Origin of the sequence: Kitasatospora sp. NPDC059160 (genome assembly GCF_042755465.1) — a bacterium.
Taxonomy (GTDB): Bacteria; Actinomycetota; Actinomycetes; order Streptomycetales; family Streptomycetaceae; genus Kitasatospora.
The window spans coordinates 28,271-77,976 of sequence record NZ_JBHZCN010000041.1 but is presented as its reverse complement, the minus strand read 5'-3'; the positions used below and the strand labels follow the sequence as shown (position 1 = coordinate 77,976).

Annotated in this window: 42 protein-coding genes; 28 read left to right on the top strand and 14 right to left on the bottom strand. The window is 71.4% G+C overall.

Features of this window, described 5'->3' with window-relative positions; genetic code table 11:
- Positions 1–340: 340 nt before the first annotated feature.
- From ACFXOZ_RS19580 to ACFXOZ_RS19565, 4 genes are all read right to left on the bottom strand, one after another.
- Positions 341–1,162 (bottom strand): alpha/beta hydrolase, encoded by an 822-nt coding sequence (locus tag ACFXOZ_RS19580; protein ID WP_380522495.1) that lies wholly within the window; start codon positions 1,160–1,162, stop codon positions 341–343.
- A gap of 196 nt (positions 1,163–1,358) precedes the next feature.
- Positions 1,359–1,805: a hypothetical protein gene (locus ACFXOZ_RS19575; protein WP_380522494.1), complete on the bottom strand. Its 447-nt coding sequence runs from the start codon at positions 1,803–1,805 to the stop codon at positions 1,359–1,361.
- 183 nt (positions 1,806–1,988) lie between these two features.
- A complete protein-coding gene (locus ACFXOZ_RS19570) occupies positions 1,989–3,704 on the bottom strand; it encodes a hypothetical protein (protein WP_380522493.1) in 1,716 nt (571 codons plus the stop codon).
- Positions 3,701–4,387 (bottom strand): hypothetical protein, encoded by a 687-nt coding sequence (locus tag ACFXOZ_RS19565; protein WP_380522492.1) that lies wholly within the window; start codon positions 4,385–4,387, stop codon positions 3,701–3,703. The genes ACFXOZ_RS19570 and ACFXOZ_RS19565 overlap by 4 nt, the downstream gene beginning before the upstream one ends.
- A gap of 889 nt (positions 4,388–5,276) precedes the next feature.
- Between ACFXOZ_RS19565 and ACFXOZ_RS19560 the strand changes: the two genes are divergently transcribed.
- From ACFXOZ_RS19560 to ACFXOZ_RS19465, 20 genes are all read left to right on the top strand, one after another.
- A complete protein-coding gene (locus ACFXOZ_RS19560) occupies positions 5,277–6,380 on the top strand; it encodes a hypothetical protein (RefSeq protein ID WP_380522491.1) in 1,104 nt (367 codons plus the stop codon).
- On the top strand, positions 6,377–6,709 hold the full coding sequence (locus ACFXOZ_RS19555; protein WP_380522490.1) for a hypothetical protein: 333 nt from the start codon (positions 6,377–6,379) through the stop codon (positions 6,707–6,709). The genes ACFXOZ_RS19560 and ACFXOZ_RS19555 overlap by 4 nt, the downstream gene beginning before the upstream one ends.
- On the top strand, positions 6,706–7,308 hold the full coding sequence (locus tag ACFXOZ_RS19550) for a hypothetical protein (protein ID WP_380522489.1): 603 nt from the start codon (positions 6,706–6,708) through the stop codon (positions 7,306–7,308). Before ACFXOZ_RS19555 ends, ACFXOZ_RS19550 begins: the two co-directional genes overlap by 4 nt.
- On the top strand, positions 7,305–9,896 hold the full coding sequence (locus ACFXOZ_RS19545) for an ATP-binding protein (protein ID WP_380591662.1): 2,592 nt from the start codon (positions 7,305–7,307) through the stop codon (positions 9,894–9,896). Before ACFXOZ_RS19550 ends, ACFXOZ_RS19545 begins: the two co-directional genes overlap by 4 nt.
- On the top strand, positions 9,893–12,784 hold the full coding sequence (locus tag ACFXOZ_RS19540) for a hypothetical protein (protein ID WP_380591660.1): 2,892 nt from the start codon (positions 9,893–9,895) through the stop codon (positions 12,782–12,784). The genes ACFXOZ_RS19545 and ACFXOZ_RS19540 overlap by 4 nt, the downstream gene beginning before the upstream one ends.
- 132 nt (positions 12,785–12,916) lie before the next feature.
- A complete protein-coding gene (locus ACFXOZ_RS19535) occupies positions 12,917–14,047 on the top strand; it encodes an NlpC/P60 family protein (RefSeq protein WP_380522485.1) in 1,131 nt (376 codons plus the stop codon).
- 9 nt (positions 14,048–14,056) lie between these two features.
- Entirely contained in the window at positions 14,057–14,728 is a 672-nt protein-coding gene (locus ACFXOZ_RS19530) for a hypothetical protein (protein WP_380522483.1), read from the top strand.
- Positions 14,725–17,622, top strand: a complete 2,898-nt coding sequence (locus ACFXOZ_RS19525) for an ATP/GTP-binding protein (protein ID WP_380522482.1) — start codon at positions 14,725–14,727, stop codon at positions 17,620–17,622. The genes ACFXOZ_RS19530 and ACFXOZ_RS19525 overlap by 4 nt, the downstream gene beginning before the upstream one ends.
- 499 nt (positions 17,623–18,121) lie before the next feature.
- Positions 18,122–18,697, top strand: a complete 576-nt coding sequence (locus tag ACFXOZ_RS19520; RefSeq protein WP_380522481.1) for a hypothetical protein — start codon at positions 18,122–18,124, stop codon at positions 18,695–18,697.
- Positions 18,691–19,635 (top strand): hypothetical protein, encoded by a 945-nt coding sequence (locus ACFXOZ_RS19515; protein ID WP_380522480.1) that lies wholly within the window; start codon positions 18,691–18,693, stop codon positions 19,633–19,635. Before ACFXOZ_RS19520 ends, ACFXOZ_RS19515 begins: the two co-directional genes overlap by 7 nt.
- A 46-nt stretch (positions 19,636–19,681) precedes the next feature.
- Complete coding sequence (locus ACFXOZ_RS19510; RefSeq protein ID WP_380522479.1) at positions 19,682–20,374, top strand: SAF domain-containing protein; 693 nt, start codon at positions 19,682–19,684, stop codon at positions 20,372–20,374.
- Positions 20,374–21,192, top strand: a complete 819-nt coding sequence (locus ACFXOZ_RS19505; protein WP_380522478.1) for a hypothetical protein — start codon at positions 20,374–20,376, stop codon at positions 21,190–21,192. The genes ACFXOZ_RS19510 and ACFXOZ_RS19505 overlap by 1 nt, the downstream gene beginning before the upstream one ends.
- Positions 21,185–22,741, top strand: a complete 1,557-nt coding sequence (locus tag ACFXOZ_RS19500; protein WP_380522477.1) for a CpaF family protein — start codon at positions 21,185–21,187, stop codon at positions 22,739–22,741. The genes ACFXOZ_RS19505 and ACFXOZ_RS19500 overlap by 8 nt, the downstream gene beginning before the upstream one ends.
- Positions 22,738–23,637 carry a type II secretion system F family protein gene (locus ACFXOZ_RS19495; protein WP_380522476.1) on the top strand — a complete coding sequence of 300 codons (900 nt, stop codon included), beginning with the start codon at positions 22,738–22,740 and terminating at the stop codon, positions 23,635–23,637. The genes ACFXOZ_RS19500 and ACFXOZ_RS19495 overlap by 4 nt, the downstream gene beginning before the upstream one ends.
- Entirely contained in the window at positions 23,634–24,533 is a 900-nt protein-coding gene (locus ACFXOZ_RS19490) for a type II secretion system F family protein (protein WP_380522474.1), read from the top strand. The genes ACFXOZ_RS19495 and ACFXOZ_RS19490 overlap by 4 nt, the downstream gene beginning before the upstream one ends.
- A 45-nt stretch (positions 24,534–24,578) precedes the next feature.
- On the top strand, positions 24,579–24,803 hold the full coding sequence (locus ACFXOZ_RS19485) for a hypothetical protein (protein WP_380522473.1): 225 nt from the start codon (positions 24,579–24,581) through the stop codon (positions 24,801–24,803).
- Between the two features lie 54 nt (positions 24,804–24,857).
- Positions 24,858–25,277: a TadE family protein gene (locus ACFXOZ_RS19480; RefSeq protein ID WP_380522471.1), complete on the top strand. Its 420-nt coding sequence runs from the start codon at positions 24,858–24,860 to the stop codon at positions 25,275–25,277.
- Positions 25,274–25,747, top strand: a complete 474-nt coding sequence (locus tag ACFXOZ_RS19475) for a TadE family protein (protein ID WP_380522469.1) — start codon at positions 25,274–25,276, stop codon at positions 25,745–25,747. The genes ACFXOZ_RS19480 and ACFXOZ_RS19475 overlap by 4 nt, the downstream gene beginning before the upstream one ends.
- Positions 25,744–26,190, top strand: a complete 447-nt coding sequence (locus ACFXOZ_RS19470; protein WP_380522468.1) for a pilus assembly protein TadG-related protein — start codon at positions 25,744–25,746, stop codon at positions 26,188–26,190. The genes ACFXOZ_RS19475 and ACFXOZ_RS19470 overlap by 4 nt, the downstream gene beginning before the upstream one ends.
- 7 nt (positions 26,191–26,197) lie before the next feature.
- Entirely contained in the window at positions 26,198–29,530 is a 3,333-nt protein-coding gene (locus ACFXOZ_RS19465; protein ID WP_380591658.1) for a LysM peptidoglycan-binding domain-containing protein, read from the top strand.
- A 276-nt stretch (positions 29,531–29,806) separates the two neighbouring features.
- Here ACFXOZ_RS19465 and ACFXOZ_RS19460 read toward each other — a convergent pair whose 3' ends face one another.
- From ACFXOZ_RS19460 to ACFXOZ_RS19445, 4 genes are all read right to left on the bottom strand, one after another.
- A complete protein-coding gene (locus tag ACFXOZ_RS19460) occupies positions 29,807–30,877 on the bottom strand; it encodes a hypothetical protein (RefSeq protein WP_380522466.1) in 1,071 nt (356 codons plus the stop codon).
- A gap of 275 nt (positions 30,878–31,152) precedes the next feature.
- Positions 31,153–31,704 (bottom strand): hypothetical protein, encoded by a 552-nt coding sequence (locus ACFXOZ_RS19455; protein ID WP_380591656.1) that lies wholly within the window; start codon positions 31,702–31,704, stop codon positions 31,153–31,155.
- Positions 31,705–31,947: 243 nt separating this feature from the next.
- Positions 31,948–32,754 (bottom strand): hypothetical protein, encoded by an 807-nt coding sequence (locus ACFXOZ_RS19450; RefSeq protein WP_380522464.1) that lies wholly within the window; start codon positions 32,752–32,754, stop codon positions 31,948–31,950.
- Entirely contained in the window at positions 32,754–33,512 is a 759-nt protein-coding gene (locus ACFXOZ_RS19445; protein WP_380522463.1) for a hypothetical protein, read from the bottom strand. The genes ACFXOZ_RS19450 and ACFXOZ_RS19445 overlap by 1 nt, the downstream gene beginning before the upstream one ends.
- Positions 33,513–33,621: 109 nt before the next feature.
- Here ACFXOZ_RS19445 and ACFXOZ_RS19440 point away from each other — a divergent pair, with 109 nt between their 5' ends.
- Both ACFXOZ_RS19440 and ACFXOZ_RS19435 read left to right on the top strand, forming a co-directional pair.
- A complete protein-coding gene (locus ACFXOZ_RS19440; RefSeq protein WP_380591655.1) occupies positions 33,622–35,442 on the top strand; it encodes a hypothetical protein in 1,821 nt (606 codons plus the stop codon).
- A 48-nt stretch (positions 35,443–35,490) separates the two neighbouring features.
- Entirely contained in the window at positions 35,491–36,186 is a 696-nt protein-coding gene (locus ACFXOZ_RS19435; protein ID WP_380591653.1) for a hypothetical protein, read from the top strand.
- Between the two features lie 73 nt (positions 36,187–36,259).
- Here ACFXOZ_RS19435 and ACFXOZ_RS19430 read toward each other — a convergent pair whose 3' ends face one another.
- From ACFXOZ_RS19430 to ACFXOZ_RS19410, 5 genes are all read right to left on the bottom strand, one after another.
- On the bottom strand, positions 36,260–37,816 hold the full coding sequence (locus tag ACFXOZ_RS19430; protein WP_380591651.1) for a DUF2637 domain-containing protein: 1,557 nt from the start codon (positions 37,814–37,816) through the stop codon (positions 36,260–36,262).
- A 208-nt stretch (positions 37,817–38,024) separates the two neighbouring features.
- Positions 38,025–38,294, bottom strand: coding sequence for a hypothetical protein (locus ACFXOZ_RS19425; protein WP_380522459.1), 270 nt, complete (start codon positions 38,292–38,294; stop codon positions 38,025–38,027).
- Positions 38,291–38,578: a hypothetical protein gene (locus ACFXOZ_RS19420; protein ID WP_380591649.1), complete on the bottom strand. Its 288-nt coding sequence runs from the start codon at positions 38,576–38,578 to the stop codon at positions 38,291–38,293. Before ACFXOZ_RS19420 ends, ACFXOZ_RS19425 begins: the two co-directional genes overlap by 4 nt.
- Positions 38,579–38,856: 278 nt before the next feature.
- Positions 38,857–39,789: a ParA family protein gene (locus ACFXOZ_RS19415; protein ID WP_380522457.1), complete on the bottom strand. Its 933-nt coding sequence runs from the start codon at positions 39,787–39,789 to the stop codon at positions 38,857–38,859.
- Between the two features lie 19 nt (positions 39,790–39,808).
- Complete coding sequence (locus ACFXOZ_RS19410; RefSeq protein WP_380591647.1) at positions 39,809–41,266, bottom strand: ParB/RepB/Spo0J family partition protein; 1,458 nt, start codon at positions 41,264–41,266, stop codon at positions 39,809–39,811.
- A gap of 1,017 nt (positions 41,267–42,283) precedes the next feature.
- On the opposite strand from ACFXOZ_RS19410, the gene ACFXOZ_RS19405 reads away from it, so the two are divergent.
- Together ACFXOZ_RS19405 and ACFXOZ_RS19400 are read left to right on the top strand one after the other, a co-directional pair.
- Positions 42,284–42,589 carry an endonuclease domain-containing protein gene (locus ACFXOZ_RS19405; RefSeq protein WP_380522455.1) on the top strand — a complete coding sequence of 102 codons (306 nt, stop codon included), beginning with the start codon at positions 42,284–42,286 and terminating at the stop codon, positions 42,587–42,589.
- A gap of 193 nt (positions 42,590–42,782) precedes the next feature.
- Positions 42,783–43,268 (top strand): hypothetical protein, encoded by a 486-nt coding sequence (locus ACFXOZ_RS19400; RefSeq protein WP_380591645.1) that lies wholly within the window; start codon positions 42,783–42,785, stop codon positions 43,266–43,268.
- Positions 43,269–43,442: 174 nt separating this feature from the next.
- Here ACFXOZ_RS19400 and ACFXOZ_RS19395 read toward each other — a convergent pair whose 3' ends face one another.
- Entirely contained in the window at positions 43,443–44,054 is a 612-nt protein-coding gene (locus ACFXOZ_RS19395) for a hypothetical protein (RefSeq protein ID WP_380591644.1), read from the bottom strand.
- Between the two features lie 373 nt (positions 44,055–44,427).
- On the opposite strand from ACFXOZ_RS19395, the gene ACFXOZ_RS19390 reads away from it, so the two are divergent.
- From ACFXOZ_RS19390 to ACFXOZ_RS19375, 4 genes are all read left to right on the top strand, one after another.
- Positions 44,428–44,712, top strand: a complete 285-nt coding sequence (locus ACFXOZ_RS19390; RefSeq protein WP_380591642.1) for a hypothetical protein — start codon at positions 44,428–44,430, stop codon at positions 44,710–44,712.
- 1,356 nt (positions 44,713–46,068) lie between these two features.
- Positions 46,069–47,100, top strand: coding sequence for a bifunctional DNA primase/polymerase (locus ACFXOZ_RS19385; RefSeq protein ID WP_380591664.1), 1,032 nt, complete (start codon positions 46,069–46,071; stop codon positions 47,098–47,100).
- Complete coding sequence (locus tag ACFXOZ_RS19380; protein WP_380591640.1) at positions 47,097–48,644, top strand: phage/plasmid primase, P4 family; 1,548 nt, start codon at positions 47,097–47,099, stop codon at positions 48,642–48,644. Before ACFXOZ_RS19385 ends, ACFXOZ_RS19380 begins: the two co-directional genes overlap by 4 nt.
- 150 nt (positions 48,645–48,794) lie before the next feature.
- The gene (locus ACFXOZ_RS19375; protein WP_380522449.1) at positions 48,795–49,163 is read left to right on the top strand and encodes a DUF6009 family protein; all 369 of its coding nucleotides are present in this window, start codon (positions 48,795–48,797) and stop codon (positions 49,161–49,163) included.
- Positions 49,164–49,706 lie beyond the last annotated feature (543 nt).

Sequence of the window (49,706 nt, the reverse complement as noted above, 5' to 3'; positions counted from 1 at the left end):
CCCGGCACTCTCGTTGAGTGCCGGGCGCCTTCGCGTACAGGGAGGTCAGGCGGGTGGCTCAGGCGGAACCGACGAGGCCGTCCGCGTCGGACTGAGCGCGCTCCGGATCGCCGCCGGGACGGGCCGCGGCAGGCGCTCGCCGGGACGCCCCGCGCTCAGCCCTGCTGGCCGGCCCTGCCCACCGTACGGCGGCGCAACAGCTGCTCCAGGCAGTGCGTGGCACCCGGCTTCCGGCTCCGCAACCCTCGCGATCGCCGACCGGGGCGGCGTAGCGCAGGAGCAACGACGGCCGGCACCGTCCGCGGTACGCGGGCAGTGCCGGCCGAAGCGGGGTGTCGGCTCAGCAGGCGGTGAGGAACCCGGTGATCCTCGCGATGACCTCGGCCTGCCAGGCCTGGGTCTGTGGGGCGAGGTACTGCGGATCGTCGTGCACCGCGAAGCCGTGCTGCGCGCCTTCCAGCTCGACGAGTTCGGCTTCCCCGCCAAACTCGAAGGTGAGCCGGCGGGAGTCGTCGATGGGGACGAAGGTGTCCTTGGTGCCGTGCACCACGAGGGTGTCAGCCATGATCCGGGGCAGCAGGACGGAGGGGTCAAGGTAGTGCACCTCGTTCAGCAGGGCCCGGCCGAGCGCGAACGGGCTGTGCTCGGTGAAGCCTTGGCGGTCCAGGTCGCGGGCGGCATCCTCGCTCAGGTAGTCGTCCCGGTTGTACGGCCGGGACGTGATGTAGCGGGCCCGGTAGTCGAGCCGCGGATTCAGCAGGACCAGCTTGTCCAGGAGAACCGGGTAGGAGGCTGCGACCAGGGCGGCGGCGCCGCCGGAGAACGAGGCCGCGATCAGGTGCGCGGGGACGTCCGCTGAGGAAGCCTCGGCACGGGCGCGCAGGTGGTGCGCGGCGGCCCTGATGTCGTTGGCGACGCCGGCGATGGTGATGTCCTGCTCGCTGCCGCCGCTGTCACCGTGGCCGCGCAGGTCGAAGCGCAGGTTCTCGATACGGGATGCGGCGAGCGCTGCGGCGAGCCGGGTGAAGAAGCCGCCTTCCTCGCGGGTGACGCCAGCACCGTGTACGAGCACGGCCAGGCCCTGCGGGTATTCGGTGGACGCGATGGTGCCGGACAGGAGAGTGCCGTCGAGAGAGGTGAACTCCGTTGCGCGATCAGCCATGCACCAATCGTAGCGATCCGGCAGGCAGTCGATCGGGCTGTCCAGCCTCCGCAGTGGGAATGCCGAGGGTCCCCCAGCGGGTCGCCACCACCTCATGATTCAGCTGCGCACCGACAGGCGGGCGAGCCCCCGGGCCGTGGCGAGCCGTCGTCCGGCGAGGCCTATGCCAGACACCTTCGCCGCCGCAGCGCTGGCGTCATTCCGGAAGATCGTCGCCGTCCACCAGTCCGAGGTGTCCACGAACGTAGGTCGACATCATGATCTGGTGGGCTTCGAGGAGGGTCTGGAAAGCGCCCAGGGTACGTGGGGCCTGCTCAACGACGGCCCGTCGGAACTCCTCCTCGGCAACGATCGCCGGATGGACGTAGGTGTCGCGGTCGCCTTCGTCCAGATCGAGCAGGCCGGCGGCGTCGGTCCACAGTGCGACGAAGCATGCGGCTCGGGCCGGCAGGCGCCACACCTCTGCATCGCGGGGCTGTGTGAGCGAGGCTGCGGTCAGTTCGGCGATGGCACCGGACACTTCGGCGTCCGCGCTCTGGTCAAAGAGTCCCATCCTGTCAACGGAGCGCAGTACGGCCAGGACATGTTCGGGACCGACTACGATCTCCTCCTCGCCGTGGGGGGTGCTGCGGCCCGAGGTCACGGGACCTCCAATGCGTCGGTGGTGGATCGGCACCGGGAAGGGGGCGCGGCCCGGGATGTTGTCGTCGGGGACAACGAGCCGGGTAGCGCTCGGTGTTGCCGCAGTGTCGGCAATGCTGACACGGGAATGCCGAGAGGCCCCGATACCGCACCGGGGCCTCTCGCTTCGACTGGGTGCTGGCCATCACATCGGATGTCCGATCGCCTTCTGGAGCGTGTCCAGGCAGTCCGGGCACATCGGCAGCGCCGGCGGGACTCCGGTACCCGGCCGCCCGCACCGCGGCCCTCCGAAACCGTCCGGACCGGGAGCCTCGCACCTCCAGGTCACCGCCGCAGAGGACGGACCGGGCGGCGCCGTCCGGGCCCGCTCGCTCGCACCCCGGCCGCTGGCGGCCTGGTCGAGCTCGGCCGTGCTCTGCTCCAGGTGCTCCCGTGCGCGATCGGCCTGCCGCTCGGCCCGGGCCAGGCCGCAGGCCCGGCACTCCTCACCGCTGCCGAGGATCACCCCGCGCTCGCAGTCGGACAGCTCGCAGTCCTGCGCGGCCAGGATCGAGGCGAGGTAGCCGACGGGGCCGCGGATCTCCCGGCGGGCGATCTTCTCCGGGACGCCGGCCCGCCACCATCCGGCGTTGATCCGGGCCAGGGCGTGCTCCGGCTTCCGTCCGGCCGACAGCAGGTCGCGCACCGCGCGGCGCAGCGGGGGGACCTTGATGGCGGGGTGCTTGCTGACGCCGAGGGCGTCGACCATGGCGAAGACCTCGTCTTCTCCTGGTACGGGCTTGGAGGGGGTGGTTCGGATGGTCTTGGTGCGGGGCTTGGTGGTCTTCGTCGCGGCGGAGCCGCTGTTCGGGTTCGGCTGGGTGCCCGCACTTTGGCGGCGAGCCGCACGGGCCTTACCACCTGTAGGTGCCCTTCGGGCGTCCGGAAGGGGCTCGCTGTCACTTGTCTGGTTACTGCTCTTAATGGTGTCCGTGTGGTGCGGCCACCCTGGTCCGTCTGGTGCGGCCACCCCCGTCCGCGTGGTGCGGCTACCCCCGTCCGTCTGGTGCGGCCACCCCCCGGTGAAGGCGGCGAGCTCGCGGTCCTCGCGGGCGGCGGCGCGGGCCCGCCAGAGGCGGGCGTCGAGGAGGAAGTAGGAGGAGGCGAGGCGGCCGCGTCCGTCCTGTCGGCTGTAGTTGTCCTGGGTGGCGAGGACGCCGTCGGCCCGGAGCTGGGCGAGGTTGCCGGTGACGGCGGTACGCCCCAGGCCGGTGCAGGCCATCAGTTCCTTGATGGTGGGCGGGCGCTCGGTGATGGAGCGGCTGTGGATGTGGCAGAAGCTGGCGACGGCTGCGTAGACGGCCTTGTAGACCGGGGAGCGCAGGCCGGTGCGGGCGATGCGGGCGTCGAGGCGGACGTAGTCGATGCCGGGTGCCCGGTGGACGCGGGGAATCGGGTGGCCGTCGGGGCCGAGTACGGGTGCGGGGCCCGGGGCGGCGGCGCGCTCCAGGAGCTGACGGGCCCACCGCTCCTTGTCGGTGAGACGGTAGACGTTGGCGTCGGGCACGGCCGGGTTGCCGGGTGCGGTCTGGGGCTCCACGAGGAGGAAGCGACGGTCGACCAGGTCGGTGGCGGCGCGGTCGAAGGTGTCGACGGAGCGGCCGAGGCACGCGGCGACGGTGCGCCGGTAGGGCAGGAGCGCCTGCCGGACGTCGCTCGACCAGGCCGCCACCTCCTCCGCGGTCAGGGTGATGTGCTCCTCGATGTCGCAGAAGGTGGCGAGCGCCATGTAGGCGGCCTTGGTGGTGGTGGGGCACGAGCCGTCGCGGGCGAGCCGGGCGTCGAACTCGATGTAGTCCAGCCCGCCGGGGGCGAAGGCGCCGTCGCCGTCGAGGGAGAGGCGGGTGAGGAAGTCGGTCACCGGGCCACCTCGACGTACACGCCGTCGCGGTCCGGGTTCCAGGCCGGCATGTGGTGGGCGTGTGGAAAGAGGAAGTGGTAGGGGTCGTCGAGCTGGGCGTCGATCGTCGCGGGCGCGGAGCCGATCTCGGCGAGCGCGGTGCGGACCGTGCGGGCGACGAGCAGCCACGCTTCCTGGGTGTAGGGGTGGGCGGGGCCGAACTCGATCGTGGCGTCGTCCGTCAGGTGGCCGGCCCGGGTCCGGGCGATGGAGGTGCGGCCGTCGGCGAGCGCGGTGTGGACGGCCGCGTACGACTCGCGGTACCAGCGCGGCGGCACGGGCAAGCCCGTCGGCTTCGGCGGGATCACCGCCGCGGGGCGAGCGTCCGGGGTGCGGGTGGCGGGGACGACGGCGATCGGCTGGATGCAAAGCGGGAGCTCCACCGCGCGACGTCGGCGGCGCAGGGCGGCAACGGCCCGGACGGCGAGGAGCAGCGGCCACACGAGGGCGAGCGTGAACCAGGAGGCTGCGGCCGCGAGGAGGACGGCGGGGGCGGGCAGGCGGAGTCGGCGGAGACAGGCCGCGTCAGTTCCGGTCAGCGCGAGGTAGCAGGCGCCGGCCGGGAGGTAGGCGGTGGCCGCCACCGCGAGCACCGCGGGGCAGCCGAAGTTGAGGCTGGGCAGCAGGGTCGGCGGCAGGTCCATCGTGGCTCCTCGGGCAGTGGTGATCAGTGACCGAGGTAACCCCGCACTCCTGGACGGACCCCTTGATGATCAAGGTTTGCCAGATAACGACTTCGCATCCGCGTGCCCATCAAGGGGTGCGGACGTATCTGGATGGCCCGCACCGCAAAGCTCCTGACTTCTTTGCGGAAGCGGGCTCGCTTGCGGTGCAGGCCCGCAAACGGCTCTTGCGGGGTGCGGGCCGCAAGGCGTCCTTGCGGTGCGGGGCGGGACTTTGCGGTGCGGGGCTGGCGCGGCCGGGGCGCCGTGCGCGGGTCGGGGCCGATCGCGGTGCGGGGCATCAATCCGGCCCCGGGCCAGCGCCGCCGCACCCCGCACCGCTTCCGCACGCACCTGCGGTGGACGTCCCAGTGCCGCGGGCCGAAGGCGAGGTCGAGGTGCGCGGCGGCCCCGGGCGGGGAGCGCCGATTCGGCCGGGCCAGCCCTCCGGCCGCTGCCCAGGGGAGGATCTGCGCTGGGGTCGACGGCCATCAAGGAGTCGTCCGCCCGGGGCCGGCCATCAAGGAACCCCGCCGGCCGCAGAGGTCCGGCATCAAGGAATCCGCTGGCGGGAGCCCGGCCATCAAGGTGTCGGCGGGCTGCGGGCGGACGGGGCCATCAAGGAATCGCCCCACCGGCCGGCCGGACCGGCCGCACACCTTGATGCCCTTCCCCGGAGGGGGCAGCACACCTTGATGGGCCATCAAGGTGGGGGCCCCGTACCTTGATGCCGCATCAAAGGTGCAGGTCAGAGGTTTGATGCTGCCCGTTGCGAGAGCGTTACCGGGCAGGTGTCGATCATCAAGGGGTCCATCAAGGAGTGCGGGGTTTCCTCCCTCGACAGCAACCGCTGACGACCTAGGAGACCCAGGTGAAGCCCACCTCCTCCCGGCGCGACCGAGCGCCGGACACCCCTTCCCCGATCGCCTCCGGCGCCGACCTGCGCCGCTCCCGTGTACGGACCCTGCTCATGTACGGAGGCGTCTGGGCGGCCCTGGCCACGGGCCCGCTGGCCCTGGCGGTGGCCGTCGCTGTCCCGCAGATGGCGAGCAGCGCGCCGGCCGCTGCGGCCGCCGCACCGCTCGTGATCGCCCCGCCGACCGGCTACGCGGAGAGCTTCGTCGACCTGTGGCTGCGCTCCGCCGGTGTCACCGACTCTGCGGCTCTGCGCGCTATGGCTCCCGGGGTCGACCTGCCGAAGGTGACGGCCGCAAAGACGGCGAAGGTGGAAAAGACCGTTGCGGTGCGGAGCACGCCGATGGGCGGCCGCACCTGGCAGGTCACCGTTGCGGCCACGCTCGTGCTGCCGCCCGTCGCCCCGCAAGGCGACTCGTCTGCGCAAGCCGCCCCGCAGTCCTCTCCGCAAACGCCCGCACCGCGTGCGGGGGTCTCCCCGCAAGGGACGGACGACCCCGCGCGGGTCGTGCGGTACTTCGCGGTCCAGGTGTCGATGGTCCGCTCGGCCGGCTCCGGCGGGGCGCCGGACTCGCTGGTGGTCACCGGCGCTCCGGCCCAGGTGTCGGCCCCGGCGGCGCTGGCCGAGAAGGACCCCGCGACGAAGACGTACGGGTCGCAGGTCACCGACGGCCCGCTGCGCGACACGGTGTCCGGGTTCCTGACGGCCTACCTGAGCGGCGTGGGTGACAGCACCCGCTACCTGTCCCCGGGGGCGCGGATCCCGGCGCCGGGCACCGCGGCGTACTCGAAGGTCGCCCTGACGAACCTGATGGCAGCCAGCGCGGTGCCCGCCTCGCCGCAGGACGGCGCGGTGCTGGACGTCCAGGCCGGCGTCCTGGCGAGCGACGGCACCGGGGACTGGCCGCTGGAGTACCCGCTGCGGCTGACCGCTCGCGCGGGCCGCTGGGAGATCTCGGTCCTCGCCCCTGCCGGCACCGCCCCGGGCTCCTCCCCCTCCTCTGTTTCCTCTCCCGGCGCTGTGGCGCCCTCCACCACTACGAACGGGGCCAGCCGATGAACCACGTCATGCTCGCCGGATCCATCCAGAACTTCGGCAACAGCTGGGCGAAGACGCTGCTCGACTGGGTGGCCAGCGGCCTGATGATCGCCCTGACCGCGATCGTGATCACTCACGCGATCCGGAAGATGTCGATCAAGGCCGCGATCGGCGGCGCCCTCGGCCTGGTGATCTGCTGGTCGCTGTTCACCGGCCGCTACTCGCTCTCGATGCTCTTCGAGAGCGAGTACAACGAGACCCGGCCCGCGACCACTGCCCCCCTCCAGGGCGCCGGCGAGTTGCAGCGTGAGCTGCCCGTCACGCTCACCGGCCAGCCGGACCGGTCGTGAGCAGCGCCGCGCGTCCCAGGGTCGGCCGCTCCTACACCAAGGCTCGCAGGCATCCGTGGGTGCTGGGCAAGATCGGCGACTGGCGCATCCCCTTGGGGCCGTACACGCCGCCGCAGTTGGTGGTGGCCGCCGTCGGAAGCTTCCTCCTGATCAAGACGGTCAGTTGGTGGTGGCCGGTCACCGGCCCCCTGCCGATCGTGGTCTGGGCGGTGGCCATCTGGGCCGCGCGGCACTCACGGATCGCCGGCCGGTCCCCGTTCCTCGTCGCTGCGGACGCCTTCGGGCTGCTCGTCTCCCCGCGCCAGGGCCGTGTCGGCGGCCGGGCGGTGCGCCCGATGCGCCCGGTGCTGATGGCCGGCAGCGCCTTCACCTTCGAGGACGTGCCCGACGACGAGGGCCTCCCGGAACCGGCCGTGCGGGAGTCGCCCGAGCGGGAGCCGGAGCACCGGGCGCTCAGCATCTTCGAACCCCGCCCTGCCGGTCCCGCTCCCGAGGCCGCGCCCGCCGCAGGCCCCGCTCCGGACACGGCCCTCACCCCCCTCCAGCAGATGCTCGCCGCGGCCGCCGCCGCCCAGTCCCAGAAGGGAGACGCACGATGAAGCCGTCGTTCCGTCACATCACCGGCAACCTGGTCTGGTCGACCACCGGCACCGTCTGGGCGTTCTGGCGGGTCACCCCGATCGGCTCGCGCTACTCCAGCGAGCTGGAGCGCCAGGACGTACTGCGCCGGGTCACCAGCCTGGTCCGCTCCCTGTCCGGCACCGCCCGGATCTACAGCCTGTGCGCCCAGGTCGCGCCGCGCGAGGTCGCCGAGCGCATCGCCGCCGACGTCGACCTGGAGGCGCACCCGGGCACGGCCGAGAGCGCGACGGCGGCGTGGAACCTGCTGGACGGCGCCGAGATGCACCGGCGCACCATCTGGCTGGCGGTACCGCTCCAGGCGCCCGGCCGCGGTGCGCAGCTCGCACAGGCGAAGGGCTCGATGTGGGCGATGTTCGGCGAGCAGGCCGGTCTGCCGGCGGCGCCGGTGCCCGTGAGCGAGGTGCAGGTGTATAGGGGAGTGGCCCGGCAGGTCGAGACCGGGTTCGGCGGCGGCTTGGAGATGCGTCCGGCCCGCCCGGCCGAGGTCGTCTGGATCCACCAGCACGCCGTGCACCGCGGCATGGCCGAGCCGCTGCTCGCCGACGCCGAGAACAGCCACCGCTACGGCGGCCGGATCGTCGGCACCCAGCTGCGTAGCCCCGGGTACGCGTCGTTGGGCCAGGTCCGGCTCCTGGAGGGCGGACAGCAGGAGGACGACGAGCAGGACGAGCACGAGGGCGGTGTGCGCGGCTGGTTCGCCCGCCTCGCCGCGCGGGTCACTGGCTCCGCCCTGTCGAAAGTGTGGTTGGAGGTCGAGACCGAGGACGCCGTGGGCTACCAGGCGCACCTGGCGTTGGAGGAGATCCCCGAGGCCGTGCACGAGGGCTCGGCGGACCTGCTCGCCCAGCTGGAGCTGCTGCCGTACCCGGTGGACGCGACGGTCGACCTGACGCTGGTGGAGGCGGCCAAGGCGAAGCGGCAGATCGCGAAGAAGAAGCGGGAGATCGCGGACCAGGCCGACCAGTGGGCGGCGCACCCGACGGGCATGCCGGACTCGTTGCAAGGCGCGGCCGAGGTGCTGGGCGAGCAGGAGGCCCGGCTGGGGCGCACCAGCGTGGAGCTGGAGGTGCAGTCCCGCACGGTGCTGACCGTGTGGGGGGCGACTGCGCAGGTGGCGGACGAGCGGGCCCGGGACCTGAAAGCGCGTCTGACGGGTGCGGACTACGGGGTGATCCGGCCGCGCGGCGGGCAGGTGCGGCTGTTCTCGTTCGGCCTGCCGGGGGCGCTGGCGGCTCTGCGCGCGCGGGAGAGCACCCAGTTCCAGTTGTCGGAGGACTGGGCGATGTCGGGTGCCTTCACGGTGCCGGAGATCGGTGACGAGTCGGGGCCGATGATCGGTCAGTCCTTGGACGTGGGCACGACCCGGCCGGTCTTCCTGGACCTGGCGTCGGCACCGCTGGCCAACATCGCGGCCAGCCTCGCGGTCCTGGGCGACCTCGGTTCGGGCAAGAGCGTGCTGCTCAAGCTGATCATCAGCACGCTGATCGACCGCGGGCACCGGGCGATCGTCATCGACCGCACCAGCCAGCGCGAGTACGCCCAGTTCGCGCAGGGCGTCGCGCCCGGCCGGCACCAGGTGATCGACGCGGCCGACGCGCAGGTGTCCATCGACCCGCTGCGGGTGCTGCCCCCGGCGGCGGGCGAGGCAGCGGCGCTGAGCTACCTGCTGCTCCAGACGCAGCTCGACCTCATGTCGCCGGGCGGCGCGGTGCTCAACCGGGCGGTCAAGGCGGCCGCCGTCGCCCGGCGCCCCCACATGAACCTGGTGCTGGAGGAGCTGCGGGCGATCGCGGAGGAGGGCGGCAACCGGGGGGACGCGGCGGCCGACGTGTTGGACCTGCTCGCCACGGTGTCCGACCAGAAGCTGGCCCGGATGGTGTTCGACCCGTCGCTGCCCGCGCTGTCGCTCAGTGATCTGTCCGCCGACCTGATCGTCTTCACCACCAACGGCCTGACCCTGCCGCCCAAGGAATCGCTGGGCCGGCCGGAGGTGCTGCGCACCCAGCCGCTGGAGGCGCTGATCGGCCGCGCCGTCTTGTACCTGATCGCGGCGATCTCCCGGCACATCGCGTTCACGGACCGCTCGCGCTTCGCCGCGTGCGTGTTCGACGAGGTGTATTGGCTGACTTCCAGCGCCGAGGGCTCCGCGTTGATCAAGGAACTGGCGCACGACGGCAGGAAGCACAACGCAGGATTCCTGGCCGGTGCTCATGACGCCCGGGACCTCGGGGACGAGACCATCGCCGGCCTGATCGTGCAGCGCATCCTCGCCCGCACCACGGACGAGTCGATGGCCCGCCGGGGCCTGGAGTTCCTCGGGCTTCCGGGCGACGACGAGGGCCTCGTACAGCTGGTCACCGGCGGGCTGTCGCCCCACGGCAACCCGAACAGGGCCGGGGAGATGCTCCTGCACGACACCCGCGGCCGGGTCGGCCGCATGCAGGTCATCGTCCCCAACCTGCCCAAGCTCCAGGGGATCTTCACGACCCCCGTCACCAAGTCCGCCTCCACCGGCGGCTCGCTCCGGAAGGCGCTCTCGCGATGAACCTCCCGACTCTCCCGGCGCCGCTGGCGCGCGGTGCGCAGCGTGCGGGTGCTGTCTGGCACCGGGCCGTGCGGATCTGGCGGGCGGTCAGCCGGTTCGCCGCCGCGTACTGGCCTGGCCGGCGGACCGTGCTGATCACCGCCGCCATGGTGTGGCTGTTCATGATGGCCGGGGCTTCGGCCGCCGAGGCGGCCGACGGCCACGAGCGCGGCGGCGTGCTGGCCCCGCTCAACGTCATGTCCTCGGAGGGTGCGCCGCTCGACAACTACGACCTCAAGAGCGAAAACGGCGGCGCCACGGACATCAGGAGCCACGTCTGCAATCTGATGCTGGGGGCGGGGTTCGCCCTGGTACGGATCCTGGTCGGCCTGATGTGCTGGGTCATCCAGTGGATCTTCAACTTCCCCATCGTCTCGACGCTGGTGAGCAGCGCGCAGAAGCTCGACGGGGCGTTCTTCGGCGTCGTCGCGAACGACCTGGGGCTGTACGCCCTGTTCCTGGCGGCCGGAACTGCGTTCGGGTCCTTGCTCATCATGCGCGGCAAGGTCGGGCGCGGCATGGGCGAGATGACGATCACCATCCTGCTGTCGACGCTCGTGCTGCTGCCGGCCCTGAGCCCGAAGAGCATCCTCGGCCCGGAGGGGCCGCTGATGCAGTCGCAGCAGGCCGCGCACGAGGTCGGCCAGGTCACCATCGGGGTCAACGGCCCCGACCCGGGCTGCAAGAGCGACAAGGACCGCGACGACCCCAGCTGCCCGATGCGGATGATCCTGACGCGGACCCTGGTCGTCCAGCCGTTCGAGCTGTTGCAGTACGGCCAGATTCCCGAGAACGGCAGCTGGCTGGCCGGGGTGCACAACAAGTACATCCACGGCCAGCTGAGCCGCGAGGGCAACTGCGACGACGTCATCGACCTGCCCGGCAAGGACGCGATCTGCGACCACGGCAGTTTGGGCTGGGACGCGCTCAAGGAGGAGTTGAAGGGCAAACACGGCCAGGAGGGCAAGGACGTCTACAACTACGCGGTCAACTCCAACTGGGACCGGGTGGGCGGCACCCTGCTGGTCTTCCTGGCGGTGCTCATCATCGCGATCGTCGTGCTCGGCATGTGCCTGGTGCATCTGGGCACGCAGTTCGCGGACGTGACCGCGGCCTCAGTCACCGGTGCCTCGCTGGTGGCGGCGATGCTGCCCGGCGGCAACAGGCGGTTCCTCTGGAAGTGGCTCGGGGTCTACATGACGTCGGTCGTCACCGAGTTCGCGGTCAGCGTCATGCTGCCGCTGTTCGCCCTGGGCGCGAACGCGATCATGACGAACTCCGAGAACACGCTCATGATCCAGCGTCTGTTGATCCTGGACGGGTTCGCGCTCGTCATCCTGGTCTTCCACCAGCGCATCTTCGCCTCCGCCGGCGCACTCGGCGAGCGGTTCGCCAACCGCATGCGCTACGCCAAGATCGGCGGCAGCCTGTGGCTGGGCGAGAACTCGGGGATGGCACTGGCCATGTCCCAGGCCATGGGCACGCTGTCCAACCCGTCCGGCGCGGCGGGCATGGGCGGGCGCGCAGGAATGGGGATGCTCGCCGGAGGCGGGCTCTTCGGCGGCGGCTCGGGCGTGCACGGGGCGCTGATGCGCAAGGCCCGGATCGCCGAGGGCCTCTCCGCGCTCGCCAGCCCCGGGCTCGGCAGGATGAACGCCGGCGCGATGGCCATGGGGGCCTACGGCGAGTTCCACCGCGGAATGTCCGCGCTGGCGCTGCCGTTCCACGCGGCGCACCAGCTGGTCGTGGGCAACCCCTTGCCGCCGCACAAGCTGGCCCGACGGATGAAGCCGGTCGGCCCGCGCGGTCCGCTCGGCGGCGTCCGCCCCGATGGCACCCCGGGACACCCCGGTGGCCCGGGCGGAACGAACGGCCTGATGAGCCGCCAGCAGATGACCGGGGGAGGACTCACCCCGGCCGGGCACGCGCTGCACAACACCCTGCTGAACACCCGGGCGGGACGGCTCGCGATCCGCGCCGGCCAGATCGGCAAGTTCGGCTTCAACGCGACCGTCGGCCTCCCGGCCACCTGGACCCGCCTCAACCGCAAGAACGACGCGATGTGGGACCACGTCGACAAGCAGTGGGAGCACTACTCCAACGTCCGCAAGGCCTGGTGGGGCGACCAGAAGGAAGGCCTCAAGGACTGGGGCCAGGACGTCACCCGCACCGGGCGCGCCGTCAAGACCGGCTACAACGCCGTGCAGTCCGGCTACAACCACGTCTACCATCGCGCGGCGGTGTTCGGTGACGTGCACTCGGCGGACCTAGGCGGGGCGCAGTTGCTCGCGGCCACGCACCTCGGGTACGGCATGGGCCCCACGGACACCTCCGAGGCCTTCGCCGACCGCCCGTCCTACTCGGCCACGGCCGGCCCGTGGGACGGCGGCGACAGCGCCTCCGGAGGCGGGCTGTCCACGGACGGCACCGTCAACGGACGGGTCGAGGGCGCGAACATCTCCTCCAGCGGAACCGTCACCCCGGACCGGCCGGGCTGGGGTGCCTCCGACCACGGCCCGAGCGACATCCGCTCGGCCCTGGGCCCGGACGTCGTCCCGCCCTCCCGGCCCACGATCGTCACCGATGACGGCCACGTCGTGGACACGACGACCGGGGAGATCCTCGCGGACCCGCCGGCCCGCCCCGCTTCCCCGGCACCGGACGCCCCCGCGGTCGAGGGCATCGACCCGGACGTGATGCGCCGGGTCAGCCCGGAGGTCCTGCGCTCCCCCGAAGGCACCTCCGTCGAGGCCCTGCGGCTGCGCCGCACCCTCGGCCACTCGCCCGACCAGGCGGGCGGCACGCCGCCTCCCGGGCCGTCGACCGGCCGCATCGGTGACGAGTCGTGAGGCGCAGCACGGACCGGCGGGCCGGTCGGCAGCAGATCAGGGAGGCCTGCGTGCCGGCCGGGTCCGATCGGCACGCAGGGCGGACGGCAGGCGGCGCTCGCCGCCCGGGAGACGACGGCGGGGGTGGTGAGGGTGTTCAAGCTGTTCCGGAAGCTCGGCTGCCTGGGGATGACGCTGCTGTGCACGGCGATCGGGCTGGGCGGAATCGTCGTCCTGGGCGTCCTGGATGTCCGCGACCCGGGGTCCACCGCCCCCGTCGGCGCGGTCAGCGACATCCCGGCGCGGATGATGAGCGCCTACGTCCGGGCCGCGGCCGGGATGGCGCAGCTGGACCCGCAGTGCAAGGGGATGACCTGGTCGCTGCTGGCCGGGATCGGCAAGGTGGAGTCCGGCCACGCGCAGGGGCACAGGGTCGACACCACCACCGGGGACATCACCCCTCCGATCATCGGCCCGATCTTGAACGGCTCGGGAGCGGGCGGCAACACCACGCCGGTGATGGACACGGATCACGGTCGGTGGGACGGCAATTCGCAGTTCGACGCGGCGGTCGGCCCGATGCAGTTCTTGCCGTCGACGTTTGCCGCGTACGCGGCGAAGGTGCACCCGCAGGACGGCGGGGCGGGCGCGAACCCGAGCAACGCCGACGACGAGACGTTGGCAGCCGCCCTGTATCTGTGCGACGGCGGCAAGGACCTCACGGACGCGGCCGTCCTGCGCAAGGCGATCCTTCGGTACAACAACAGCGGCGCGTACGTGGACGAGGTGCTGCGCTGGGCCCAGCAGTACGCCGCGCTCGGCACCACCCCGGCGCCCGGCGGCGGCGCGAGCTCGGACAAGGTGACGACCGTCATCGCGGCGGCCCGCAGCCAGTTCGGCCAGCCGTACTCCTGGGGCGGCGGCGACGCGAGCGGTCCGACCAGCGGCGTCTGCTGCTCGCAGGGCGGTCAGGACGGACGCACCGTCACGGGCTTCGACTGCTCCGGATTGATGACGTACGTGTTCGCGAAGGTCGGGATCAAGCTGCCCCGGCTCGCCGCCGACCAGGCCGAGGTCGGCCAGCGGATTCCGGCATCGGCCGGAGTCCAGGCGCTCCAGCCCGGCGACATGGTGTTCTTCGGCAACGCCTCGCAAGGGATCTACCACGTCGGCCTCTACATCGGGGGCGGCCAGATGATCAACGCCCCGAAGCCCGGCGACGTGGTCAAGCAGGCCGCGGTCTGGAACTACGACTACGCGGGCGGCGCCCGCCCGATCTCCTGAGAGGCCCCCGTGAAGAAGATGCCCCGCTTCCTGCCCGAGCTCGGCGCGATCGCGCTGCTCGCGGGCGGCCTTGCCCTCCTGCTCCCTGCCGCCCCGGCGCCGCACCACCCCGCCGCTGGGGCACCGGTCGCCTCGGCCCCGGCCGACGCTCCCGCCGGCACGGCGGACACCGGCGCCCCAGCACCGCCACCGGCACCGGTACCGGAGCCGACGAGGGCCGAGCCCCGGCCTGCCGCTACGCCGAACAGCGCAGCGCCGAGCCCGTCCGCCGCTTCGACCGTGGTGCCGTCCGGCGTCGCGGCCGCCGGTGACGGACCCGCAGGTGACCCCGCGATCCAGGCCGGGTTCGCCAAGGCGCACCCCAGCGACCTGGCCCCGCCAGACGCCGATGCCCTGGCGGCACTGGGCCGCGACGTCTGGCTCGCCGAGACCACCGGGGCCGGCCGGGAGAAGTGGCCCCAGTACTTCTCCCCCGGCCCGGGCGCGAGCGCCCCCTACTTCTACTCCGGCGTGCGGATCCAGGCCGCGGCCGCGCACTCGGACCCCGCCGTCCCGGGCGGCGCCCGCGTGGACCTGCTGTGGACCGGCACCTCCCCCACCGGCGACTACGGGGACCGCCGCCCCGCCACCGTGACCTTCACCCGCACCCGCACCAGCACCGGATGGGAGCCCACCCGATGAACGGCCAGACCAGCAGCACCTCCGGGTTCAAGTCCGCCCTGCACGTGGCGGGCGAGGTCCTGGCCTGGTTCGCCGACGCCGGGAGCTGGTGCCAGGACAACGCGGGGCTTCTCCTGGTCCTCCTCGTCCCGCCGGCCGTCGCCGCAGGGGTGGTCCACCAGGTGCTCACCCGCCGGGCACTCGCCCAGCGGACCCGCTTCATCCTGACGCCGACCCGGCGCTTCGCACCGACCACCGAGGACATCTGGCGCCAGATCGCGCTGCTGCTGCGGGCCTCCCGCAAGGGCCCCTGGTGGGCCCCTGCGGCGGCCCGCCGGCTGCGCGTGCTGCTGCGGGCGGACGGCACCGTGCCGCTGGAGTACTCGGTGGAGGCGCCGTCGGAGGCGGTGACGCTCCTCAAGAACTCCCGCTTCCAGGAGGTCACCGTCGCCGAGGCGCCGCCAGCCGACGACCCGTACGCCGCCCAGACCGCGCAGGACCGGCTGGACAAGAAGAACAAGGAGCTCCAGAAGAAGCGCAAGGCGGAGGCGAAGGCCCTCAAGGCGAAGGCGAAGGCGGCGGCCCTGGCGGCGAATGCCTCCGGCCAGGGCGTCGACCTCAAGAAGAAGCCCGGCCGCGGCGCATCCGAGGAGAAGGGCAGGCTGCACGCGGTACGGGCGGAGTTCGTCCTGCGCGGCAAGCCGTCCGCCGCGCTGCGCGAGGTCCCGCTGACGCCTGACCCGCTCCAGCCGCTGATCGACGCGGTCGCCGACATCCAGGCGGATCTGGGTGAGCTCGCCGAGGTCGTCCTCGACATCCAGGCCGTCCCCCGCTGGCACCTGCGCCTGCGGCAGTGGCAGATGATGCGCGAGGCCCGCGAGCGCAGCCGCAAGAACGCCCGCCGCGCGGCCCGGGACGCGGCCGCCGACGCTGCCGAGGCCCAGGACTCCCTGCGCTACCAGCTGCTCACCCTGCTGGATCCCTCACAGAAGGGCCCGTCCACCCTGTTGCCGACGGTGCGGCCGCGCATCGTGGACCGGGAGGAGGCCCTCGGGCGGCTCGGCAACGGCACCGGCCTGGTGCGGATCCAGCTTCTGGTGCGGTGCGTCTCCGAGCGCGAGGGCCGCGCCTACCAGCTGCTGGAGCAGCTGTCGGCCGCCCTGGACGTGTTCGGCGAGGACAGCCGGCTCGGCGCCGACGGCGGCCGGTTCCTCAAGTGGAGTTGGGGCGCGAACAGCTGGCACCGCCGGGGGTCCTTCGACCGCCGGTGGACCACCGGCCTGGTCGCCCCCCGGAAGCAGAACTGGGTGCACGTCAGCGAGCTGGCCGGGCTGCTCAAGCCGCCAACCGCCGATGCGGTGCTGCCGGTGCTCGCCTCCGAGCTGCCCACCTACGAGCTCGGCACCCCTCTGGTTCCGCACGGGCTGCTGGTCAGCGCCGACGGGCGCAGCCGGATCGTGGCCACGCCGGAGGAGGAGTTCCTGTTCTCCCTGGCGGTCGGCAAGGCCGGCGGCGGCAAGACCGAGCAGGCGATCGTGCGGGCGCTGGCGATCGCGCTGTCCGGCGCCGGGGTGCTGTTCATCGACCCGCACGGGGACAGCTGGGACTCGGCTGCTCCGGTCCTGGCGCACAAGCGGCTGGCCGGGCGGGTGCGGCGGATCGACCTCTCGCAGGCGGAGCGGGGCGGGGGCCTGCCCACCTGGAACCCGATCGGGATGGAAGGCGGGCGCAGCGCGGGGCGGGTGGCGGGCGCGGCCGTCGACTCGCTGGCCAACGCGCTGTCGTGGACGGACGCTGCTCATCCTCGGGCGATCGCGATCCTGACGAAGGCGGTGGAGGCGCTGGTGGCGCACAACCAGCGGGCGGTGGCGGCGGGCCGGCCGCAGGCGCAGGCGACGGTCCACCAGGTGCGGACCCTGCTGTCGAACCGGGGCTGGCGCAACGCGCTGCTCCAGCACCTGACGCCGGAGCAGCGGCGTTGGTGGGAGACGACCTTCCGCAAGTACAAGGCGGACGAGCTGGCGCCGGTGCTGAACCCGCTGGACCGGCTGGCAGCCAACGAGACCACCCGGGCGTTCCTGGGTTCGCCGACCGGGTGGTACGACATCCGGGCCGCGATGGACCGCGGGGAGATCATCTGGCTGTGCCTGGAGGGCACCGGCCCCTCGGACCGGCTGCTGGTCAGCATGATGCTGGCGGACCTGTTGCGCGCGGGTCTGTCCCGGCGTGATCTTGCGGCGCACGACCGCCGTCCCATGCACGTCTTCGGTGACGAGCTGATCAGCCTGGACGGCGTGGCCGGGGAGAGCATGGCCTCGATCGCCGAGCAGCTGCGGAAGTTCGGCGGGCGCCTGCACGTGATGACCCAACTGCTGGGCCGGGTCAGCGCGACGACACGGGAGTCGATCGTGCAGAACTCCAGCGTGGTGAGCACGACGGGCGGCTCGGTGGCGGCAGTGCGGCCGGTGGCGGAGGAGTGGCACGGGGCGGTGTCGGCGGCGCGGATCGCGGAGCTGCCGCGGTTCCACTCCTATGTGCAGGTGACCAACGGCGGCAACCGGGTCGGCCCGCTTCTGGTGAAGGGGCTCCAGGTGAAGGAGGTGTTCCGGCAGCTGCATTCCCCCGACCTGGTGGACGCGCTGGCCACCCGGGCCGACTCGGCGACCGGGGCCCGGCAGCTGCCGGCGCTCCTCAAGCGGGCGACGGAACAGGACGACGTGGTCCTGGAGTTCACCTCCCCCGCCCCGCCGTCCGACCGGCAAGGAGCGGATCGGTCCGTCGCCGCGCAGACGGACGCCGTCGAGGGCGCCGACGACGCTGATGCCGCCGAGGCGGGTGCGGAGGCCGAGACGAAGCCGGAGACCGGGCCGGTGAAGAGCCGGCGCGGGCGGCCGACCTCGCGGATCGTCTCCTGAGACTGCCGGTCCTGGCCTCACCGGCGTTCAGGCCTTCGCCGTCGATCTGATGCTGGGTGTCCTGAGTATTCGTACTCAGGACAGGCACAGGGTGTCCGGCAACGATGTCGGTGGGCTCATGGCCCCGGGTAGGCAGGCCGGGTGTGTTCCTGCTGGTCACGGCGCCGTTCAGGAAGTGACGAACAAATGGGGACATCCGGAACCAAAGCCTCAACTTCGGCGAGGGAGATGAACGGTGGCGGCCGAGCTACTTCAACGCGCAAGCATTTTTCCCTGGGATCTTGGCCGGATCTGTCCTATCGTGACTGGGTGGTACCTGTGCGAAGTCAGGGGTAGGAATACCCAAACGGACTTCTAGACCGCGCATATCGCCATAATCCTGGGTCCTCCGCAGACCTCAGAGTGACGATGCTCGGCCAAACCGGGTTAGGGGAGCAGCGGCGCACACCGCTGGACGGTCATCAAGCACGGCCTCATACCGACATCGAGGGGGAACACCGTGGCACACAGCAGCAGGGCGCGGATCACGAGCGCGGTCCTGACGGCGGCAGCGCTCCTGCTGGCGGGGTGCTCGGCACAGGAGAAGGCGGGCGAGCCGTCGCCCACGTCGACCGCACCGCTTCCCCCCTCCCCGACGGCCACGCCCACTGCCGACCCCACCGCTGACGCGAAGGCCGCCGTACTGACGGCGTACCAGGGGATGTGGGACGTGACGGTGAAGGCCTACAACCAGGGCTCGCTGGACGGCGTCGACAACTTGGAAACCTACACCCGAGACAAGGCACTCGCCGGAATCAAGGTGGCGGTCGCCTACTACCAGAAGAACAACATGGTGGTGCCGGGAAGGCCGCAGCTGTCCCCCGTGGTCCAGGCCGTGGACCTTGCGTCCTCCCCGGCCCGAGCCACGATCCGCGATTGCGTGGACACCGCAAAGTTCCAGCCGATCGACAAGACCACAGGGCAACGGTCGACTACGGACGGGACTGTGCGTCACGTGATGAACTCGGTCGCTCACCGGGTGGACGGCCACTGGCTGATCTCCGAGTCGGCATTCGACCGGGAGCAGACGTGCTGAGACCTCTGCGGTCCGTGACCGTCGGTGCGGTCCTCACCGCCGCCCTCCTCGCTCCGGCAGCCGCGGCTTGGGCCGACGGCGGCGTCGAATGCCCTCCGCAGGTCCCGGACTGCAACCTCCACGCCGGCGGAGGAGGCGGCACCAGCGGGGGCACCGGCGGCAAGCCGGGTGGTGGGGGAGGCGACGGTGGTGGTGGGAACAGCGGCGGCGGCGCGAAGTGCCTGATCGACGGCGCCGAGGCGGCCTGCTACGTCGACAAGTACGGCTGGTTCAACCCCAACGACAGCTGCTACTGGAAGGCCTACGACCCGCAGCCGCCTCCGGACAGTGACAGCTGGAAGCTCGCCACCGGCCTGCCGGCCGACTGGAAGCCCGGCCAGGGCGCTCTCTACAACCGGACCTGCACGGCGAAGGGCGCCGAGCTGATGAGCGGCGCCATGTACAGCGCCACTCCGCCGCCGGGGATGGGCGGCATGGTCGACCCCGCCCAGCTCGCCCAGCAGGCCGTGGACAGCATGCGGCTGACCGGCGCGGAGATCGGCATCGCCCCGAAGCCTGGATCGACATCGCTGGTGGGCCTTCCGGTGTGGCTGTGGACAGCCGTCAAGGACACCACCTGGGGCCCGAAGTCGGCCTCGGTGTCGGCGGGCGGCGTCACGGTGACCGCGACCGCGCACGTGGACCGGATCATCTGGACCACCGGCGACGGCTCGACCGAGACCTGCCGTACCGCGGGCAAGGCCTACCTGCCCGAGTACGGTGCCCGGCAGCCCGAATGCGGCCACACCTACACCAAGGCCGGCCGGTACGCGATCAACGCGACGAGCAAGTGGGTCGTGGACTGGACGGCGAGCACCGGCCAGACCGGGCGCATCACCACGGACCGCCAGGCGGCGACCGCGGTGGCGATCGCCGAGGCCCAGGCCCTGAACCAGTGAGCGCGGCCGCGAACGCCGCCAACTCCCCTACTCCCAAGGTTGTGTGATGGCACCGACTCTGACCAGGCCGCGGCGCGCTGCGGCCGGTGACGGCGCGAAGGACGGGCAGTCCGGGCCGCTGCCCGTGGCGGACCCGGGTCCGCGTCGTGGCCGGCGGCCCGCGCTGATGGCGCTGGGTGTTGCGCTGACCGCCGTCGGCGGGCTCGTCGCGGCCTACTACAACGTCAAGGCGGCCGACCGGGTCCAGGTCGTCGCCGTGGCGCACCCGATCCCCGCCGGGAAGATCATCACGTCCGACGACCTGCGGACCGCCTCCGTCATCGCGGACCCCGCGCTGCACCCGGTCCCGCTCTCCCGCGCCCACGACATCCTGGGGAAGGCCGCGGCCGCCGACCTTCCGGCTGGCACCCTGGTGACGGACGACTCTGTGCGCGCCGGTCAGCCGATAAGGGCGGGCAAGGACACCGTCGGGGTCCTCGCCAAGCCCGGCCAGCTGCCAGCCCAGGCCCTGCAACCGGGCGACGAGGTGCAGGTCGTCTCCACTCCCGGCCCCCAGGACGACAAGGCGGCTCCGAACACGCGGCCCTCCACGATCGGTGCGGTCGTCGTGCAGGTCGGTGAGGCCGACGCCAACGGAGTCCGCGTCGTCGACCTGGCCGTCGGACCGGTGGACAGCCCCGTCGTCGCCTCTTGGGCGGCCACGGGCCGCATCGCGATCGTCTTGAAGGCGAGGCCCTGATGCTCACCGCGCTGATCTCCGCGAAGAGCTGCGGGGTCACCACCACCGCTCTGGCCCTGGCCCTGGCCAGCCCCAAGCGCACCCTCCTCGCCGAGTGCGACCCGTCCGGCGGCACGATCCGCACCGGCTACCTCCAGGGCCAGCAGACCACCGCGGCCATCGGTCTGCACCGTCTGGCCACCGCGCAGCGCGACGGCACGCTCGCCGAGGTCTTCGAGCAGCACCTGGTGCCGCTGGACCGGGACGGGCACCGGCTGCTGCTGCCCGGGCTGACCGACCCGACCCAGTCGCCGTCGTTGGCCGGCACGTGGGAGCCCTTGCACCGGCTGCTGCGGGTGATGGAGGAGGACGGCTACGACGTGCTGGTGGACGCGGGCCGGGCGGTGGTCGAGTCGGCGACGGGCCTCAGCGACACCTACTCCCCCGCGCCGCTGCTGCGCCGCGCGGACCTGCTCCTGCTGCTGGTGCGCGCCGACACCTCGTCGGTGGCGGCGGCCGCCCCGGTGATCCGGGTGCTGCGCGAGGACCTCGACCGTCGGGGTGCTGGCGCCGGATCTCTGCGGCTGGTGGTGGTCGAGGACGGGCCGCTGAAAGCGGGCCAGATCGCCGCGGCGCTGGGCGTGCCGGTGGTCGCCACCGTGCCACACGACCCCGCCACGGCCGCGGCGCTGGGCTCGGGCGGCACCGTGCGCGGGCGCTTCGACCTCGCGCCGCTGGTGCGCGGTGCCCGCAGCGCCCACGAACAGCTCACCCTCGACGCCACCCGCCGCAGGGTCCAGCTGGCACCGCGGCCTGCCCAGGAGGCCACGCGTGTCTGACGTCATCACTCCCTCCGCCCCGGCCGACGAACCGGGTTCGCGGGCGGCGCGCTTCCGCGACGCCCTGCTGGCCGGCCACGAGGGCACCGGCTGGCGCATCCCTGCCGCCGAGGCCCCCCGGCCCGTCCCCGCGCCGTCGCTTCCCGCCGTGCGCACCGGCCCGGTCGTGGCGAGCGCCCCCACCGCCCCGCCGGTCCCGTACCCGGAGATCACGAAGCTGCGAACGCTGGTCGCGGAGCGGCTGGCCACCGCCACCGCAGAGAACCCGGGCATGTCCCGCGAGGACCGGCAGCAGCTCGGCCAGTCCCTGGTGACCAGCGTCGTGAGCGTGTGGGCCACCGACTACGCCGCCACCGCCGGCGCGCTCACCCAGGACGGCGAGCAGGCGGTACGGCGGTCGGTCCTCCAGGAGCTGTTCGAGGCCGGCCGGCTGCAGCCGTTGCTGAACGACCCGGACGTCGAGAACATCCTGGTCCGCGGGACGAGTACCCGAGTCGACTACCGCGACCGGCCCTCCGCCGAGGTCGGCCCGGTCGCCGAGTCCGAAGCGGATCTCATCGCCCTGGTCAACAACGTCGTGCGCACGCAGGGCCAGGGCGAGCGCAGCCTCACCCCGGCCACGCCCCTGATCAACTCACGCCTGGCCGACGGCTCCCGCCTCGCGGCGACCGCCTGGGTCAGCGACCGGCCCCACGTCGTGATCCGCCGTCACCGCACCCGCTCCCAACGGCTGGCGGACCTCCAGGCCTGGGGCACCCTCGACTCTACCCTCGTGGCCTTCCTCGCGGCGGCCGTCCGGGCCCGCAAGAACGTGGTCATCGCGGGCAGCATGGGCGCCGGCAAGACCAGCCTGATGCGGGCCATGGCCCTGGAGATCCCCCGGTTCGAGCGCATCGGCACCCTGGAGGACTCCTTCGAGCTGTGGCTCCACGAGGACCCCGAGGCCCCCGAGGTCGTGGCGCTCGAAGCCCGCGAGGGCAACGGCGAACGCGGGCCCGACGGCCGGCCGGTCGGCGAGATCACCCTCAGCGAGCTGTTCGAGCAGAGCCTGCGGATGTCGCTGCGCCGGGTCCTGGTCGGCGAGGTCCGCGGCGCCGAGGCGCTGCCGATGCTGCGCGCCTTCAACAGCGGCGACGGCGGGAGCATGGCGACCATCCACGCCAAGAGCGCGGAGATGGTCATCGAGCGCCTCGTCGAGCTGGTCGAGGAGGCCGGGCTCACCGACCGGTCGGCCTACCGCAAGATCGCCCTCAGCCTGGACTTCATCGTCTACGTGCGCCTCGTCGACGAGACCGCGATCGGCGGCAGCCGCCACCGCTTCGTCTCCCAGATCGTCGAGATCACCGGCGTCGGCGAGCGCGGGATCCCCTCCCGCCAGACCATCTTCGGCCCGCGCCAGGACCCCGGCGGCCACCGGGAACCGAGGGCCGTCCCGCACATGCTCCCCCAGTGCATCGGCGACCTCGTACGCGCCGGCCTCGACCCGACACTCCTCCACCAGCCGTGGGGCGCCTGGAAGCAGCAGCTGAGGACGGTGACGGCGCTGTGACCATCACGCCGGAGGTTCTGGTCGCAGGCGTCGGCGGCTCCGTCACGGTGCTGGGCGTCGTCGTGGCCGTGGCGGGGTTCGTCGGGACCGGCACCGCGCCGAAGGCCCGGCCCGAGGGGGCGCTGCAACGGCGCCTGCGGGCCGGGGCCACCGGGCTGCGCGGGCGCGGACGGCTGGTTCTCGGTGCCTCCGTGGTCGCGGGGCTCGCGGTGTGGCTGGTCTCCTCCTGGCTGCTGGGCGGTCTGCTGACGACCGCCGCGGCCCTGGGCATGCCGTGGATCCTCCAGCCAGGGCGCGGCAGCACGCGGCAGATCAAGCGGCTGAAAGCCCTCGAACAGTGGGTCCGCCGGTTGAGCAACATCCACACCGCCGGAACCTCGTTGGAGGCGGCGGTCACCGCGAGCCTGCGCAGCACCCCGCCCGAGCTGGTGCCGGAGATCTCGCGGCTGACGGCCCGTCTCGGGTCCGGCTGGCGCCCGCAGGAGGCCTACCGGGCCTTCGGGCACGAGATGAACGACGCGACCGCCGACGCCGTCGCGCTGCTGATGATGGGCCACGTCGAGGACCGCGGCGCGGGCCTGGGCCGGGCGCTGGAGAAGCTCGCCGACCAGGTCGGTGAGGAGGTGCGGATGCGCGAGACCGTCGAGGCCGACCGGGAGAAGCCGAGGGCCAACGCCCGGTGGGTCGCCCTGATCTGCCTGGGGGTGTTCGGCCTCTCCGTCCTGTCCGGCAAGTACGTCCAGCCCTACAGCACACCGTTCGGGCACCTCTACCTCCTCGCCCTGGCGGCCGCGTTCGGCGCGGTCCTGGTCTGGATGCGCCGCATGTCCCTGACCAAGCCGGCACCGCGGATCCTCGCCGCCCCGGACGACGACCGACAGGAGGACAGCCGGTGATCGCCGCCGCACCCGCCATCGCCGCCGGAGCCGTCACCGGCCTGGGCGTCGCCGTCACCATCGCCGGTGCCACCCGCACCCGCCCCGATCTGAGCGACGTGCTGCGCCGCATGGACGCCCGCCGGCTGGAGAACTTCGACCCGCGGCCGATGCGCAGCGCCGACTCCGCTTTGGAGCGCATCGGCGCCCGGCTGCTCGGCCAGGTCGGTGAAGGTCCGTTCCGGCTGCCGCGCCGCGACCTGGAGCTGCTGGGGCGTACCCCGGCCTCCCACGTCGGCCAGAAGGTCGGGTTCGCGCTGCTGGGGCTGCTGTTCCCGGCGCTGGTGCCGGCCGTCATCGCGCTAGCGGGCGGTTCGCTGCCCTTCGCGGTGCCGGCCCTGGTGTCCCTGGGGCTGGCCGCGGTGATGTGGATGGTGCCCGACCTGAACGTGAAGGAGGAGGCGGGCGAGGCCCGCAGGGCGTTCCGGTTCGGCATCGCCTCCTACCTGGAGCTGGTGTGCCTGGAGCGCGCGGCCGACGCCGGGCCGAGCGAGGCGCTGCGCAAGGCCGCGCTGCTGGGCGACGGCTGGGTGTTCGTCCGGCTGCGGGACACCCTCCTGCGTGCCGAGCTGAGCGGGGTCTCGCCGTGGGACGGCCTGCGCCAGCTCAGCGAGGAGCTCGGCGTTCCCGAGCTCGGCGCCCCGGCCGACATCATGGCCATCGCCGGCGAGGAGGGCGCCTCCGTCTACACGACGCTGGAGGCGCAGGCGTCCAGTCTGCGCGGCACCCTGCTGGCCGAGGAGCGCGCCAGGGCGAACATCACCTCGGAGAAGATGATCGTCCCCGTGACGGCCCTCCTGCTGATCATGTCGCTCTACATGGGCTATCCCGCCGTCGCGCAGATCATGTCCGCCTGAGCGGCGCCCCGTTTCTGTCATCCCTCTTCCGAAAGGACGTCCGTCATGCCCGACTTCGAGAAGGCGGCCTCGGCCGACCCCGTCATCCAGGCCTTCCTCACCCGCATCCGTTACCAGCTGTACAGACTGCGGGACGCCCGTACGCGCAGCGACTACGGCGGCATGTCCATCGAGGCCGCGATCATCATCGGCGCGCTGGTCCTGGCCGCAATCGGCCTGGGCACCTTCATTGCCACGAAGCTGACCGAGAAGGAGGCGGCGATCAAGTAGCGCGGCCCCGCACCCGTCGGCCGCATTCGGTCCTCCCACAGGAGCTGTCAGTCCATGTCCACACCACGCCCGGCCCCCCGGGCCCGCCGAAGGCCGCGACGCCGCGGGCCCGGCGGGGACCGCGGCGCGGTCTCCCTCGAACTCGCCATCCTCTTCCCCGCCGTGATGACGGTGATCTTCGTGATCATCCAGGCCGGGCTCTGGTACCACGCCCGCGGCGTCGCCCTGTCCGCCGCCCAGCGCGGCGTCGAACGCGCCCGCATCCAGGGCGCGACACTCGGCCAGGGCACCGCAGCGGCCCAGGACTTCCTGGACCGGGCCGGAACCTCCGTCAGCGGCCGCTCGGTTTCCGGCAGCGACGGCCAGACCGTGCGCATCGACGTGACCGGGACGGTGGCCACCTGGATCCCCGGGCTCAGCCTGCCGGTGCACCAGCACGCCTCGGCCCCGCGCGAGCGGGTGACCGCCCCGTGAACCTCCTCCACCGCCTCCCCTCGGCCGCCCGGCGCCTGCGCCGCCGTCGCGGTGACCGGGGCAGCGTCAGCCTGGAACTCGCCATCCTCGCCCCGGTGCTGCTCGGGATGCTCGTCGTCATCGTGGCCGCCGGCCGCGTCCACCTCGCCCGCAACGTCGTCGACGACGCCGCCCGCAACGCGGCCCGGGCCGCCTCCCTCGAACGCGACGCCGCCTCCGCCCGCACCGCGGCGCAGCGCGTCGCCCGCCAGACCTTCCAGGACCAGGGCCTCACCTGCACCGGCCTGTCGGTGACCGTGCCCACCTCCGGATTCCAGGCCCCGCTGGGCACGCCGTCCTCCGTCACGGTGAGCGTGCGCTGCACCGTCTCCCTGTCCGACGTCGCCTTCCCGGGCCTGCCCGGCAGCACCACGGCCAGCAGCGACTTCACGTCCTCGATCGACGCCTACCGCGGAAGGCCCACAGCATGACGCCCCGCCCGTCCCGGCCGGCCGGTCTGCGCCGCCTCCTCGCCCGCCGCCGCGCCGCAGGCGACCGGGGCAGCATCACCCTGTTCGTGGCCGTCGCCACGGCCACCATCATGCTGCTGATCGCCTTCGTCATCGACGGCGCCGGCAAGCTCCGCGCCCTCAACCACGCCGAGGCCGCCGCCCAGGAAGCCGCCCGCTCCGGCGCGCAGGCCGTCAACGCCGGGCAGGCCATCTCCGGAGGCGGCGTCGCCATCGACCACAACGCCGCGCAGCGCGCCGCCGCCGCCTACCTCCGCAGCGCCGGCGTCGCTGGCACAGTGACCTGGGGTGGCGACGGTTCGATCAACGTCTCCGTCACCGAGACCTACCACCCCTACTTCTGGCCCGGCGACATGACCGTCACCGGCCACGGCAGCGCCACGCTGATCGTCCAGGGAGGCTGACCCCCTTATGCCCCGCCGTACCGCTTCCCGCCTCACCGCCGCCCTCAAGGGGGTGGCCGCCCTCGCCGTCCTGGCCGCGCTGCTCGTCGTCGTGCCGGTACTGCTGTGGCAGGTCGGCACCCTGCCCCACCAGGTGCCGGGCTGGGGCGACGTCACCGCCGCGCTGACCGCCCCGGACAGCGGCAGCCTCTTCCTGGGCGCGCTCACCCTCCTCGGCTGGGCCGGCTGGCTGTCCTTCGCCGCTTCCACCCTGGTCGAGGTCGCCGCGCTGCTGCGCCACCGCCGTGCGCCGCGCGTACGGGCTCTCGGCGCCACCCAGCGCCTGGCCGCCACCCTGGTGGCGGGAGTGGCGATGCTCCTGCCCGCCGGTGCCGCGTTCGCCGCCCCGCAGACCGCATCCGCCGCCCCGGTCTCCGTCACCGCGCCCGCCGCGGTCGGCGCGAGTACGACCGCCACCTCTTCCCCGGCAACGGCCCCAGACGCCCAGACCGGTCCGGTCCACCACGTCGTCGCCGGGGACACCCTGTGGGACCTCGCCCAGCACTACCTCGGCAGCGGCACCCGCTGGCACGACATCGCCGACCTCAACCCGCAGATCAAGACCGGCGACCTGCTCCAGCCCGGTACGGTCCTGCACCTGCCCGCCGAAGCACGCGAGACCCCGGAACCCACGGCACCCGCGCCCGCCCCGGAGACCGTCCCACCCGCCGGACACACCGTGACCGTCCAGTCCGGTGACACCCTCTCCGCGCTCGCCGAGAAGGAACTCGGCGATGGCGACAAGTACCCGCAGCTGCTGGAGGCGTCGAAAGAGGTCCGCCAACCGGGCGGGCGTCACCTCACCGACGCCGACCAGCTGTTTCCCGGCGACGTCATCGTGATCCCGGGACCGGCCACGGCAGCACCGGCCACCCCCGCACAAGAGCCGGCTCCTGCGCCCGCTGCCGACGTCCCCGCTCCCGCGGCCACCACGAGTGCCCCGGCGACGGCAGACACACCCTCGCCCACACCGAACCGGTCTGCGCCGGACGCCTCCGAGCCCGCCTCTCCAGCGGCCGCCGCCCCCGCTGCCCCGACGACACCCACGGCTGCATCCCAGTCCGCGGAACCGGTCGAGGCCACGACCGACGACGCCCGGTCACCGCTCTCCGTCCAGCAGGGCATCGGCGGGGTCGCCGCCCTCCTCGGCGCGGGCGCCCTGGCGGTCATCGCTGCCCGCCGCCGAGCCCAGCAGCGCGAGCGCCGACCCGGGGAGCAGATCGCCGTGCCGCAGGAGACCAGCCAGGCCGAGATGGTGCTCGACCGCACCTCCTCCCCCGTCCTGGTCGACCTGCTCGACCGCGCGCTGCGCACTCTCGCCCATCACCACCCCGAGGACCTGCCGCAGATCGTCGGCGCGCGAGTCCAGCAGGACCGGGTCGAGATCCTGGTCGAGGACACCGACGCCGAGGCGCTCACCCCGTTCAACGACCGGCCGGGCGGGTGGTGGGGCGTGCGCGGCGACCGCGCCGTCCTGCTGGACGCCGAGGAGGCCCGCACCGTCCCCGCCCCCTACCCGGGCCTGGCCACCATCGGCACCGCCGAGGACAACACCCTGCTGCTGGCGGACCTTCACCAGGCCCGCGTGCTGCTCCTGGACGGCGACGAGCAGAACGTGCGCGAAGTCGCTCGCGGCATCGCGATGGAGGCCGGCACCGCGCTGTGGTCCGACCACACCGAGATCATGACCGCCGGGTTCGGCCTGGAACTGCAGCAGCTCCTGCCCGCATGCCGCACCATGTTCGTCCCGCGCCTGGCCACCGCCACCGCCGACCTGGCACGGGTGATGGTCGAGCTCCACCAGGCCGAGCACGAGGGCGGCGAGCGGCCGCTGCCCTGGATGGTGGTGTGCAGTACCGTCCCGTCGCCGGACGAGCTGTACGAGTTCGCAGACGTCATTGGCAAGGTCCCCGCCGAGGTGCGCGTCGCAGCGATCCTGCCAGCGGCCGGCCAGGCCCGGGACCTCTTCCCGGACGCCGAGGTCCTGGATGCGAACCTCGTGACCGAGCTCCAGTCGCTTGAGTCGCTGGACGCCGAGGTCGTGCTGCAGCGCGTCAGCGACGAGGTCTACCGGCAGCTGACCGCCGACCTGACCACCGCGGCGCAACCCGCCACCTCGGCCGAGGGAGCGTGGGCCCTGGTCCCCGACCCCGACCGCAAGGCCTTCGGCCCCTCCTCCCTGACCAAGGGCAACACTGCTCCCCGCCGCCACCTGTCCCCGCTGGCCACCCAGGAAGAGGTGAGGACGACGTCCAAGGACGAGCGGCAAGAGGACATGGCGGTGGAGGCAGCCGGGGAGGAGACCGTGCTCGCCGTCACCGTCCCCATCCAGGCCACCGACGCCCTCCCGGCACCGGAGGCCGCGCCGCCGCTCCGGGCGGACGCCGTCGGCCAGGCCGAGGAGAGCGTCCCCGCCCAGGCCGAAGGCCCGGTGGACACAGCCGGCTCCCCTGCGGAAGAAGCCTCGGTCGAGGCTGCCGCACCCGTGCTGACGAAGGTTCCGCCGCGGGTAAGCGTGGTCCGCGAAGGCGATGCCCCCGTTCCGGCCGCCGGGTCCGCTCCGCAGGTGCAGGTGCTGGGGCCGCTGCGGATCACCGGGATCGGTGACGCGCCGATCCAGCCGAAGCTGGTGCTGCTGGCGGCGCTGCTGCTCTTCAAGTCCGACCGGGGCTACGGCGCGATCGCCAACAACATGGACCCCGTCAGCCCGTGGACGCAGTCGACGATGGACACCCACATGTCGCGCCTGCGGCGTCGGCTGGGCGTCGATTCCAACGGCGAGGCCTACCTGCGGCCCAAGCCGAAGGGCGTCGAGCAGTACGTCCTGAGCGAGGAGGTGACCTGCGACTACGCCACGTTCAGCTACCTCGCCCAGCGCGGCCTGCCCCACAATGCGGCCGGGGTCCTGGACCTTGAAGCCGCGCTCGATCTCGTCCGTGGCAGGCCATTCGGCGGAGCCGGCGCCCACACCTGGGCTGCACCGCTCGTCCAGACCATGGTCGGCCAAATCGTGGACACCGCCCACGCCGTGGCCACACTGCGCATCCAGAACGAGATCCTCGACATCGAGGCAGCCCGGCGGGCCGTGGCCGTGGGACTCGACGTCGAGCCGGCCGCCGAGGTGCTCTATCGGAGCTGGATGCGGATCGAGCAGCGGGCGGGCAACCAGGCCGGGGTGCGCGCTGTCATCGACCAGGTCCGGCAGATGACCGTCGAGATGGGGTGGGACGGGATGCTCCAGGACGAGACGGAGCAGCTGATCGCCAGACTCACCGCCAAGCCCACTGCCCAGGTCCGCTGACCCCCGCCCTCACCTGTGCAGGGCCCGGCCGGAAGACCTCCAGCCGGGCCCTGGCGCTTGCGCTGATCGGAGAAGTCCGGCTCGCCGGGAACAACGGGCAGCAGGACGGAGCGAGGTGCTGAGTTGGGCGCGGCCAGGAAAGTGGTGGCGAACGGCGCCGTCGGGAGCCACCGCACCCGACGGCGCCAGCACGGGCCGTGACAGTGGCTCGGCCCGGCGCGCTATCGGCAGACGCATGGGGAGGCCCGCTCGCAGCCGGTCCGCCCGGCTGGCGGGTCACCGCAGATCCCGCTCCGTGACGATCGCGGCTCCGAAGTCGGCACGGGCCCGCACGAGCATGTCCTCCGGTGGGCCACCCGGCGCGCACCAGGCGGCGAGGTCGCGGGTCTCAACGAGCCATCGGCCTGGGTGGATCTCGGTGACGTCCCAGCCGGACAGGTCGTGCACCCGGTCGAGGTGGCGGCCGGTCAGCAGCTGGATGGCGTGAACGTCGGGCAGGCGCCGGGCCCACAGCGGGTCGTTGCGGGACACGGCGTGGACGGGGACGGTGGGCAGCTCACGGCCGCGGTCCTGCCAGCCGTAGGACCAGCTCTGGGTCATGTCGACGAAGGCGAGCCGGGCCCGAGCCGCGTTGCTCAGAACGGCGTGCCGGGCCCGCTCCACCAGGGCTTCCCATCCGGCGGCCGGGTCGTAGACCTGGATGACGGCCAGGCCGTCGTCCTGCGCCCACACCCTGGAGGCCCGGGTGCGGTCCTCGTCGAGGTAGGCGAGGGAGGTGTGGGTGTTACTGAGGGAGCGCGCGAGGTGCCGGGCTATGTCGGTGGAGGGGCCGCGCTGGAGTACGGCTCCGGCGGCGAGGTGGACCTGTCCACCGCCAAGTCGTGCCCAGGCGTCGGCGTCTCGGCACCAGTCCTCGGCGAAGGGCCGCTCGGTGAGGGGCTGTTTCAGGGCGAGGAAGGCGCCAGCCCGGGGCCCGGCGCCGAATCGGAACCAGCGCGGTGGCATCACCGCAGGGGTGGCGGCGACCCGACCGGCGAGCCCGTGTGCTTCGAGTGCTCGGGCGAAGGCGAGGAGCCAGGCGGTCAGGGAGTCGGGCCCCCAGTAGTCCTTGAGCGAGACACCGGCGCCGGCCAAGGTGAGAACGGGGCCTTGGCCCCACATCGTCTCCCCCCTCCCGCCGCCGTTGGCCGCGTTGACCGCCGCCTGGACCGCGTCCAGCAGCTCGGCCTCTCCCCCAGTGTTCTGTTGTTCCGGCACGTACTCGATCTGGCAACCGTCGAAGCCGCGCACCTCCAGGTCCAGCTCGATCGATCCGTGGTCGACCCGGACTCCCCTCGGTGTGGTCATAGCCCGGACTCTACCGACGGCCGACGATACGAACGTGAGCCGGTCGGGGACCACGGGGTGGTGCCAGGTCCTGGCCTGATCATCGGTCTCCTGCTGGTGTCCATCACTGCAGGCCGACCCGGGTCGGATCGTCTCGGCGGCCGCCGTCATTGCGCGGTGCACCGTCGCGGTCCGGTGCGACGGCGCTGCCCGGCCCCAGGTCCCGCCCGACCTGTCTAGTCGGCCGTTTCGGTGATCAGGCGCCAGCGAGCCGGAGCCGGTGGATCCTTCCCCGCTCAGGCGACCGGCGCCGAGCCGTAGGGGCGTCCCAAGCCGAGGTCGTTCGGTTCCATGGACAGGAACACGACGGCCGCGTCGTGGGGGGCTCCGAGACTCTCCCGCGCACCGCTGATCACGTCCTGGGTCAGCCGCTCACGGTCCCACCGGGGATCCACGCTGACGCGGGAAGAGGAGGTGGCCTGCATCAACTGCGAACCCTGGTAACCGTCCGGCCGCATAACCTCGTACCAGGCGAGTGTCACTGTACAGAGGTACTCGACCGGGTCGGTTCCAGTGATTCCGAGGTCCTTCGGCTCCAGGGAGAGGAACGCCACGGCCGCGTCGTGGGGGGCTCCGAGGCTCTCCCGCGCACCGCTGATCACGTCCTGGGTCAGCCGCTCACGGTCCGACCGCGGGTCCACGCCGAAGCGGGGGAAAGAGGTGGCAACCCACCCCTGGGTCCTGTAACGAGTTGTGTGGCCGTCAGGCATCAGCGTCTGGGTCTGCGTCTCCCATGTGAGGGTGACGGCGCAGATGTAGCCGACGGCGTCGGGAACGGAACCGGCCATTGTGCTTGCTCCTTGGTCTTCGGTGGCGCCAACTGTGGATCGGGGCCTGCCGCTGGTCCTTGCCGGCACGACCTACTGCAGTTCCCCGTGCGGCGTCGGGGTCCGGGTCGGGGTCGGGTGGAAGCGGGGCGGCCGGTAGGCCCCGCCGGCCCAGGTAGGACAGGCGTCGCCCGGGACCAGGGGCAGGTCACCCGCGAGCTGGGCCTGCCGAATCTCGGCGATGTGAACTCCGGTGTCGAACAGTTACGGGGGTGACGAGGCGCTGGCTCCGCTGGCCTCAGCCAAGGCAGCCCGGAAGACGGGCACCAGCTCCGCAGGCATCCGGTAGCCGAGCAGACGTCGCTGGGCGCTGCGCTCGTAGACAGGGGTCAGTGGTTCGGCGATGTCTGCCGGCCAGCATCGGAGCCGACTGCCGCGGGCAAGGGCCTGCCGGAGTGCTTTGATGGTGGGAAAGGGCTGGCCATCCCGGTCCCGAGCGTCTCGTTCCGCCCACCCGTCTCCGTGGACGGCCAGGCGCAGGAGCTTGTCGGCCCCGTCGGGAAGGGCCAGCAGGATGCCCGCGCGCCAGCCGGTCCATTCGGTGTCCGTAGGGACCGGCCGTGCCCCGGTGTCGCCCAGGATGGCCCAGACCCGGGCAACAACAGCGGTGGACTCCAGTCGTTCGGGGGTCGCACTCGATTCGAGCTCATCGGCGTAGGCACGAAGTCGGCTCTCGATGGTCCGCAGGGTGGCAAGTTCATCGTCAGCCCGGTCCGGTGGGGCGTCCTGGGGTGCGGTCTGGTTCGGTGCGACTTCCCCGCCGATGGCACCCGCAAGGCGACGGGCCACTTCGACACCTTCGTCGTTGAGGCGCCATTCGGCGCTGCGGCCGTCGGCGGGAGGGGCGAATTTGACCAGGCGGTGACGCTTGAGGACTTCGCCGGTCTTAGCCGAGTACATGGGCACGGCCCGGCGGGGGTGGCTGAGGGCCTGGACCAAGGCCAGCTGCTGGGCCTCGCTCAGCTTCCGCTTCCGGATCAGGTCTCGCTGCTGGACGTCGGTGTACTCCACTACTGCTGCTCCCCGGTCGGCGTCGAGGTGACGGTCGGGTGGAACCGGTAGGGCCGGTAGGCTCCGCCAACTCGGGTGGGACAGGCGTCGCCCGGTACAAGGGGAAGATCGCCCGTGATCTGGGCCTGGCGGATCTCGGTTTGGGTGAGCGGCACGTCGCCGAAGGCCGTGAACTCCCAAAGTCGGGACGAGTGCTCGCGCCATCCGTCGGGGTCGATCCGGTAGACGCGTCGGACGACTCCGTCCACGGCGACGATGGCGAACTCGGCCTCCGCTCGCACGCCGGCGCCGATGGGCCAGACCCCTCGGTCGCTCGCGTACTGCGCCTGTCCGCCGACCTCGCCGAAGCTTCCCCGGGGGTCGCTCTCGTCATGCCGTACCCGATCGCGCCGCGAGATGACGACCGCGACTCGCTCGCCCTGGCGGGCGGCGCCGAACCGCTTGCGCACGGCGGGGACTCCCACACCGAGGGCTTGGGCGACGTCCTCCAGGGGGGTGCCGCTGTCTAGGAGTCCGAGTGCGGTCTGGTCGGTTCGACTGGAGAGGTGCCCGGTGGCGTGCTTGAGGACGCGTAGGTAGGCGAGGCGTTCGGCTTCGGTTGCGTTGCTGCCGTCGTACGGGTCGATGGGCCCGTCTCGTTGGCCGCCTTCGCTCCTGCCCAGCTCACGCGCGAAGACGGCGGTCAGTTCGTCAATGGCCAGCTCTAGGCGGTCGGTCTCGCTCGCGCCGGATTGTGGGCACACCTCGTCATCAGGCATGGGTTAACCGTAGTGTTCCCTTTCGCGAGAGGCAAATGGGATCACCTTGGTTATCTCCTTCGAAGGGGCTATGTTGGACCGCATGGTGGGAGGAACGGAGCCCCGGGGATTGAGCGACGACCCGCACACTCCGAATCCGCAGGATGCCGGGTCGGATGAGCTGCTGGCGCCCGGCCACTGGGGTGTGCGGATCGCTACCAGCGCGGGACCCTTCACGTTGTCGCACACGACGGTGGAACCCCAGACCCGAGGTCAGCTGATCGGGCACGCGATGGCCAACAGCCGGTCTGGCCCCGAAGGGGAGAGCCTTTCCCTGGAGATCCGTCGGCTGCACCGCATGCGGTGGCACCGCGTCATGCCGGCGATCTTGGCGGCCTGTCAGACGGAGGTACTCCGGAACCCGGTCGAACCGGCGGAGCTGGACCCGGAGGTATCTGAGAACGCAAGGGCATTTCGCCTGTGGGTACTGGGGCTGCTCGACCAGCCCGGCGCGCCGAAGCCGGCAGGGGTGGTGGACCTGGGCCCAGAGACTATCGCTGAGCCCTGCCGTTGGGGACTTCGCGTAGACACCGGCGACGGAGAGTTCATGCTGTCGACGGTCACCAGGAGCCCGATCACCGCCGCCGAGCTGATCAGTTCCGTGATGGCGAACACGACCAGCGGCCCGGCCGAACGTGCACTTTCAGTCATCGCACGGGATGCCGGGATCAGCTGGGCGACAGGACGGGCCCTGCTGCTCGCACAGTGCAAGGTGCAGCTGGTCCGACACCCCCCAGGAGTCTCGGCGGAACAGCAGACGCAGCAGCAGCGGGCGTTCCACCGGTGGGCTCGGCAGCTCCTGCTCAGGCACGCGGCGGTGCACGGCGGCAAGCACCCAGAAGGCGCCATCGCCGGCGCAATGATGCTGGAAGCGACCGTGGACGGCCAGGTCCTGCAGTTCACGGCCCGACACCCGTTGGAGCTCCCGCCCGAGAAGGTCCTGGAAGTGGCTGTCATGCGCGACTTGGCCTGGGAAGGCCAGCACGTGGCTCTGGCGTGTGCAACACAGTCCGTTGCGGTGCCCGACATCGTGCGGTACGCGGTGGCCCGGTTCGGACTGCGGGTGGCCCACCGCGCCGGTGAACCCATACAGCCGGCGCGGCGCATTGACATGGCGCTGGCAGAGGCGAACCGGCAGCTGCTGGCACGGGCGATGATCGAGGCGCTCAGCCACTGGGAGGACGAACGCGCTCTCCTTGACGAGCCGACGACAGCACGGTGCGGGCAGCATCCGAAGGGCCTCCGCTGCACGCGATGCGGACGGCTACAGGTGCGTGATGGCCGTTGGATCGAGCAGGTCGTGGAAGGCCTTGCGACGGGCTACGCACCCGAGTCCTGTATCCGCGCGGTCCCGGAACAGTTCAACGGCGCGCCCACCATGTGGTGGGTGCTGGGATACGAAGGCCACGGCGGCGCCAAGCGGCAGCTGCGAGTCCCGGCCCGAACCCTTTTCCCCGGCCGGGCGCTCCTCGGGTTCTTGCGGAACACCGAGATGGGCCAGGTCGCGGCGGCCCGAAAGGTTCCGCAGCTGGGAGTCCTCCAGTCGCTGGTTCGGCGTACCCGTCTGCGCGTGGAGGAAGGCCCACTGACAGCAGCCGCAGCAGCGGTCATCGGCCTACCCGCAGAGCAGCGACGTAAGGGCCAGCGATTCATCGGGCAGGCCTTGGGCCAGCTACCGCAGCGCCTCCCCGTCGACCTGGAGGCGACCCGGCTAGACGAGTTCGGGCCGGCCGGGTCGGTGTGTCTGCGAAAGGCGGTCTACGTCACAGAGGCCGACGCGCTCCGTCACCAGTGGAAGCGCGGTGACAAGAACCCGCCGCTGCGCCCGTACCCGTGCCCAGTTTGCGGGTTGTGGCATCTGACCAGCAGCGATGTGTCCGAAGCCGGGTGATCTGCGATGCTGCGCTCAGCCAGGCCCAGGACGCGCCAGAGGAGCAGCGTGAGCGACACCGTGCCCGCCCCGTCGGCGCCGGCGGCCATTCCTGGCGACCCGGCACGCCTTCATCTCACCGTAACCAGCGAGATCGGCGCCCCCGTCGGTCGAGGAGAAAGGCAGGAGCGGCACCGGCTCAACGTGCGGTTCCTGGCCGAGGGGGAGGACCCGCATCAGTGGTCGGCGGCTCACGACCAGGTGGGGGTGGTGGCCGTCCACCGGATCCGCCTGGAGCGGGGCGCGGTGGACGTCGGCGTCCTCGCAGCGGTGCAGCAGGCGGAAGTCCTGGAGGCGGAGCTGGCCGAGGCGGTGCTCGGGTCCGCGTTCACCCGCCGGGGCGGCCGCAGCCGCCTCGTCCCCGCCGTACGGGAGGCTTTGGGCAAGGGGCCGCGCACCGATCTCGGCGACCTGGTGCTCCTCAGCCACGTGTCGGTCAACGAACCCTGGGCCGGCACCGGCCTCGACGTCCTGCTGCTGGGTGAGCTCCTGGCCCGGATCGGCGGCCCCGCGGTCGTGGCGACCGCGCCGTCCTTCATGCGCGGCGGCCAGGACTGCCAGTCCCTGATGGCCTCGCTGCGCACCGCCGGGTTCGTACCGCTGGCGGAGCACACCATCGTGGCCGACGCCGCGCTCGTACCCGCGCTCTCCGGCCCAGCCGGCCAGGACCTGCTCCGGCGCTACGCGGCGGAAGCCGGCCACTGACCGGCTGGTGCGCCGGAGGGCAGCGAAACGGTCCGGCACCTACGAGTGCCGGACCGTCATCGTGGGGAGAGGGTCAAACCCCGGTGCTCTCCAGCTGGAGCTGCTCCTGGTCCTCCTGGGTGGTCAGCGGGAGAAGGTCCTTGAGGTCGTTGTAGTAGCGCTCGACGCTGCGCAGGCTCACCGGCTGGTCTTCCTTGCCCCGGGCCCGGAGGTTGTAGGGGTGCTGGAAGAGGTGCTGACGGAGTTCCTCCGGCTCGGGGTAGCGTCCGTGCTCAGCGACCCAGGCGGCAAAGCCGATGGTCCACTTCGAGGGGATCCCCGCGTTGAGCGCCTGGTCGGCCAGGGCGGGGTCGAGCTTCGGCAGGTCGTTCTCGACCAGGCCGGAAGCGGGCGCGGCTCCCTCGGTGCGGGTGGTCTCCGCAAGGGCCGCAGGGTTTTCTCGCATCGGCGCCTCGGGCCGTCCCGCATCCGCAAGAGCAGTGCGGGCGTCCAGGGCATCCGGCTGCCCGTACGTCGCCGTCAGGTCCACCTCCGGCTCGGCCCGCACCGCATGCACCGGCGCCGGAGCCGTCCCCGCAAAGCCTCCCGCAAGGGCGCTGACCTGTGAAGTCTCGGAAAGTACGTGCGCAGAAGCCGGGCTTTGCGGAACGAGATGTCCCGCATCCGCAAAGACCTCGCCGCCGTGTCCCGCATCCGCAAAGGACTGCGCGACGGGCTCCCGCAAAGCGGTCGGCTGACCGTACGCCGGGCCCGCAACGCTCTCCTGCTGCGCCCGCACCGGCCCCGCCCATGCCACCGCAGCAGCGGACGGTATCTCACCGTCCGCTGCGGACAGCTCCTTGCGCGGGCCCGCGACCGTCGGCAGCTGGGCCGCGCCCTCGGGCTGCGGCTTCGGCTGGCCGTCGGCGGCTGCTCGCGCGGCAAAGATCCGGTCCATCGGCTGGGTGGCGACGCCAGCGGCCGCGAGGCCGTCTTCGTAGGTGATCTGTATCGGCACGCCCAGCTCAAGTAGATCCACTGGCAGGCGCGCGGCGGCCGGCAGCTTCTCATCCGGGCCGACCCGAGCGTCCTTCAACAGGGCGAGGTAGATGAGCCGATCCTGCTCCAGCCGAACGGCGTCGTCCACACGCCGGATCTCCCACAACTGCATCCGCCGCCACATCGCCCAGGTCCGACGGGGAGCGAGCAGCCAGCGCATCAGCCGGATCCTCTCGATCGTCCGATCGGAGCTGAGCTTCGCGAGGCGGGCGATCGCGTGCCGCGTCGCCTCCGAAATGATGATGAAGAGCACCGGGATGACGGCGTGCATCCCGGTACCCAACGGATCCGGCCAGGACGCCGCGGCGTTGAACGCGATGGTCGCCACCGTGAGGGCCCAGGCGGTGGGGCGCAGCAGCGGGAAGGGGATGCGGAGCCAGGTGAGGACGAGGTCCAGGGCGAGGAGGACGAGGATGCCGACGTCCACGCCGATCGGGAAGGCGTAGGAGAACGTCCCCATGCCGACGCCGGCTGCCAGTTGGCGGACCGCCAGGTAGGAGCCAGCCAGGCCGATCAGTGCCACGATCGTGGCGCCCACGGCGACGAGCGTAATCAGCGCCCAGTGGGCCTTGGTCAGGACCGGTCGTGTCACGACACTCTCCCCCTTGCGTTTGGTGCTCAGGGGGGCAGTTTTTCATGTGGCCCGGACGGGGCGTGCGGTACATACCTGGTCAGGGGGCTTGGAGCCCCGCGCGGGCCATTTCGGCACCCTCTGAGATCGGGGTGATGCGGAGCGTACAGCTGATCTTCCTCGGTCAGCCGGTCCGAGCCCGGCCTGGCTCGGCGGCGCCGTGCCGGGGCTACGGGCCGACGATGACCCAGGTGATGAGGCTAGCCCCGAGCGTCGGATGGTGCCTGTGCAGAACGCTCACCCCGCGCCCGCCGGTCTCCTCGGGGTCGAGGCGCACCACGTAGTCCTCGGCCTGCGGGTCGTACGACGGCCTGCGCTCCCCCAGCCTCGGGGTCAACTCCAGCTGCGCCCGGACGTGCTCGACGGCGCGGAGCTCTGCCGGTGTGAGGCCGGGGAGAATCTTCTCAGCCTCGTCGGAGAAGACGGCGAAGTTGGTCACCGGCCAGCCTCGGCCAACTTGCGGCGCAGCTGGGCGGCCGACGTGGCCACCGGCATGGTGAGTGCCGCCACGGCCTCGGGGGTGGTGTTCTCCTCGACATAGGTCTTGTACCGCTGGATGAAGTCCTCGAACTCGTGCAGCGGGACGTCGTCGAGCTCCTGCTCGAACCGGTCGAGCTCGGTGGGCACGCCCAGCGCGGCGAGGCCGGCCAGAGCGGCACGCACCTCGCGCACGTTGGTCATGGGCGGGGGTGTTGGATCGGCGTACTGGGCTGCGGTACTCATCGCGGTGCTCCTCCCGGTGGGCTCGTGGAAGACGCTACTCCCCTGACACACTCCCCAGGACACCAATGTCTTTTTCTCCGGCCCGCCCGTCCGGCAGAGGGGCTCCGGGTTTCGTCGGCGAAACCTGCGTGCTTCCCGGCGCGGTGTGGGCCAGGGATGTCGGGCGCCCGTCTGGCAGCCGCAGGTTTCGTCGACGAAAGCGCATCCGGCCCGGGGCCTGGCCTGGAGACGGCACTGGGCGGGCGCAGAGGCTCTGCGCCCGCCCATGGTGTTCTGGCCTACCGCTTGAGCAGGGGCTCCAGCACGTCCGCGACGGCCTTGAACTCCTGCACCGGCTTGTCGTCCTCGGAGTCGCAGTAGTAGCGGACGGGCTCCTGGTAGCGGACGCTCTCGCCGACCAGGACGGATTCCGAGATGGTCGGCAGGACCCGGTGCTTGTAGAAGCTCTGGATGTCGGCCACCATCTCACCGAAGTGCGACCCGCGGTTCTTGGGCTGGGTGCCGTTGATCAGGACGTAGCGCAGGTCAGCGCACCCTTCGGAGAACTCGTACCGGTCCTCGGCCTTCTCGATGAACTTCGTGAGGTTGTGCAGGGTGTCGTCGTCCTTGGTGTCCGGCTTGACGCAGCCGATGATGGCGTCGCAAGCGGCGATCTCGGAGTACTCCAGGATGTCGAAGGTGCCGCGGAAGTCCCAGCAGATGAGGTCGACCGTGCCCTTGGGCACCGCCTTGATCGCGCTCCTGAGCCACATCTCGCCCTTGCCGTGGCGAGGATTCGTGATGTCGTTGCTCGCATCAACCATCGACCGAGACCCGAGGACGAGGCGGAGGTTGGGGATCTCCTCGAAGCACTCGTCGCGGTCGTCCGCCAGATCGTCCCACTCCTCGACCGGCACCGTGCGGCGGCGGGCCGGCACTGTGGCTTCGAGCAGCGTGGCCCGGCGGTGGAGGACGTCGTAGATGTTCGTCATCCGCGCCAGGCGGGCGTCCATCGCATCGACCCGCTTCGGGTTGTGCTTGCGGTTGGTAACGCCGTATCCCAAGTAGGTGCTGGCGGCCATGGTCTGGTCACCGTCCCCGACCCACACGTTCCAGCCTCGGTGGGCGAGCTCGACGGCGGCGTTCACACAGTCGTTGGTCTTGCGGGTGCCGCCGCCCTCGTTGGCAAAGCCGATCACGACGGGGCCGTCGGGGTACCTGCGGTTTCGCATCAGTCCTGCATCTCCAGATTCATGCCTGCTCCACCGGAGTGGCCGTCGTCAGCAGGTCGCTCTCGGTCGGGGTGGGCTCGTAACCGTGGCGCACGAGGCCGCGGAGGTGGTTGACGTCGTAGCCGCCGGAACGCCGGGCCAGACGGATCTGGGCGTCCGCAGCGGCGATGGCCTCGGCGCGACGGGCGAGCTCCTGCACGCCGTCAGCCGGGGGGATCCCGCTCGCGTCGAGGAGGTCCTGCGCTCGGAGCTGCACAGCCTCGGGGGCGTTGTTGATCAGCGCGATGAAGACCGACTCGACGATCTCGTCCGGGTCGCGCTCGGAGGCCAGCAGCGCTGCTCCCGCCTTGAAGCGCGCAAGATCGTCAGCCTCCTCACGGAGCTCCTCGGCGTGCTTGCCGTCCTTCGTCGCCGGCGCCTTGTCGAGACCGGTGCGCTTGGAGGGGTTGTCCACCGGCTGCGCGGGGATGCGGCCCGTGGACTGCTTCTCGCGATCGCTTCCCTGGTCCGGGTTCGGCTGGTCTGCTGCTTCCGGGCGGCCCGGGCGCTGGGGGGCGTGCGCGTCGGAGGTGTCCGTCTCAGGTTCAGCGCCGGTTTCCGGCTCAGGCGCCGGTTCCTTCGGAGCCGGCTTGGGGAAGTCCAGTTCGACGAGGTCCTTCGCAATGAGTTCGAGGTCGCGCATCCGCTGGTAGGCGACCTCCATCCCCTCAGCCCCGTACTTGGTCAGCAGCAGGTAGGCGGGGTCGACGCCGAGCACTCGACGGCCGATGGCCGTGCGCACCTTGCCATCGGGGACCTCGTTGTAGAGGCGGATCTTCTTGGAGATGGCAGCCTCGCTGAGGCCCTTGTTCCGCCGGCCCAGCTTGGCCTGGATCTGCTCGGCGGTCAGCCCACGGTCCTTGAACCGCTGGAGGAGCCTGCCCTCCTGGAGCGGGTGAAGCCCGGCCCGGTTCTGGTTCTCAGACCAGATCAGCTCGTCCATCTTCTCGATCTGGTCATCACGCAGCACCATCGGCAGCTCGGTGGCACCGTTGGCGAGCGCGGCCCTGTACCGGCGCTCACCGGCGCCGAGGACCCAGTAGGTGTTCTCCGGGAGGGTCTTCGCCTCCTCCTTGTACTTCTCAGCGAAGACGGCGTACGAGATCACGGTCGGGTCCTGCTGAACGCCGAGCTCGTCGATGTTCTCGGTCAGGTCCTTGAAGGAGTCCTCTTCCCACTCCCACTCCTCACGGATGTTGACCGGGTTCGGAGCGACGTGCTCCAGGGGTGCCAGGAAGCGCTGACCGTTTACGACGTGCCGAGGGGTCTTGCTCTCGTTCCGCGCATCCGTGTCAACGTCGGTCGCCGATGTCTCCGGCGAAGTCACGGGCGCGTCGCCGGATTCCTGCTCGTCCGCAGAGCTGGCTGAGGCCGCTTCCGTCTGCGGGTTGTCCTTGTTGGCGTTTCGTCCGGTACCGCGGTTGCTTCGCCGTGACACTGAAATTGACTCCTGGCGCTGAGGATCTCGAATCAGGAGAACCCTAACCGGCACGCTCGGTACATATCGGCCAGGGCGGCCCCGCCGTGCTCCGCCACGCTAGCGGGTTCGCCTCTGACGGCGCCGCGGATCGGCAGGACTCCCCACGGAAGAGGGCGGAGCAACTGGCCCTTTCGTTGACGAAATCCGCCTGGATGCGTGGTGGCCGAGTGCGGCGGCAGCTCAGCTGTCCCGTCCGGGCACACCTGGTCTCGTCCGGCTCCAGTTGTCCGGCTGTAGCTGGCCCTGGGCGATCGACCGACCAGGCCCTGGCGCTTTCGTCGACGAAAGACATGGTCGGTGCGGGCGGGCTGTGGGCCGGCGCTGCTTGGGCGTTTTCGTCGACGAAAGAAACTGGCTCCGGGGTGGACGGTCTGTCGCTGGCGTGGTGGAGCATGGACCGCTGACCGTTTGGGCGGCCTTCTGAGGGGATTGGTCATGAGGACACCGGCAGGGCACGAGGGCGATCTGACGCTGGAGGACTTCCCCGAACACCGAAGAATGGCCCTCGTCTGGAGCTCGGCCTTGAATCCGGACGCCCTCGCCCTCGCACTGAGCCGGGTCCGGCCCGGCGACGTCTGTCAGGCCCGCCAGACGACGCCGGAGGTTCCCGCTGTTGCCGTTCGGGGAGACGACGGGCGCTACCACCTTCGTGGTGAGACCACGATGCTCTGCTCCGTCGACGAGACGCACTGGCCGGCCTGGATGGAGCACAAGTTCGGCCGTAGCCGTCGGGACTCGGAAGGCAGCTGGCGGCACTTGTTCCGGGCGCGGTGGTGGACTGACGACGACGGGCGGGCGTTGAGGCCGGCCACCGCCTCAGTAACGGACCCAAACGTCTTGGACATGGACGTGGTCTGGCGGGTCAACGAGATGCCCGGTGGCAGGGAGCCGGGTACCGTACCGGCTGCGAGTCGCTGCCCCGTCGCACCGGCGTACCTGTGGCCCCCGCTCCCGGCAGCGAGCAAGGTAGGCAGGATGCGCGCCCACCTGGTTAACGTCATGGGGCCGCTGTGCCAGCTCTGTGGTGTCCTTCCCGGCGCGGTCGTTGATCATGATCACTTCTCGGGCCTGGTGCGCGGCCTGCTGTGTGGAGTGTGCAATACGGGCCTGGAGTCGTGCCTGCACCTGGACGTCTGCCCACGGGCCGAGTACCTCAACGCCCAGCCCGCCGCTCACCTCAAGCTCCCCTACCCGGACATCGCAAAGTCGCTCGCAGGACTGCGTCACGTCGAGAGCCGGATCGCCGCGCTCGGCTACGACCCGTTCGCTCACCTCCGCTGATCCGCCGACACTGCCCCACCAACGCCGTCCTCGGCGTGCGACGGGAAGTGTCGCGTCAACGTCGGGTCAACGTCGTGGTGACCCAACGCCTCCGCCGCGAGGATTGGTCCCCAGCCGGCCCGATCGCGGGTCGCCTGCCGCAGCTCCCCGGTGTCGGGTATCCCGGCTCCGGGGCCGTCCCCAGGGGGGAACCATGCGCAAGATCACCGAACGTCTCACCCAGGCAGCCGTCGCCGGCGCCATCGCCGTCAGCGGCACGGCCATCAGCGCCGGCAGCGCCCACGCCGACAGCGCGTACGCCTGTCGCTCCGCGAACACGCACGGGCGGTACGCAGCCGTCTACGGCAGCTCCGTCTACCTGGACTCCTGCTACAACGTTCAGGACGACCGCCGCACGATCGAGGCCCAGGTCGGGTTCCAGAACTACACCGGCCAGGGTCTGACGTATTGCGCGCACGCCTTGAACGTCAACAACATCAACGGGCCCTGGGCCCACGACTTCGGCTGCACCTCCTCCGGCGACCTGACCGGCACGGTGTGGGCCGGGCGCGACCCGGGCTACGGCTCGTCCTGGTCGGAGTGGACCGCGCCGGCGGGCACCTACGTGATCTCGACCGGAGTGTGGATCGACGGCCACTACTACGGCGATGTGCAGAGCCCGAGGACCACCATCGGGTAGCCCCCACCTGCGACCTGTTCCTCGCCCACGTTGCCGAGGACGACATCGCGACGAGTGCGCGGAAGCACCGAAGGTCGGGGGAACGGCTGAGGTGGCACAGCCCACCGCTGAGCCTTTTGGGAGCGTGCTGGCCAGGGGAGGAACCCGGGCTGGCCGGCTGCCAGCCCTGGGAGGTTATGCCGGTGTGCCGGCCACGATCACGCTGTCGTCGATGCGGAACTCGATCCCGGTGGTCTGCCCGGGCAGGGCGTCGGGGTCGACCGTGGAGGCGAACTGGGCGAACTTCGAGTAGAGCGTCCGGCACCGTGCCGAGTCGACAAGGTCTGGTCCGGCGGATCCGGTGCGCAGGGTGTCCAGGATCCTGGTCAGATTGTGACCGGAGAGGTTGACGGACTGCATACCGTCCTGCAATTTCTGGACACTCCCTTCCCGAAGGTTGGGATAGACCGTGAACTTCACGGAGTACACGCTCGCGGTGTTCGGTCCACGGTAGTCCGAGGGGTCATGCGTGCACTTGGTCCAGGTGGCCTTCCAGTGGCCGAAGGCGCAGCGCGCCACGAAGGTCCAGGTGTCCTCGTGGCACACCAGGGTGAGGTAGCTGACGCCGGCGGCGAGCTTCATCGTGGTGTTGTGCTCGTCGAGACCGACCGTGTTTGCCTGGAGGACTGCTTGTTGGGCCTCGCGGTCGTCTTCGCGGAAGCGCTTCTCCACTTCCCATTGTTCGCGCGCGATGTCACGCTTGAGCTGCTGGTTCTCTTCGTACTGCTTGAGCAGTGTTCGGAACACCGGGACTCCTCCGCCTGTCGGCCATGTCACTTCGTGCTTCGCGCACTTGACGGAGCGTAGCGGCACTGGAGGCCTTCTCGTACGGGTGGCTGCCGGGCCAGGGGCGCCGTCGGGCCCGTGCGGCTACGCACGCCGGCTCCGGCTTGGAGCTGTGGTTGCCGATCGAACGGCTGCGGGCTGCGGCACCTCAGGGCCCTTGCCGGTCCTGACGCGTGAGCGGGCCGGGTCTGGCCGAAGCGTTCGACGGCTCGGGCGCCCGTCAGGGCCCCGCCCCGCGACTCGGGTGCGGCTACGGCAGCGCGGACTCCCCAATGGGTGAGTCAGCAGTCTGACCGCACGGTAGTGGAGGAGGGGCTGCGTTGTGGGGGCGTGCTTGACTACCGGGTTTTGCCAGGAGGTTCTGCGCGCGCACAGCCTGGAGTGGACCTGCCTGCTGCCGTTCCACGACCTGGAGGACGACCACCAGGGCGACGTGGTCGGGCGGTTTCGGGCGGCATTCGCCGAGCTGTCCGCAGCGGGGCGGGAGGCGCACGAGGGTGTTCCGGTTGGGCCCGGTCACGCGGTCCTGGCGGCCGTGGGGGAGACGGACCCGCAGGTCGCGGTGCTCACCGCGTTGGTCGTCGCGGAGACGACGGAGGCCGCGGCCCGGGGCACCTGAGGGTCGGCGGGGGAGCGGCGGGAGCGGGCGTTCCCGGTCAGGGCGGCTGGCCCTGACCGGTTGTGGCCGGCGCGGACACCGCAGGTCGGGCATGGCACGGTGCGGACATCGGTCGAGGTCACTCGCCAGGTGCCAGTGTGGACGGACTGACGCACACCGGGCTTCCTGGTCGGGGCGCGGCCCAGGCCGTGCCGACGTTGGGGGTCGGCCGGATCATGGCGAAGGTGCGGCTCCGGTACCAAATCATGGGGCCGAACGGACGCTGCGTTCACCTGATCGATCGACTTCGGCCACCCGCTCGGCGGCTCGTACGGGGACACACCGTCCGCAGGTTCTGCGCGGGGACAGCGCGACGGGTTCCTCCCGTGACCATCGGCACCGCCCCAGCGTTATTCGACGGCGCTCTCCGGCGGTCCGGAACGCTCACAGACGGCCGGGGGGAGGAGTTTGACCCTGGACAGACCGTCAAGACGCTCCTCGCTCGGCCTGGGCTTCGCCAGCTCGGGGCTACCTGTCAGGAGGCCTCGGGGCGGTAGGTCTTCTGGTGGAGCGACGGAGAGCTTCGGTCCCTACCCAAGATGTCCGGATCGGAAGGGACCAGCAATCGGCGTTCTCCTCGTCCCTGCTGCCGGCCAGAGTCAGGGACCGCTGATCAGGCTTGGGTCTCTACCCTCGGAGACGTTCAGTCCCTGTGCATTTCTGCAGGTCAAAGCACATCTGACTACAGCTCCAGGGACTGGAGGGACTGGGATTCCCCATTATGAGCAGATCTCCTTCTCTGGGTCGGTTACGTACGCGCCCGCGCACAAAGGGGTCACTGCCTCACGTAATCAAGTTCCGCTCATAATGGGGAATCCCAGTCCCTCCAGTCCCTGTTCATCGGCCATAATGGCCTCTGACCTGGGAAAACATCGAAGGGACCGAAGAAATCCGGGCCCTGACACAGAGTCCGTACAGCCCCTGGCTGGCTGGCCGGTCACCTTCGCCCCCCCAGGGACCGGAGGGTCTGGAGGGACTGAGCTTCGAACAGCGGGCCAGTGCGCGGCGTGTCCGGAAGACACGCCGCCGGTGATCGCTACAGTCGGAGAGTTCGGAAAGTCAGTCCCTTTGGTCTCTCTCAAATCTGGGCAAAGCGGCTTACGTGCAGGCAACGTGCCCTTTCTGGCCACGACCTGAGGTGGTGACCAAAGGGCCGAGGGCGGGGATCCCCACCGGCTCACGCTAGGCTCTGCCCATTCCAGATTTCAGTCCCTTCGGTCCCTCCGGTCCCTGGCCGCTCCCCACGGCTGCGACCAGGGACCGGGATCCAGCGAAGGACAGAGCGTGCACATCGAGCAGAGCGGCGATGCCCCCGCGATGCCCGTACGCGGACTCGCGGGGGCCCGCTGGTGCGCGGCCCAGGCTTGGCCCGTTCATCCTCTCGCCCCTGGCCGCAAGACCCCCGTGGGAAGCTGCAAGAGCTGTCGCGACCTCAGGGACGACCCGCAGGACTGCGCCTGCATCGCACAGGGCCGGTACTGCCATGGCTTCCACGCTGCCACCACGGACCCGCGGCTGGTCGACATGTGGTGGCAGGAGGGACCGGACTTCGGGGTCGGCGTCGCTTGCGGTCCCGCGAACCTGATCGTCATCGACGTTGACGCGCACTCCGACACGGTTCCCGACCGGTCGCTGCTTCTGCCGGGAATCCGGATCCCTGAGCAGGTCAACCTCGAAGGCCTGGCCTCCGGGTACGACACCCTCGCCCTGCTCGCCGCCTACCGAGGCCAGCCCGACCCGGCGCACGACACCTCGACGTTGCGGGTTCGTACGCCCTCGGGAGGCCTGCACATCTGGTACTGCAGCACCACGGCCTTCCGATGCTCCACCGGATCCAGCTCCAAGGTCGCCCTGGCCTGGCAGGTGGACGTCCGGGCCCACGGCGGGTACATCGTCGCGCCCGGCACGTGGACTCCCGCCGGCACCTACCAAGTCGTCGGCGATGGCCGACGGCCCGCCCCACTGCCTACTTGGCTCGCCTCCGAGCTGACCCGCACCGGCCACCGGATCCCCGCAGCTGGCGAGAGCCCTGCCCCGGTCAGCGCAACCTCGGGCCGACGCAGGCCCCGCGCAGCTGCGCGCACGCTGGGCCCGCTTCTGCAGGAAGTCGCGGGCTGCGCCCGCGTTCCCGAGGGCGCCGGCTTCACGGAGAAGCTGAACCGGGCGGCCTACACCGCCGGGGGGCTGGTCGGCGCCGGCGCCCTCGGGCAGGACGAAGCCTCTGCGCTGCTGCTGGCCGCGGCCCTGACAGCCCGTCCCCGGCAGGCCCGCCGGATCGAAGACCTGATCACCGCTTCCCTCGCGGCGGGTGCACGGCGCCCGCTCCACCTTGAAGGACGTCGTTCATGAGCACCGCCGACGCTCCGCGCGGGTTCGACGCCGTTGCCGCGGCACAGGAGATGCTGGAGTTCGAGGAACAACTCGTCCCCGCCGCTCCCCTTCCCGCGCAGAAGGCGGGCAAGGTTGCAGTCGTGGGGCAGGAGGACGGCCTCCTGCCCCACACCCTCACCGACCGCGGCAACGCCAAGCTGTTCATCCGCCTCTACCAGGACACCTTCCGGCACGTCGAGGGTTTGGGCTGGTACGAGTGGGCCGGCTACCGCTGGAAGCGCGGCGCGGAAAAGGCAGCGCTGTGGGCCGCCGGGGAGCTCGCGGAGCAGATGCCCGAGAGCGACCCCGCCCTGGTGTACACCGATCGGGAGGTCGCCTTCCACCGCCGTCGCACCAGCTCCACCGCGGGCATCAAGGCGTTCCTGGAGCAGGCCAAGTCCTCCCCGGCCCTGAGCATGGCCGCCGAGGAGCTGGACAGCGACCCCTGGGCGTTGTGCACCCCGGCAGGCGTCGTCGATCTGCGCACCGGCCGGCTCCACAAGCCGTCCCCGGCCGGCGGCTGCCATTCCCGAGCCACCAGCGTGGCGCCCGAGAACATGCCGACCCCGCGCTGGACCCGCTTCCTCGACGAGACCTTCGGCGACGACGAGGCCGGCAGGGAGATGATCGACTTCCTCCACGTCCTGCTCGGCTACTCCACCACCGGCGACGTCGGCGGCCAGGTCCTCCCCTTCCTCTACGGTCACGGCAAAAATGGCAAGAGCGTCCTGCTCGACGTGATGCTGCAGCTGCTCGGCGACTACGCCGACGCCGCGCCGCCGGGCTTTTTGATGGACCGAGGGGCGTACAACGAGCACTCCACCGAGCTGACAGAGCTCCATGGACGACGCCTGCTGGTGTGCTCCGAGCTCAAGTCCACCGACCGCTTCGACGAGGCCCGGGTCAAACTGCTCACTGGCGGCGACAGGATCAAGGCCCGCCGGATGCGCCAGGACTACTTCTCCTTCCTGCCCACCCACCACCTGTGGCTCCTCGGCAACCACCGGCCCGAGGTCACCACCGGCGGCTTCGCCTTCTGGCGCCGCATCCGTCTCGTGCCCTTCGAGCGGACCGTCTCCGACGAGAACAAGATCGACAACCTCGCCATGGAGCTGGTCCGCGACGAGGGACCGGGCATCCTCCACTGGGTGGTCCAGGGAGCCGGCCGTTACCACGACCTGCGCGAACGGCGGCAGGCCGGTGCCGGGCTGCCCGACCCGCTGGAAGGACCGTCCCGGGTACGGCTGGCCACCGACGCCTACGCCACCACCGAGGACACCATCGGTCGGTTCCTCTCCGAGTGTTGCACCCGCAACAGCGAGGAGACAGAACTGCGCGTGGAGCAGGGCCAGCTCTACGCGGCCTATGTGACCTGGTGCACATCCGCTGAGGGCATCCGCCCCACGAGCAACCGGGCCTTCGCCACCCGCGTTCGCACCGATCTCGGCCTGGCCACCCCGAACGACATGCTTAAGAGCAACGGCCGCAAGTTCTATCCCGGGCTGGGCCTCCTTGCCGACTGACAAACTCCCCGCTGCGGCGGCTGGCGGATCAAGCTGGAAACCGACCCCGGCCGTCTACACTCCGCAGACCGCGCCCGCCTACGATGCAGACGGCACATCTTCTTCTCCCTCCACCACCTCGCCCACAACCAAGAAGGAAGGCCTTCGGTCATGAGCTCGCTACTGGATGGCAGCGCTCTCACCCACGAGAAGGACGTGGTCTGGCTGGAGGACCTCTCGGCGCTCGACTACGTACGCCAGACCATCGACAAGACCCCCCGTCGCCAGGGCAAGCCGCGCTGGCTGCGCGACGGTCGTATGGTCGGCTACGCCGAACTCGATGCCACGGCAGAAGCCGACCCCGACAGCGGCCTGCACCGGCGCCGGGTGTTCTTCCTGCTGCCCCACGACCGTGACCTTGAACCCGACGGTCCCTACGCCGCCGGCGCTCCCGGCGAGGCAGTCGACCCCCGCACCATCAAGGCCAAGGCCGTCGGCATGAAGACCCCGCGTTCCCAACGCGGTCGAGTCGGCGCCTGACTCCTGCGCTCCGCCAGAAGCGCAGACGCGGCACCCTCCCGGCCAGCGGGGCGACCGCGACGGGCCCTTGGCCACTCGCCATCTCCGGCCAATACCCGGGGCTGCCAGGGCCTCGGGCCCACCTGGGTACAGCAGGGGAACAGCGTTCCCTTCTACGACGCCGCGCGCGCTCTGAATCGTTCAGTCCCTGTGCTGTTTGCCCAGTCCCTGATGGGGCACGGCGACCCCATCAGGGACTGGAGGGACTCGCTTTCCCAACTATGGGCAGACCCTGTCGCGTACCGGTGGTGGTCGTGCGTGACCCGCCTGCGACCGGACCCGCTAGATGGCCAACGGGACGGGCTTGTTGGCCAGTCTTCCGACAGCGCGGGCGAGCTGCGCAGGAGCTGCTCGGCTGGCCAGTTAGCGTTCCGGGCACAAGTCCAACGGGCGCAGCAGGCGGGTGAGCTGGCGGCCGCGGGGGGGGGGGGGGGGGGAGCGGGCTCCACCCGGCCGCCGGGACGGGGGGACAAGGACAGACCGCCCGGCACGGGAGAGGAGGGG

Coding starts and splice junctions, on each gene's coding strand:
- ACFXOZ_RS19400 (WP_380591645.1), top strand. CDS start 42,783: ATGCGCAAGATCACCGAACGTCTCACCCAGGCAGCCGTCGCCGGCGCC.
- ACFXOZ_RS19415 (WP_380522457.1), bottom strand. CDS start 39,789: ATGCGAAACCGCAGGTACCCCGACGGCCCCGTCGTGATCGGCTTTGCC.
- ACFXOZ_RS19555 (WP_380522490.1), top strand. CDS start 6,377: ATGAACCACGTCATGCTCGCCGGATCCATCCAGAACTTCGGCAACAGC.
- ACFXOZ_RS19445 (WP_380522463.1), bottom strand. CDS start 33,512: ATGCCTGATGACGAGGTGTGCCCACAATCCGGCGCGAGCGAGACCGAC.
- ACFXOZ_RS19580 (WP_380522495.1), bottom strand. CDS start 1,162: ATGGCTGATCGCGCAACGGAGTTCACCTCTCTCGACGGCACTCTCCTG.
- ACFXOZ_RS19540 (WP_380591660.1), top strand. CDS start 9,893: ATGAACCTCCCGACTCTCCCGGCGCCGCTGGCGCGCGGTGCGCAGCGT.
- ACFXOZ_RS19485 (WP_380522473.1), top strand. CDS start 24,579: ATGCCCGACTTCGAGAAGGCGGCCTCGGCCGACCCCGTCATCCAGGCC.
- ACFXOZ_RS19420 (WP_380591649.1), bottom strand. CDS start 38,578: ATGAGTACCGCAGCCCAGTACGCCGATCCAACACCCCCGCCCATGACC.
- ACFXOZ_RS19375 (WP_380522449.1), top strand. CDS start 48,795: ATGAGCTCGCTACTGGATGGCAGCGCTCTCACCCACGAGAAGGACGTG.
- ACFXOZ_RS19460 (WP_380522466.1), bottom strand. CDS start 30,877: ATGACCACACCGAGGGGAGTCCGGGTCGACCACGGATCGATCGAGCTG.
- ACFXOZ_RS19525 (WP_380522482.1), top strand. CDS start 14,725: ATGAACGGCCAGACCAGCAGCACCTCCGGGTTCAAGTCCGCCCTGCAC.
- ACFXOZ_RS19480 (WP_380522471.1), top strand. CDS start 24,858: ATGTCCACACCACGCCCGGCCCCCCGGGCCCGCCGAAGGCCGCGACGC.
- ACFXOZ_RS19545 (WP_380591662.1), top strand. CDS start 7,305: ATGAAGCCGTCGTTCCGTCACATCACCGGCAACCTGGTCTGGTCGACC.
- ACFXOZ_RS19405 (WP_380522455.1), top strand. CDS start 42,284: ATGCGCGCCCACCTGGTTAACGTCATGGGGCCGCTGTGCCAGCTCTGT.
- ACFXOZ_RS19565 (WP_380522492.1), bottom strand. CDS start 4,387: ATGGACCTGCCGCCGACCCTGCTGCCCAGCCTCAACTTCGGCTGCCCC.
- ACFXOZ_RS19510 (WP_380522479.1), top strand. CDS start 19,682: ATGGCACCGACTCTGACCAGGCCGCGGCGCGCTGCGGCCGGTGACGGC.
- ACFXOZ_RS19470 (WP_380522468.1), top strand. CDS start 25,744: ATGACGCCCCGCCCGTCCCGGCCGGCCGGTCTGCGCCGCCTCCTCGCC.
- ACFXOZ_RS19465 (WP_380591658.1), top strand. CDS start 26,198: ATGCCCCGCCGTACCGCTTCCCGCCTCACCGCCGCCCTCAAGGGGGTG.
- ACFXOZ_RS19380 (WP_380591640.1), top strand. CDS start 47,097: ATGAGCACCGCCGACGCTCCGCGCGGGTTCGACGCCGTTGCCGCGGCA.
- ACFXOZ_RS19505 (WP_380522478.1), top strand. CDS start 20,374: ATGCTCACCGCGCTGATCTCCGCGAAGAGCTGCGGGGTCACCACCACC.
- ACFXOZ_RS19455 (WP_380591656.1), bottom strand. CDS start 31,704: ATGGCCGGTTCCGTTCCCGACGCCGTCGGCTACATCTGCGCCGTCACC.
- ACFXOZ_RS19385 (WP_380591664.1), top strand. CDS start 46,069: ATGCCCGTACGCGGACTCGCGGGGGCCCGCTGGTGCGCGGCCCAGGCT.